General features: G+C 59.3%; 53 protein-coding genes (1 of these 53 only partly in view). 24 read left to right on the forward strand and 29 right to left on the reverse strand.

The annotated features are described in order from the left end of the window. Positions 1–591 precede the first annotated feature (591 nt). Together ruvB and ruvA are read right to left on the reverse strand one after the other, a co-directional pair. Positions 592–1,602, reverse strand: a complete 1,011-nt coding sequence (gene ruvB, locus AACR14_RS07520) for a Holliday junction branch migration DNA helicase RuvB (RefSeq protein WP_005335744.1) — start codon at positions 1,600–1,602, stop codon at positions 592–594. Between the two features lie 8 nt (positions 1,603–1,610). Then, positions 1,611–2,225, reverse strand: coding sequence for a Holliday junction branch migration protein RuvA (gene ruvA, locus AACR14_RS07525; protein WP_005335746.1), 615 nt, complete (start codon positions 2,223–2,225; stop codon positions 1,611–1,613). 260 nt (positions 2,226–2,485) lie between these two features. Here ruvA and AACR14_RS07530 point away from each other — a divergent pair, with 260 nt between their 5' ends. Continuing rightward, positions 2,486–4,495, forward strand: coding sequence for a methyl-accepting chemotaxis protein (locus AACR14_RS07530; RefSeq protein WP_019445707.1), 2,010 nt, complete (start codon positions 2,486–2,488; stop codon positions 4,493–4,495). 81 nt (positions 4,496–4,576) lie between these two features. Here the strand turns inward: AACR14_RS07530 and lysE are convergent, their stop codons facing one another. Both lysE and AACR14_RS07540 read right to left on the reverse strand, forming a co-directional pair. Then, the gene (lysE, locus tag AACR14_RS07535) at positions 4,577–5,185 is read right to left on the reverse strand and encodes an L-lysine exporter (protein WP_026034965.1); all 609 of its coding nucleotides are present in this window, start codon (positions 5,183–5,185) and stop codon (positions 4,577–4,579) included. A 195-nt stretch (positions 5,186–5,380) separates the two neighbouring features. Then, the gene (locus AACR14_RS07540) at positions 5,381–6,157 is read right to left on the reverse strand and encodes a helix-turn-helix transcriptional regulator (protein ID WP_019445709.1); all 777 of its coding nucleotides are present in this window, start codon (positions 6,155–6,157) and stop codon (positions 5,381–5,383) included. Between the two features lie 62 nt (positions 6,158–6,219). Here AACR14_RS07540 and AACR14_RS07545 point away from each other — a divergent pair, with 62 nt between their 5' ends. From AACR14_RS07545 to AACR14_RS07570, 6 genes are all read left to right on the forward strand, one after another. After that, positions 6,220–6,858: an acyl-homoserine-lactone synthase gene (locus AACR14_RS07545; RefSeq protein ID WP_026034966.1), complete on the forward strand. Its 639-nt coding sequence runs from the start codon at positions 6,220–6,222 to the stop codon at positions 6,856–6,858. 209 nt (positions 6,859–7,067) lie between these two features. After that, positions 7,068–7,967: a LysR family transcriptional regulator ArgP gene (locus AACR14_RS07550; RefSeq protein WP_019445711.1), complete on the forward strand. Its 900-nt coding sequence runs from the start codon at positions 7,068–7,070 to the stop codon at positions 7,965–7,967. Positions 7,968–8,066: 99 nt separating this feature from the next. Then, complete coding sequence (locus tag AACR14_RS07555) at positions 8,067–10,103, forward strand: exoribonuclease II (protein WP_019445712.1); 2,037 nt, start codon at positions 8,067–8,069, stop codon at positions 10,101–10,103. Positions 10,104–10,357: 254 nt separating this feature from the next. Next, positions 10,358–11,998: a sensor domain-containing diguanylate cyclase gene (locus AACR14_RS07560; protein ID WP_019445713.1), complete on the forward strand. Its 1,641-nt coding sequence runs from the start codon at positions 10,358–10,360 to the stop codon at positions 11,996–11,998. Between the two features lie 4 nt (positions 11,999–12,002). Next, positions 12,003–13,106, forward strand: coding sequence for an EAL and HDOD domain-containing protein (locus AACR14_RS07565; protein ID WP_005363003.1), 1,104 nt, complete (start codon positions 12,003–12,005; stop codon positions 13,104–13,106). A gap of 65 nt (positions 13,107–13,171) precedes the next feature. Beyond that, positions 13,172–13,762 carry an HAD family hydrolase gene (locus AACR14_RS07570; protein WP_026034967.1) on the forward strand — a complete coding sequence of 197 codons (591 nt, stop codon included), beginning with the start codon at positions 13,172–13,174 and terminating at the stop codon, positions 13,760–13,762. A gap of 131 nt (positions 13,763–13,893) precedes the next feature. Here the strand turns inward: AACR14_RS07570 and hfq are convergent, their stop codons facing one another. Further along, entirely contained in the window at positions 13,894–14,253 is a 360-nt protein-coding gene (gene hfq / locus AACR14_RS07575; RefSeq protein WP_005335772.1) for an RNA chaperone Hfq, read from the reverse strand. 177 nt (positions 14,254–14,430) lie between these two features. On the opposite strand from hfq, the gene AACR14_RS07580 reads away from it, so the two are divergent. From AACR14_RS07580 to AACR14_RS07590, 3 genes are read left to right on the forward strand one after another with little or no spacing between them, the layout of a single operon-like run. Further along, positions 14,431–15,702, forward strand: coding sequence for a paraquat-inducible protein A (locus AACR14_RS07580; RefSeq protein WP_019445715.1), 1,272 nt, complete (start codon positions 14,431–14,433; stop codon positions 15,700–15,702). Beyond that, positions 15,695–17,344: an intermembrane transport protein PqiB gene (gene pqiB / locus AACR14_RS07585; protein ID WP_005335774.1), complete on the forward strand. Its 1,650-nt coding sequence runs from the start codon at positions 15,695–15,697 to the stop codon at positions 17,342–17,344. Before AACR14_RS07580 ends, pqiB begins: the two co-directional genes overlap by 8 nt. After that, entirely contained in the window at positions 17,341–17,910 is a 570-nt protein-coding gene (locus AACR14_RS07590; protein WP_019445716.1) for a PqiC family protein, read from the forward strand. Before pqiB ends, AACR14_RS07590 begins: the two co-directional genes overlap by 4 nt. Positions 17,911–17,988: 78 nt before the next feature. On the opposite strand, the gene rlmD is transcribed toward AACR14_RS07590, so the two are convergent. Then, entirely contained in the window at positions 17,989–19,341 is a 1,353-nt protein-coding gene (rlmD, locus tag AACR14_RS07595) for a 23S rRNA (uracil(1939)-C(5))-methyltransferase RlmD (RefSeq protein ID WP_019445717.1), read from the reverse strand. Between the two features lie 274 nt (positions 19,342–19,615). Between rlmD and AACR14_RS07600 the strand changes: the two genes are divergently transcribed. After that, entirely contained in the window at positions 19,616–21,340 is a 1,725-nt protein-coding gene (locus AACR14_RS07600; protein WP_019445718.1) for a proline--tRNA ligase, read from the forward strand. A 90-nt stretch (positions 21,341–21,430) separates the two neighbouring features. Here AACR14_RS07600 and AACR14_RS07605 read toward each other — a convergent pair whose 3' ends face one another. The 3 genes from AACR14_RS07605 to AACR14_RS07615 all read right to left on the reverse strand — a co-directional run bounded on the left by AACR14_RS07605 (position 21,431) and on the right by AACR14_RS07615 (position 23,320). Next, positions 21,431–22,111 (reverse strand): SDR family oxidoreductase, encoded by a 681-nt coding sequence (locus AACR14_RS07605; RefSeq protein WP_019445719.1) that lies wholly within the window; start codon positions 22,109–22,111, stop codon positions 21,431–21,433. A 31-nt stretch (positions 22,112–22,142) separates the two neighbouring features. Beyond that, positions 22,143–22,775, reverse strand: coding sequence for a TIGR04219 family outer membrane beta-barrel protein (locus AACR14_RS07610; protein WP_019445720.1), 633 nt, complete (start codon positions 22,773–22,775; stop codon positions 22,143–22,145). A 95-nt stretch (positions 22,776–22,870) separates the two neighbouring features. Then, complete coding sequence (locus AACR14_RS07615) at positions 22,871–23,320, reverse strand: copper chaperone PCu(A)C (RefSeq protein ID WP_005335782.1); 450 nt, start codon at positions 23,318–23,320, stop codon at positions 22,871–22,873. 90 nt (positions 23,321–23,410) lie between these two features. On the opposite strand from AACR14_RS07615, the gene AACR14_RS07620 reads away from it, so the two are divergent. Continuing rightward, the gene (locus AACR14_RS07620) at positions 23,411–24,160 is read left to right on the forward strand and encodes an enoyl-CoA hydratase-related protein (RefSeq protein WP_019445721.1); all 750 of its coding nucleotides are present in this window, start codon (positions 23,411–23,413) and stop codon (positions 24,158–24,160) included. A gap of 18 nt (positions 24,161–24,178) precedes the next feature. Here AACR14_RS07620 and AACR14_RS07625 read toward each other — a convergent pair whose 3' ends face one another. Then, positions 24,179–24,607 (reverse strand): DUF2753 family protein, encoded by a 429-nt coding sequence (locus AACR14_RS07625; RefSeq protein WP_005335785.1) that lies wholly within the window; start codon positions 24,605–24,607, stop codon positions 24,179–24,181. A 283-nt stretch (positions 24,608–24,890) separates the two neighbouring features. On the opposite strand from AACR14_RS07625, the gene AACR14_RS07630 reads away from it, so the two are divergent. Next, complete coding sequence (locus AACR14_RS07630) at positions 24,891–25,550, forward strand: CatB-related O-acetyltransferase (protein WP_019445722.1); 660 nt, start codon at positions 24,891–24,893, stop codon at positions 25,548–25,550. 94 nt (positions 25,551–25,644) lie between these two features. Here AACR14_RS07630 and AACR14_RS07635 read toward each other — a convergent pair whose 3' ends face one another. Beyond that, positions 25,645–26,352, reverse strand: a complete 708-nt coding sequence (locus tag AACR14_RS07635) for a ParB-like protein (protein WP_019445723.1) — start codon at positions 26,350–26,352, stop codon at positions 25,645–25,647. A 184-nt stretch (positions 26,353–26,536) separates the two neighbouring features. On the opposite strand from AACR14_RS07635, the gene AACR14_RS07640 reads away from it, so the two are divergent. The 3 genes from AACR14_RS07640 (at position 26,537) to AACR14_RS07650 (ending at position 30,256) form a co-directional block, all read left to right on the forward strand. Continuing rightward, positions 26,537–28,141, forward strand: a complete 1,605-nt coding sequence (locus AACR14_RS07640) for a peptide ABC transporter substrate-binding protein (protein WP_019445724.1) — start codon at positions 26,537–26,539, stop codon at positions 28,139–28,141. 118 nt (positions 28,142–28,259) lie between these two features. Further along, entirely contained in the window at positions 28,260–28,559 is a 300-nt protein-coding gene (locus AACR14_RS07645) for a hypothetical protein (protein WP_005335795.1), read from the forward strand. Positions 28,560–28,696: 137 nt separating this feature from the next. Continuing rightward, on the forward strand, positions 28,697–30,256 hold the full coding sequence (locus tag AACR14_RS07650; RefSeq protein WP_019445725.1) for a methyl-accepting chemotaxis protein: 1,560 nt from the start codon (positions 28,697–28,699) through the stop codon (positions 30,254–30,256). Positions 30,257–30,319: 63 nt separating this feature from the next. On the opposite strand, the gene dusA is transcribed toward AACR14_RS07650, so the two are convergent. After that, entirely contained in the window at positions 30,320–31,306 is a 987-nt protein-coding gene (gene dusA, locus AACR14_RS07655) for a tRNA dihydrouridine(20/20a) synthase DusA (RefSeq protein ID WP_019445726.1), read from the reverse strand. Positions 31,307–31,443: 137 nt separating this feature from the next. Between dusA and zur the strand changes: the two genes are divergently transcribed. Genes zur through AACR14_RS07670 form a run of 3 tightly spaced genes read left to right on the forward strand, consistent with a single transcriptional unit; the run spans position 31,444 to position 32,588 of the window. Further along, entirely contained in the window at positions 31,444–31,902 is a 459-nt protein-coding gene (zur, locus tag AACR14_RS07660) for a zinc uptake transcriptional repressor Zur (protein WP_005335805.1), read from the forward strand. Next, positions 31,892–32,353: a chemotaxis protein CheX gene (locus tag AACR14_RS07665; protein ID WP_005335807.1), complete on the forward strand. Its 462-nt coding sequence runs from the start codon at positions 31,892–31,894 to the stop codon at positions 32,351–32,353. The genes zur and AACR14_RS07665 overlap by 11 nt, the downstream gene beginning before the upstream one ends. Before the next feature lie 4 nt (positions 32,354–32,357). Beyond that, positions 32,358–32,588 (forward strand): hypothetical protein, encoded by a 231-nt coding sequence (locus AACR14_RS07670; RefSeq protein WP_026034968.1) that lies wholly within the window; start codon positions 32,358–32,360, stop codon positions 32,586–32,588. A gap of 73 nt (positions 32,589–32,661) precedes the next feature. On the opposite strand, the gene brnQ (AACR14_RS07675) is transcribed toward AACR14_RS07670, so the two are convergent. The 3 genes from brnQ (AACR14_RS07675) to AACR14_RS07685 all read right to left on the reverse strand — a co-directional run bounded on the left by brnQ (AACR14_RS07675) (position 32,662) and on the right by AACR14_RS07685 (position 36,595). Beyond that, entirely contained in the window at positions 32,662–33,939 is a 1,278-nt protein-coding gene (brnQ, locus tag AACR14_RS07675; protein ID WP_019445728.1) for a branched-chain amino acid transport system II carrier protein, read from the reverse strand. A gap of 449 nt (positions 33,940–34,388) precedes the next feature. Continuing rightward, positions 34,389–35,693, reverse strand: a complete 1,305-nt coding sequence (gene brnQ, locus AACR14_RS07680) for a branched-chain amino acid transport system II carrier protein (RefSeq protein WP_005335813.1) — start codon at positions 35,691–35,693, stop codon at positions 34,389–34,391. Positions 35,694–35,884: 191 nt separating this feature from the next. Continuing rightward, positions 35,885–36,595: a tRNA1(Val) (adenine(37)-N6)-methyltransferase gene (locus tag AACR14_RS07685; protein WP_019445730.1), complete on the reverse strand. Its 711-nt coding sequence runs from the start codon at positions 36,593–36,595 to the stop codon at positions 35,885–35,887. A 119-nt stretch (positions 36,596–36,714) separates the two neighbouring features. Between AACR14_RS07685 and srmB the strand changes: the two genes are divergently transcribed. After that, positions 36,715–37,938, forward strand: coding sequence for an ATP-dependent RNA helicase SrmB (gene srmB, locus AACR14_RS07690; protein WP_005343175.1), 1,224 nt, complete (start codon positions 36,715–36,717; stop codon positions 37,936–37,938). 72 nt (positions 37,939–38,010) lie between these two features. On the opposite strand, the gene AACR14_RS07695 is transcribed toward srmB, so the two are convergent. The 5 genes from AACR14_RS07695 to rnr all read right to left on the reverse strand — a co-directional run bounded on the left by AACR14_RS07695 (position 38,011) and on the right by rnr (position 43,526). Continuing rightward, positions 38,011–38,466, reverse strand: coding sequence for a GNAT family N-acetyltransferase (locus AACR14_RS07695; RefSeq protein ID WP_019445731.1), 456 nt, complete (start codon positions 38,464–38,466; stop codon positions 38,011–38,013). A gap of 89 nt (positions 38,467–38,555) precedes the next feature. After that, positions 38,556–39,725 (reverse strand): lysozyme inhibitor LprI family protein, encoded by a 1,170-nt coding sequence (locus tag AACR14_RS07700; protein WP_156808795.1) that lies wholly within the window; start codon positions 39,723–39,725, stop codon positions 38,556–38,558. Between the two features lie 95 nt (positions 39,726–39,820). Continuing rightward, positions 39,821–40,384: a Crp/Fnr family transcriptional regulator gene (locus AACR14_RS07705; protein WP_026034970.1), complete on the reverse strand. Its 564-nt coding sequence runs from the start codon at positions 40,382–40,384 to the stop codon at positions 39,821–39,823. A gap of 2 nt (positions 40,385–40,386) precedes the next feature. Next, positions 40,387–41,136, reverse strand: a complete 750-nt coding sequence (gene rlmB / locus AACR14_RS07710; protein ID WP_019445734.1) for a 23S rRNA (guanosine(2251)-2'-O)-methyltransferase RlmB — start codon at positions 41,134–41,136, stop codon at positions 40,387–40,389. Next, the gene (gene rnr / locus AACR14_RS07715) at positions 41,133–43,526 is read right to left on the reverse strand and encodes a ribonuclease R (RefSeq protein ID WP_019445735.1); all 2,394 of its coding nucleotides are present in this window, start codon (positions 43,524–43,526) and stop codon (positions 41,133–41,135) included. The genes rlmB and rnr overlap by 4 nt, the downstream gene beginning before the upstream one ends. A gap of 134 nt (positions 43,527–43,660) precedes the next feature. Between rnr and AACR14_RS07720 the strand changes: the two genes are divergently transcribed. Next, entirely contained in the window at positions 43,661–44,683 is a 1,023-nt protein-coding gene (locus tag AACR14_RS07720; RefSeq protein WP_019445736.1) for a GGDEF domain-containing protein, read from the forward strand. Between the two features lie 131 nt (positions 44,684–44,814). Here the strand turns inward: AACR14_RS07720 and ompA are convergent, their stop codons facing one another. Then, positions 44,815–45,852 (reverse strand): porin OmpA, encoded by a 1,038-nt coding sequence (ompA, locus tag AACR14_RS07725; protein WP_019445737.1) that lies wholly within the window; start codon positions 45,850–45,852, stop codon positions 44,815–44,817. Between the two features lie 265 nt (positions 45,853–46,117). Next, a complete protein-coding gene (locus tag AACR14_RS07730; protein ID WP_019445738.1) occupies positions 46,118–47,155 on the reverse strand; it encodes an SGNH/GDSL hydrolase family protein in 1,038 nt (345 codons plus the stop codon). A 254-nt stretch (positions 47,156–47,409) separates the two neighbouring features. Between AACR14_RS07730 and AACR14_RS07735 the strand changes: the two genes are divergently transcribed. Next, positions 47,410–47,796, forward strand: a complete 387-nt coding sequence (locus tag AACR14_RS07735; RefSeq protein WP_005335826.1) for a YgiW/YdeI family stress tolerance OB fold protein — start codon at positions 47,410–47,412, stop codon at positions 47,794–47,796. Positions 47,797–47,881: 85 nt separating this feature from the next. On the opposite strand, the gene mltC is transcribed toward AACR14_RS07735, so the two are convergent. The 3 genes from mltC to mutY form a co-directional block, all read right to left on the reverse strand. Continuing rightward, positions 47,882–48,985 carry a membrane-bound lytic murein transglycosylase MltC gene (mltC, locus tag AACR14_RS07740; protein ID WP_005354839.1) on the reverse strand — a complete coding sequence of 368 codons (1,104 nt, stop codon included), beginning with the start codon at positions 48,983–48,985 and terminating at the stop codon, positions 47,882–47,884. A 117-nt stretch (positions 48,986–49,102) separates the two neighbouring features. Beyond that, on the reverse strand, positions 49,103–49,375 hold the full coding sequence (locus AACR14_RS07745) for an oxidative damage protection protein (protein ID WP_005335828.1): 273 nt from the start codon (positions 49,373–49,375) through the stop codon (positions 49,103–49,105). Positions 49,376–49,383: 8 nt separating this feature from the next. Continuing rightward, a complete protein-coding gene (gene mutY, locus AACR14_RS07750) occupies positions 49,384–50,436 on the reverse strand; it encodes an A/G-specific adenine glycosylase (RefSeq protein WP_019445740.1) in 1,053 nt (350 codons plus the stop codon). Positions 50,437–50,673: 237 nt separating this feature from the next. On the opposite strand from mutY, the gene AACR14_RS07755 reads away from it, so the two are divergent. After that, entirely contained in the window at positions 50,674–51,912 is a 1,239-nt protein-coding gene (locus AACR14_RS07755) for a multifunctional CCA addition/repair protein (RefSeq protein ID WP_019445741.1), read from the forward strand. Between the two features lie 118 nt (positions 51,913–52,030). Here the strand turns inward: AACR14_RS07755 and AACR14_RS07760 are convergent, their stop codons facing one another. Together AACR14_RS07760 and AACR14_RS07765 are read right to left on the reverse strand one after the other, a co-directional pair. Next, the gene (locus AACR14_RS07760; RefSeq protein ID WP_019445742.1) at positions 52,031–53,629 is read right to left on the reverse strand and encodes a BCCT family transporter; all 1,599 of its coding nucleotides are present in this window, start codon (positions 53,627–53,629) and stop codon (positions 52,031–52,033) included. Positions 53,630–53,638: 9 nt separating this feature from the next. Continuing rightward, on the reverse strand, positions 53,639–54,166 hold the full coding sequence (locus tag AACR14_RS07765) for a hypothetical protein (protein ID WP_019445743.1): 528 nt from the start codon (positions 54,164–54,166) through the stop codon (positions 53,639–53,641). A 163-nt stretch (positions 54,167–54,329) separates the two neighbouring features. On the opposite strand from AACR14_RS07765, the gene AACR14_RS07770 reads away from it, so the two are divergent. Beyond that, on the forward strand, positions 54,330–54,809 hold the full coding sequence (locus AACR14_RS07770; protein WP_013723454.1) for a MarR family winged helix-turn-helix transcriptional regulator: 480 nt from the start codon (positions 54,330–54,332) through the stop codon (positions 54,807–54,809). Positions 54,810–54,931: 122 nt separating this feature from the next. Here AACR14_RS07770 and AACR14_RS07775 read toward each other — a convergent pair whose 3' ends face one another. Both AACR14_RS07775 and AACR14_RS07780 read right to left on the reverse strand, forming a co-directional pair. Continuing rightward, positions 54,932–56,065, reverse strand: coding sequence for a glycerate kinase (locus AACR14_RS07775; RefSeq protein WP_019445744.1), 1,134 nt, complete (start codon positions 56,063–56,065; stop codon positions 54,932–54,934). Between the two features lie 9 nt (positions 56,066–56,074). After that, positions 56,075–56,583, reverse strand: partial view of a GntP family permease gene (locus AACR14_RS07780; protein ID WP_005340326.1) — the 3' end only. The gene runs 754 nt beyond the window's last position; the window shows 509 of its 1,263 coding nt (coding positions 755–1,263); its start codon lies beyond the right edge, outside the window; it ends in the stop codon at positions 56,075–56,077.

A 56,583-nucleotide genomic window follows, 5' to 3' on the forward strand; every position in this document is an offset into this window, starting at 1 on the left:
TAAAACATTGATTTAAATCAATTTAAGAATTTAACATCCCGCCACTCGGTTTAATTTGAAAAGCGTGAATGACGCGCCTTTTTCCATGTTATCCGAGTCAGGCAATCTGATTCGAAAACTCAATTTAAAATTGCAAAGAATGCATACTCATGCGAACCAATTTCATCAATAAAGACATTAGATAAACTAATTTGAAGAGTGCAATTTTTCTTGTTTGCCGGGGTCGATTCGAACTCCTACAATGCGCCTCGCAGTGAGGGCATACCCCTGGATACAGGCCGGTTAATCCGGGTTCACGGTACGTATTCGACGATCAATTTGAACCTGTCTATTGGAATCGAAGATGAAAAAGTTTGTTGCTAAAACCATCCGTTACTACAAGCTTTCCTTTGTTCAGCTCTATCAACTGAACCGACTCTGAGAGCTCGCGACGGCTCACCTGTTTATTTTCCGGTCTGTGTCCAGACGCACTCACTGTCTGTGAACATCCATCCTGAATTGTCTTTGCCCACCGCATCCGCCGTGGGCTTTTTTTTGCCCGGATAACAAAAAACCGCCTTTGACGGCGGTTTCATGTTCAAACGACTGTTTTTACTTCTCATCTGGTCGCTGAAGACCGAAATGAGCGTAGGCTCGTGTGGTCGCAATCCGTCCTCTGGGTGTACGTTGCAGATACCCTTGCTGGATCAGATAAGGCTCCAGCACATCTTCGATAGTATCTTTCTCTTCCCCGATCGCGGCGGCCAGATTATCGAGACCCACCGGGCCCCCCATAAACTTGTCTATCACAGCCAACAATAACTTGCGGTCCATGAAGTCAAAACCTTCGTTATCGACATCCAGCATGTCCATGGCGCGGGCAGCAATGGGGCCGTCGATCCGGCCATCGGATTTCACCTGGGCAAAGTCGCGCACCCGCCTTAACAAACGGTTAGCAATCCGCGGCGTGCCGCGAGAGCGACGGGCGACCTCAATGGCACCATCTTCCGTCATGTCTAGCCCCAGACAACGGGCACTGCGGGAGACGATATCGGTCAGGTCCTTGACGTTGTAGAACTCCAGCCGCTGGACGATACCGAAGCGATCCCGCAGCGGGCTGGTGAGTGAACCGGCCCGGGTGGTGGCGCCGATCAGGGTAAAGGGAGGCAGATCCAGCTTGATGGAGCGAGCCGCTGGACCCTCCCCGATCATGATGTCGAGCTGGTAATCCTCCATCGCCGGATAGAGCACCTCCTCCACCACCGGGCTGAGGCGATGGATTTCATCGATGAACAGCACATCGTTCGGTTCGAGGTTGGTGAGCAGCGCCGCCAGATCGCCTGCTTTCTCCAGTACCGGGCCGGAGGTGGTCTTGATATTGACCCCCATCTCGTTGGCGACGATGTTGGCGAGGGTAGTCTTGCCCAGACCCGGCGGGCCGAAGATCAACAGGTGATCGAGCGCTTCACCCCGCTGACGGGCCGCTTCGATAAAGATCTCCATCTGCTCGCAGACGGTATCCTGACCGGTGTAATCAGCCAGCTTCTTGGGGCGGATAGCCCGGTCAATAATGTCATCCTCACGGGCGGCACTGGCCGAAATGAGGCGGTCTGCTTCAATCATCAACTACCTCATACCAGGCTACGCAGGGATTCACGGATGATATCTTCCACCGACATCCCCTCTTTGGCGATCTTGCTGACAATCTGACTCGCCTGCTGCGGCTTGTAACCGAGGGCCACCAGCGCACTGGCCGCCTCTTCGGTCACATCAGGTGCCCGCAATTCGGGCTCACTGGCTGGCAAGGTGACCATGGCCGGGGAGAAGAGGTCGTGACTGACCCAGCCCTTGAGGCGATCCTTCATCTCCACCACCAGCCGCTCGGCGGTCTTCTTGCCGACTCCCGGCAGTTTGACCAAAGAGCTTATCTCTTCACGTTCGACACTCAGCACGAATTGGGTAGCTGTCATGCCGGAAAGAATAGCCAGCGCCAGCTTGGGGCCGACTCCGTTGGTTTTGATCAGCTCGCGGAACAGTGCCCGCTCCTGTTTGTGGTTGAAACCATAGAGCAACTGGGCATCTTCCCGCACCACGAAGTGAGTATGGATGGTCGCTTCCTTGCCGATCTCCGGCAAATCATAGAAGCAGCTCATCGGCATCTGTACCTCATAGCCAACCCCGCCCACTTCCAGCAGGACCTCGGGGGGCTGCTTTTCAATGACAATGCCTCTCAAGCGACCAATCACGGCTCTCTCCTCACCAATACAACTATTCGTAAATTGGCTCATAGCATAAAGAATAACTGGATAAGTATCCAGCATAGGGCAGCAACACCCTTGTGGTCAGAGAGGCTTTTTATCCAATTTTCCACCATGCTTGATCGGGTGCAGCCAGTGCACGGGATGTTTCAGCGCCGCACCGGCCCCCGAGCGGGGGATAAATCACTACACTAAACCCGTTCGGAACCGAAACTGGTGCCAATGTCGATACCAAGGAAGGCCATCACATGAAAATTGTTACCACCTCCAATCTGGGTCTTGCCATATTGCTCGGCTGTACGCTGGGCATGGGGGTCGTTGGCTGGTATGGCAGCCAGCGGCTAGCCAATCTGCTCTCCTACGTACTGGGCGCCGCCTGGCAGACCGCCGACGGTGCCATGGAGGGCTCCATAGAGCTGGGCAATCAACAGCTACAGATTCAGAAGATGCAAAACGGCACCCCGCTCAATCGCGCCGAACTCGATGCAGCCAAGGCGGCGACAGATGACGCGCTGGCCCGGGTCAGCCAGGGGCAGCTCATTGATGGTGCGGCCCTTGCCACCATGGAGCAGCACAAGCAGGACTATCAACAGCAACAAGAGAAGCTGCTGGCGCTCTATCACGCCTATACCGAGGTGGATCAGGCACTGCATCACAACGCCGATCTGATGGCTCGCCTCTCGACCCAGCTGGAGGTGATTGGCGACGGCGCGGTCGAGGCGCTGACCCAATCCCCCGACCAGACCATCAGCTGGAACAGCGGCCTCTCCACTCGCTGGGAAGCGGCCGACGGGGGGATGGAATCCAACATAGGCTTTTTGCGCCAGCTCTATGCGCTGGAGAAGATGCGCAGACAAGGAGTCACAGAGGCGATCAAGGCCGAGCTGAAAGAAGCGACCGAGTTCTACCACGAAGCAATCGACAGCATGCTCGGCACCGGGCTGTTCGATATCGAGGGAACCGGCGAATTTGCCGGCAAGACACTGTCGGCAGAGTATCGCGCCCTGTTGGCCCGGCATCAGCAACTGATGGGACAGTGGGTCGATGCGCTCGGCAGCTATCAGGCCCAGCAGTCCGCCTATGAGGTCAGTGCCGATGAGCTGCGACAACAGCTGGTTGCCATCGAGGAGAGCGGCGATGCCACTGTCGAGGATCAGGTGGCCCAGCTCAACGGCATCATCAGCCAGATCCGAACCCTGCTGCTGGGTGGCCTGTTGCTGAGCCTGATCATGGTCACCCTCTGCGGCTTCTGGCTGACCCGCAAACTGGTAACCCCGCTGCTGCAAGTGGACAAACGAATGCAGGATATCGCCGCCGGCGAGGGAGATCTCAACGCCCGCATCAACCTGCAACGGGATGACGAGATAGGTTCGCTGGCCAACAGCGTGGATCGTTTCATCGAGAAATTGCAGAAGATGATCAGCTCCACCATGGACAACAACCAGCACATCAGCGAACACGTTCACACCTCGGTCAACCGGGTGGAGGCAATCAGCCAAAGCAGCCGCCAGACCGCCGAACATGCGCTGGCCCTGCACCACGACAGTGAACAGATGGTGCAAGTCGCCACCGGTATCTCGGACAACTGCAGCATGGCGGCCCACAATGCCAATGAGGTGCGCCAGCTGACCACCGAGAGCAGCCAGTATGTCGCCTCCGCCAGCGCGGGCATGCAGCGGGTGGTACAGGAGGTGAGCGAGTGTGCCATCGCCATCAACTCCCTCAAGGAGCAGGCGGGTCAGATTGGCCAGATCATCTCCACCATCAGCGGTATCTCGGAGCAGACCAACCTGCTGGCTCTCAATGCGGCCATCGAAGCGGCCCGCGCGGGGGAGATGGGGCGTGGCTTTGCGGTGGTTGCGGACGAGGTGCGCACCCTGGCCAATCGCACCGCGACATCAAGCGCCGAGATCAGCCAGGTGATCAGCAACATCCAGCAGCAGACCGAAACCGCCTATCTGATGATGCAGCGCAACCTCAAGACGGTAGAGTCCGGCATGCAGGACTCCGAGAACACCAAGCAGATCCTGTTCAAGGTGGAAGGCGCCATCGACCAGCTGGCCGACATGGTGCAGCAGGTGGCCGTAGCCACAGGGCAACTGTCACACACCCTGAGCCACTCCTCTGACAAGGTCTCCGGCATCAGTCTGCAAGCCAGAACCGGCGAACAGGAGGCGCAGGAGTGTCTGCAACTCGCCTCCTCGCTCCATCAAGCCAGCCTGCTGCAACAGCGCCTGCTCTCCCAGTTCAGGGTCTGACCCCTTTCAATAGCAAAGATGCCACTCATGTGAGTGGCATCTTTTTGTTACCGGTCGCTCATTCCTGCCGCCTTAACTTCCTCAACGTCCTATGGCCAGTTGAACAGCCAGGCTCAACATGATGATGCCTACCAGCAGATCGATCCCCTGCTGCACCCGGCTGCGGGCCAACCAGGGCGCCAGTGCCGCAGCCCCCAGCGCCAGCGAGTAGAACCACACCAGCGAGGCCAGCATGGCCCCCGCAGCAAAGGCCGGACGCAGGGACTCGCTCACCTGACTGCCAAGGGAGCCGAGCAGCATCAGGGTATCGAGATAGACGTGGGGATTGAGCAGCGTAACTCCCAGCGTCATCGCCAGCACGCTTTTGGCCCCCATCTGCTGAGCAGAATCGGCAAGTCCCTCCCCCTTACCGCGCCAGGCACTGAGCAGGGAACGGCCACCAAACCAGCCGAGAAACAGCACGCCACCCCAGGTGAGTAGCGCCATGCCGAGGGGGCTGGCGGCCAGCACATTGGCCCCGCCAAATACGCCGATAGCAATCAGGGTGAGATCGCAGAAACTGCAGAGCGTGGCCGTCAGCAGATGGTGATTGCGATGGATGCCCCGGCTCAGCACAAAGGCATTCTGGGCGCCGATGGGGATGATCATGGCCAGACCGATGGTGAAGCCTTGCAGTGTCGTTGCGAGCATCATGGAGAGTACCGTTCGAAATGATGAATGAGCGGCACTATAGCGATGGCGGTTCCTTCTTAAAAATTCATTGATTTACTGATTGATTCATTTTGCTAATCAGCCTGAGTCACCAAAGCCCCATCCGAAACCAATAGTCAATAGCAGGATCTGACAATTGAGAGTCCGCCGCTCAGCCCCGAGAATCAACAGGTTCTATTGCATCAGCTTGGGGAAGTTGGTGACAACTACATGCTCAAGATTCGGCAGCAAAATGCCACTGCTAATCCCCTTGGCAATGGCCTGATAACGATTCATGGAGCCAGTTTTGCGAGTGACCTGATTGAGGTGGTAATTCACCGTACGCTCGGTGATCCCCAAAATGCAGGCGATCTCCCCCGATGTTTTCCCCTCACTGGCCCAGAACAGGCATTCGGTCTCACGATCCGTCAGGGCGGCTTGTTGATCCGAATCCCTCAGGCGCACAACCCTGATCGCAGCCTCGAAGATGTAATTGGCCATCCAGGAGAGGATCGGCGAGGACTCCAGCAACAGATCGCTCGAGGCCCGCTCGGACGTGATAAAGGAGAGGATCCCGTTCTCCCCGGCTGCGCCGTGCAGAGGGAAGGAGATGCCATTGCGCAAGCCGAACTCGGCGGCCAGTCCCATCACGTCCATGCTTCCCTCTTGCAGAAAGCGAGCCCGCTCATCGAGGCGGTTCCAGTAGATGGGCAGAGTCTGCTTGCGTGCCAACTGAATCACGGGGTCGCACGCCAGCATGTTGTTATCGGTATAGGTCTGTACCCAAGAGATAGGGCACTGATTAAACAGTACCACTTTGGGTCTTTGCATCGACATCGGAATGATCAGGGTAAAGCCGTAATAGTCATAACCCATATCGACCGTAAAGCGACCGATCAATCCGGCAAGACGGTCACCATCCGTCACCGAAGTGAAATGTTCCAGATACTCAAACAGTTGCTCTTGTTTCATATGCTAGCCCCCCTGGCCAAGCTTCTGATTATAACGGCGAACAGGCAGAGAGAGAGTTCATAATGTTGGTTTTCAAAGGAAAATTGAGAGATCACCCACGAAACGCCGTAGAGAACGAACTCTATCAATTTCGAAATCGCGTCTTTTCCGACCGGCTAGGCTGGGACGTCGAGTCTTACCACGGTTTGGAACGCGACCGCTTTGACACGCCAGACACCCATTGGGTACTGGTCGAAGATGAACAAGGAGTCTGCGCCTGTATCCGTCTACTCAGTTGCGCCAGCGCCTATATGTTGCCCAGCATTTTTCCCACCGCCCTTGCCGGTGAAAACGCGCCCCGCACTCCCGAGATCTGGGAACTCACCCGTCTGGCTATCGATGCGACCCGCGCTCCGTGCATGACCAATGGTGTCAGCGAGCTGACCTGCGTACTCCTTCGGGAGGCCTATGCGTTTGCTACAGCCAACGGCATCAAAGAGTTTGTTGGTGTAGCCAGCCTGCCCGCAGAACGCATTTTCCGCCGTCTCGGAATCCCTATGGCTCGTCTGGGCCACCGCCAAGCGGTAGATCTCGGTGCAGTTAAAGGTGTCGGCCTGCGCTTTTATCTGGATGAGCGATTTGCCCTAGCGGTCTCGCAGCCGCTTATCGGACACTATCAAACCGCCACCTATCGCTCGCATGAGTTAGCGACCCAGATATAAAAAATCCCGGGAAAACAGGCCCGGGATAAACGTATCGCTGTATCGCTATGACCCCGCAGGGCTGCCCCCTGCGGTCTCTAGCAGTATGCCTTCCTTACAAGACAGACCACCACTGTCAGATATCACAGCGCAACGCCCCTTCCACCGCCCATTGTTGTCCCATGCCGAGTGACGTAGAGTCAGCCCTTGGGCAACGGAAGGGAGAGAAGATGAAAGAGCTGGACTACAAACTGCTGCGGGCACTGGATGCGGTACTGCAGGAGCAGAACTTCGATCGGGCGGCCAAGTCGCTCCATATCACCCAGTCGGCCATCTCCCAGCGGATCAAGCAGCTGGAGCAACAGTTTGCCGAGCCGCTGCTCATGCGCAGCCAGCCGCTGCAGGCCACGCCACTCGGCCAGAAACTGCTGGCCCACTATCGGCAGGTACACCAGCTCGAGCTCGAACTGGCGGGGGAGCTGACTCCCGATGAGCCGCAGGGGCCAATCCGGATCAGTATCGCAGTGAACGCCGACAGCCTGGCCACCTGGTTTTTGCCCGCCATTGCCCCCTTGTTGAAACAGCACCCCATCGAACTCAACCTGCTGGTCGATGACGAGAGCCGCACCCTCGACAAGGTCCGCGAGGGTCAGGCCTTTGGTGCAGTCAGCCTGCATCCCCAACCGCTGGCGGGTTGCTGCATCGACGAGCTCGGTGAAATGAACTATCTGCTTACCGCCAACCCCGCCTTCGTTGCCCGCCACTTCCCTCGCGGCCTGACCCGTGAGGCTCTGGCCAAGGCACCGGCGGTGGCGTTCGATCAGCGCGATGACATGCATGTGAGCTTTATGAGAGAACACTTCAGTCTGGAGCCCGGCGGTTACCCCTGCCACACGGTCCACTCGTCAGAGGCCTTCGTCGCCATGGCCGAACAGGGGTTGGCCTACTGTCTCATTCCCGAATTGCAGATAAGAGGCCAGCTCGCAGGCGGGTCACTGCTCAACCTCAGTCCCGACCACGTCCTGACGGAACGCCTCTACTGGCACCGCTGGGTACTGGAAAAGGGGGTGCACAAGCAGCTCTCCCAACGCCTTATCGACCATGCCAGATCGCAGTTGAAACCACGCTGAGCAGGCCATTCACCTTGGCTTTGCAGGGCTAAAAACGTATAGTGCTGGGCGATCCTTCATCAGGTCTCCACCCAGGTTTTCACTTCAGGTTCCTCACTTATGTTCCAAGACAATCCGCTGCTGGCCCAGCTCAAGCAACAAATCCGCGAAAACATCCCGAAGAAAGAGGGTGTGATCCGCGCCTCGGACCGGGGCTTCGGCTTTCTGGAAGTCGATGAGAAGACCAGCTATTTCGTGCCGCCTCCCTACATGAAGAAGGTGATGCACGGTGACCGGGTGACCGCCCTGATCCGCACCGAAAAAGAGAAGGAAGTGGCCGAGCCGGATACCCTGCTGGAGCAGTCCGTCACCCGCTTCGTGGCCCGGGTCAAGATGTTCCGTGACCGCCTCAACGTGGTGGCCGACCATCCGCTGATCAAGGATGCCATCAAGGCCCGCGTCAAGAAGGGTCTGGATGAGAAAGAGTTCAAGGAAGGTGACTGGGTGGTGGCTACCCTCAAGCGCCATGCGCTGGTCGACGGCAACTTCTCTGCCGAGATTATCCAGAAGATCGCCGCCCAGGAAGATCACAATGTGCCCTGGTGGGTAGTGCTGGCGCGCCACAATCTGGCCCAGGTCGAGCCGGCTGACTTGCCGGAGTGGAAGGTGATCGAAGAGGAAGAGCTGCCCCGTCGCGATCTGACCAAGGTGCCCTTCTTCACCATCGACGGTGCCAAAACCAAGGATATGGACGATGCGCTGGCCATCACCAAGCTGGACAACGGCTGGGAGTTGCTGGTTGCCATCGCCGACCCGACCGCCTATGTGGCCGAGGGAAGCGAGCTGGACAAAGAGGCCGCCCAGCGCGCCTTTACCGTCTACATGCCCGGCCGCAACGTGCCGATGATCCCGCGCACCCTCTCCGACGAGCTCTGCTCCCTGAAAGAGGGTGAGGAGCGCAACACCCTGTGTGCCCGTCTGCTCATCGCCGAAGACGGTCTGCTGCTGGAGGAGACCGAGTTCTTCGCCGCCCGCATCTGCTCCCACGCCCGTCTCAACTATGACGACGTCTCCGACTGGGCCGAGCATGGCAAAGAGTTGGCTATCGACGCAGGCGTACTGGCCCAGCTGCCGCTGATGAAGGCGATGACCGAAGCACGCATCGCGTGGCGCACCGAGCATGCGCTGGTATTCCCGGATCGTCCCGACTACGACTTCGAGCTGGGCGAGAATGGCGAAGTGCTGGCTATCCACGTCGAGCCGCGCCGCATCGCCAACCGCATGGTGGAGGAGTCGATGATCGCCGCCAACATCTGCGCCGGTCGCGTGCTGGGCAAGAGCGTCGGTTACGGCATCTTCAACGTTCACACCGGCTTTGACGAAGAGTCCCTCGACGGCGCCATCGACCTGCTGAAAAGCGCCGAAGCCCCGTTCGAGCGCGACGAGATCGCCAGCCTCTCCGGCTTCTGCGCCCTGCGCCGCTGGATCGACAACCTCGACACCCGCTGGCTGGATGGCAAGATCCGCCGCTTCCAGAGCTATGCGCTGATGTCCTCCGAACCGGGCGCCCATTACGGTCTGGGTCTGGATGCTTACGCCACCTGGACCTCCCCGATCCGTAAATACGGCGATATGGTCAACCATCGTCTGCTCAAAGCGGTCATCGCCGGCAAGACCCCGGGTGAGCGCCCGAGCACCGAGCTCACCGAGCATCTGACCGCCTGCCGCCGTCTGCACCGCATGGTGGAGCGCGACATCGGCGACTGGCTCTATGTCCGTTACCTGAAAGCCGCGGCTGGCACCAATCAGGTGTTCAATGCCGAAATCATCGACGTGATGCGTGCCGGTCTCAAGCTGCGTCTGCAGGAGAACGGCGCCGTGGTCTTCCTGCCTGCCCGTCACATCCTCGACAACAAGGATCGACTGGAGTGCAACTGGGACAACGGTCGCGTCTATCTGGACAAGACTGAGGTGGTCTACGAGCTCGGCCAGATCATCGAGGTGAAGCTGACCGAAGCGGTAGAAGAGACCCGCTCCCTTATCGCCAAACCGGCAGTGGATCTGGTGCCGGGTCCGGCACCGGAAGCCCCGGCGGCCGAGAGTGCGCCAGCCGATAGCAGTGAAACACCCGCTGAGGCTGCCCCCAAGGCAGAATAAGCCGCGCAGAATCATCTGATCTGCCCGAGAGCCCGCCATCGTGCGGGCTCTTTTTTACCCGGCATCCCGCCCTACAAGCTGCCATATATACCGTTATGGCACACAGTTCTAGCCACGATTGGCAGAGAATGCAGTGAATGTCTCCACCAGAATGGCTTAATGCAACCATTATGTGCGCCACCTCTCCTTTCTGACATATTAATCAAGGAGAAATATGTCTATACTCGCTTGGGTACAATCCAAGGAATATTGGCATGCAGGAATGGGACCCGGAACACTTCACCAACTTCGCTCAGTTATGCGAAGTGAGCCTCGCCACCATCCGTGAAAAGACCGATGCCGAACGCCTCTACCTCTGGCTGAAAGCCCCCGAACCACAGCTCTACAGCTTTCAGCTCGATCAGGGGCTGACCACGCTTGATCTCGCCCATCTCGGCCAACTGACCCTGCCCCACCACCTGATCGACAAGGCGATGGAGAAGGGACAACTGGTGATCGAGCAGCTCCAAGCACCGCCGGATCCCGGCGAAAATGTGGAGCCCGCCCAGCCGCAGTTACGCGCCTGTTTCCCTCTCAAGCGTCACATGAAACTGGAAGGGGTCATCTATCTGGAGACCCGCCGCCGCATCGACCGCCTCTCCTCCCACCAGCGTCAGGGTATCCAGCTCCTTATTCACTATCTGACGGCCGAGCTCAGCAATCACCTGCTCTCCAGCCAGGTCAATCAGGAGCGGGACCAGCGGCTCCATACCCAGACCGATCTGGTACAGAGTCAGGCACTGCAGGGCTCCTTCCTCACCATGTTGCAGGCGCTGCACATGGTCAGCGTCACCCTCTCCCGCAGTCGCAGCGAGAACGATTTGCTGCGGGATGCCGTGCTGCTGGCCCGCAAGGAGCTGCAGTTCGATCGGGTCGCCATCTTCCTGATCGAACCCGATGGCAAGACCATGCGTGGCACCTGGGGCACCAGCGAGGAGGGCGAGCTGATGGATGAACACAACTTCATCAGCCCCATTCCGGATCACCCGACGGTGCAAGAGGCGCTCAGGCGCAAGGACTACGTACTGGTGATGGAAGATACCCCCCTCTACTACGAGAAGCAGCAGGTGGGCCGTGGCTGGAACGCCATGGTATCGCTATGGGATGGCACCACCCCCATCGGCTGGATCGCCGCCGACAACCTGCTCTGGCACCGGCCGCTCAAAGCCTATCAGAGCGAGATCTTCAAACAGTACGCCGCCATTCTGTCACAACTGCTGATCCGCCAGCGCACCCAGGAGCAGCTGGAAACCCTCAACCGCCAGCTGGAGGCCCGGGTCGCCGAGCGCACCATGCAGCTGGCCGAGACCAACCGGGCGCTGGAGGAGGCCAATCACCGCCTCTCCCTGCTGTCGCTGGAAGATCCCCTCACCGGCATCGCCAACCGGCGCCAGTGGGACATCACCATGCAACGGGAGTGGGAGTGGGCACGGCGCACCCAGAACCTGCTGGCGGTATTGATGATAGACGTCGACGAGTTCAAGGCCTACAACGACCACTTCGGCCATGCCAAGGGGGATCTCTGCCTGCAACAGGTGGCCCATGTGCTGCGGGATGCAGAGCGGCGCTGTACCAATCTGGTCGCCCGTTACGGCGGGGAGGAGTTCGTCATTCTGCTCTGCGCCCCCCAACCCGGTGAGGCCGAACAGCTGGCCGGACGGATCCACGATGGTCTTGCCCGCTTGAAAATGCCCCATCCCGCCTCGCGGGTTGCTGATTTCATTACGGTTAGCATAGGCTTTAGCTATCTGGTTCCCTCCCAAGACGGAGCATGGCAGACCCTGACTGAACAGGCTGACCAGGCGCTCTACCACGCCAAGTCACAAGGGAGGGCGCGCACTCTGGCCTATCGGTGATCCCATGCTGTTGCGTCGCTACCCTATCTTCAATCGTCGCCTGGCTCTGGTGGCCTACGGCATCGACTATCAGCTCAGCTCACCGGCCGAATGGCCTTCACTGGCGCAACATTGCCGCCTGCTGGCACAGGGGCGTCAATATCTGGTGCCCTTCACCCACGAACAGCTCGATGAACAGCGTCCCATGCTGCTGGATCAGGACGCGATCCCGCTGGTTGAAGCCTCCAGTGAACGCCAGCCCAACTCGTTCCCGGTGCTGGAGCAGTGGCGCGACAGTCGGCGCAGACTGGCGGTGCACGGCGCCAACCGGGATCCACGCTGGCTCGGCGCCAGCCGCCTGCTGGTGTACTGGATGGGGGAAGAGGGGATCTGCCAGCCCACCGAGCACAAGCGGATGGCGCTGAACATCGAAACCTGGGCGGATTTTCTCCCGCTGCGGGAGGCGGGGGTCGACTTCTTTGCCGGCGGCTTTCTCGCCCGTCCCGAGCTGGTCAATCAGCGGGCCAACCAGCCCGATATGGCGCTGGTACAGCAGATCCTCCAGCTCATCTGCCACGAGGAGTTCTCCTTCGCCCAGGTAGCCCGCCTGCTGGAGCAGGATGCCTGGCTGCCCGGCCTGCTGCTCACCTACGTCAACGCCCCCGGCTTCGATCATGCCGCCCCCATCACCTCGGTGCCCCGCGCCCTCTCCTATCTGGGGGAGCAGGAGATCCGCAAGTTCGTGTTGATCAACGGTCTGGCCCGAGTGAGCCAGCACATGCCGGAGGCCTGCACCCGCATGGCCATCGCCCGCGGCCGCTTCTGCGAGTTGATTGCCCTCACCGCCCTCGGTAAAGCGGAGGCAAGCTGGGCCTTTCTGGTGGGACTGGTGCTCGATGGTTCCCTGCTGTCGGAGCCGCTGATGGCCCACCTGCCCAAGAGCGTGCAGCGCGCCATCGAACTGCACGAAGGGCCACTCTTTCATCTGTTTCAGCTGGTCAGCACCTATGAACAGGGCAACTGGGCCCTGCTGGAACAGCTTGCCCCCAAATATCAACTCGATCCGGCCCAGCTCACCCCCGTCTATTTTCAGTCACAAATGTGGGGGCAAGCGTTTCTCACCAGCTAGGTGATGGCGAGGCGGAGAGCCACTGGCTAGAATGGGCTCCCTTTTTTCAGAGACTGACCCGCACCATGACGCTTTCCGGATTCCAAGGCTTGGTCTTTGACCTTGATGGCACCCTGGTCGACTCCATGCCGCTGCACCTCGCCGCCTGGGAACATACCGCCCGTGAGTTTGGCTTTCGCTTCGATGCCGACTGGTTCTATGAACTGGGTGGCATGCCGAGCCGCAAGATAGCCCTGCTGGTCGCACAGGAGCAGCAGCTCCCCCTCGATCCGCTCGAAGTCACCCGCTGCAAGACCGCCCACTATGTGGCCAACCTGCACAAGGCGACCGTCTTTCCCGCCATGCAGGCGCTGGTCGAGCGCTATCATGGCGTCATCCCGATGGGGATCGGCACCGGCTCGCCGCGCATCAATGCCGAGGCGGTGCTGCGCAACACCGGGCTGGATCGCTACTTCTCCGTGGTGGTCACCGCAGACGATGTGGAGCTGCACAAGCCCAATCCGGACACCTTCCTGCTGGTCGCCAGCAAGCTGGGGGTCGAGCCATCAGGCTGTCTGGTGTTTGAAGATACCGGTATCGGGGTACAGGCCGGAGAAGCGGCGGGTATGCAGACCTGCATGGTCAAAGAGGGCAAGCCGGTCGGCATAACAGCGTAGTGCGGAAAAAATATCGCCCTGCAAGGGGCGATAACCGGAACCGGCTCTCATACGGGACATGAATGAAAATGAGAGCAGGTTCCGTCAGCAGCTGACGCAGGGCGCGTCAACGGGGAGTGCGGGGCAGACGATTACTCGTTGTTGCCGCCGCCCTGATTGTCGTCATAACGACCCGGCGCACCGTGGGGGCGCGGCGCCATGGAGACACGTGGCTTGCGAGCACGCTGGATATTCACCTGCGGACGGCCGGTGTGCATGGCGATGGTGGAGATCTTGGCCTTGTAGACCAGCTGCTGGTTACCATGAGCATCGGTCAGCAGCACGCTGTACTGGTCGAACCCACTGATGGTGCCTTCCAGCTTGATGCCGCTCACCAGAAAAATAGCGACCTGACTGCGGTTCTTGCGCAACCAGTTGAGGGCAGAATCTTGCCCGTTCCCGAGGGAGAAGGCTTGCTCAATCGTGGAGTAGCTGGGGGATTCAGTTGTCATAAATTATTGTCCCGCGGAAAAAAAAGTGGCGTTTGATTGTGCTAAATGGGCACTGGCTTGTCAAAGTCATTCTCACTCCCGCCAGCAATAGCGGCCTCCGGGGGCTGGTCGCTGACCAGCACAACTGCGATAATCGCCAGCTCTGGCTCTACCACAGGCCTTATCTGGGGTTTTATCTTGCATCAGGTTTCACACCAACACCACACCACCTATGTCCATGATGCCACTGCCTGCGAAGAGTGTGATCTGCTGATACCGGCCACACCGCTCGAGGTGGGACAGGCCAGCTGCTGCCCCCGTTGCGGACACACCCTGAGTCGCCACCTGCCACAGCAGGAGCTGCTGCCGATCTCCTACGGGTTCGCAGCACTTATCATGTTCGTGCTCGCCAATGCCTTTACCTTTATGTCCTTCTCGGCCAAAGGGGTGGGCCAGGAGATGACCTTTTTGCAGAGCATCACCACCCTGGTGGATGAGGGCTATCTGTTTCTCGGCGCGGTACTGAGCCTGACCCTGATCGGCCTGCCACTGGTTTATATGGGATCCATCATGCTGGTGCTGTGGCGGGTCGATAAAGATCTGCACAGCAATGCCCTGCGCTCCCTCGGCCGTCTGCTCTGCCGGATCAAACCCTGGCTGATGGTGGATGTCTTTCTGGTGGGCGTGCTCATCTCGCTGGTCAAGCTGATGGGGATGGCCGACATCAAGATGGGGCTGTCATTCTGGGCTTTCGTCGGCTACACGGTGCTGCTCATCAAGATGATCTCCTCGCTGGATCAGATGTGGCTGTGGCAGCGGTTGTTCGGCCCTACCGAGGCGCGGGATATCGACCCGGAAGCGGGTGCGCTGGAATCAGGTCTGGTGGGCTGCCATATCTGTGGCGCTCTGAGCGAGGTGGGCAGCCACAGCTGCTCCCGCTGCGGCGGCAAGCTGCATGCCCGCAAGCCGGGCGGCCTGAACCGTACCTGGGCGCTGCTGTTTACCTCCGCCATTCTCTACATTCCGGCCAACGTCTATCCCATCATGGATACAGTGTTTCTCGGTGATGACAGCCCCTCTACCATCCTCGGCGGTGTGGTGCTGCTCTGGGCCATGGGCTCCTACCCCATAGCGGCGGTGATTTTTTTCGCCAGCGTGGTGGTGCCGCTGGTGAAAATACTGGCGCTATTCTGGCTTTGCTATATGGTGCAGCGCGGCAATGTCACCTCCCCCCTCGGCAAACTCAAACTCTATCGCATGACCGAATTTGTCGGACGCTGGTCGATGATCGACGTCTTCGTGGTGGCCATTCTGGCGGGCCTGATCCGGCTCGACAATCTGATGACCATCTACCCCGGCCCTGCGGCCGTCGCATTTGCAGGTGTGGTGCTGATCACCATGGTCGCCGCCATGAGTTTCGACTCCCGCCTGATCTGGGATTTACAACAAGGAGAACGCGAACGTGAGTGAGCGTAAAAAAAGGTGGAAACCGGGCTCTGACTTTCTGAGCTCTGCCGCCGCAATCTGGATGGTGCCCCTGCTGGCATTGTTCATCGGTCTCTGGATGCTGTTCCAGCACTGGTACTCCCAAGGCCCAAGCTTCACCCTGACAGTCGCCACTGCCGAGGGCATAGTCGCTGGCAAGACGGTGATCCGTTCCCGCGAAGTGGACGTCGGCCGTATCGAGGCCGTCGAGCTGAGCGATGACTATAGCCATGCCGTGCTGAAAGGACGGCTGACCAATGCCGCCTCCGGCATGCTGCGCGGTGACAGCCAGTTCTGGGTGGTCAAGCCCAGAGTGGGCCGTGAAGGGGTATCGGGTCTGAGCACCCTGCTCTCCGGCGCCTATATCGAGCTCGCCCCCGGCAAGAAAGGTCGGGCGCGGGACGAATACGCCATGCTCGACAAACCGCCGCTCGCCTCCCTCGATGCCAAGGGGCTGCGCCTCACCCTCAGCAGTCGCGACACCCGCGCGCTCGGGGAAGGCTCCCCCATCAACTATCAGGGCTTCACCATAGGTCAGGTGGAAGAGGCGAAGTTCCTGCCGGAAAAGAGCGAGATGCAGTATCAAATCTTCATCCACGCCCCCTATGACATTCTGGTGAGCAGCAACTCCCGCTTCTGGATGACCCCGGGCTTCGAGGTCTCCATGAGCAGCGAGGGGATGAAGGTGAAGATGGATTCGCTGGAGAGCCTGATCGATGGCGGCATTACCATGGGTCTGCCACCCGGCTGGGCGCCTGGCGAACCGGTCAAACAGATGGAAGGGTTCACCCTGTTCCAGGATGAGGCGAGCGTGCTGGCCGGTAGTCTGGATCAGTTCATCGACTACGTCTTCCTGTTCGATGACAACGTGGGTGGCCTGCACCCGGGCGCGGCGGTGCAGTATCGCGGTATCCGGGTCGGTACCGTCATCTCCGCCCCCTACCTCATCGAGGACAAGGGCGTGCAGATCTTCAAGAGCCGCCAGATCCCGGTGCTGGCCCGCATCGAGGTGCAGCGCCTCTCCCACCGCTATGCCAAGGCGGAGAAGGATCAATGGCGTGCCCTGTTCGGCAAGCAGTTCAAGGAGGGGTTGCGTGCCAGCCTCAAGACCTCAAGCCTGCTGACCGGCGGCAAGATCATCGACCTCAACTTCTATCCGGACGCGCCACGTTTCGAACAGGCCAAGCTGGCCGGTTATCAGGTCTTCCCCACCGTGCAGGGCGGGCTGGATCAGATCGAGCGCAAGGTGAACCTCATCCTCGACAAGTTTGTCGACATGGACATGGCAACCACCCTGACCAAGGTCAACGGGTCACTGACCACCCTGGATGGCACCCTGAAGAACATCAGTGCAGTCAGCGCCAACCTGAACAAGCTCACCGCCAAGGATTCCACCCAGCAGCTGCCCGCCTCGCTCAACGAGAGCCTCAAGCAGTTGCAGGAGACCTTGCAGGCCTATGATGCCCAATCGCAGACCAATCAGGATCTGCGTCAGTCGGTGCAGACCCTCAATCAGTTGATGCGCGAACTGCAGCCGCTGGTGCACTCCCTCAACGAGCAGCCCAGCTCGCTGATCTTCGATCGCGCGCATCCATCGGACCCTGAGCCCAAGCGAGGCAAACAATGAAAAAAGAGATCCTGACGCTGGCCCTGCTGGGCCTGCTGGCGGGTTGCAGCAGCCAGCCAAGCCTGCACTACTACTCGCTCGATGCCGACAGCCAGCAACCCGTGACGGCCCCGGCCCAACCGCAGCACCAGCTGGTGCTGCGCCCGGTGGCGCTGGCCAGCCAGCTCGACCGGATCAGTCTGGTCTATCAGCTGGAAGGGCAAGAGCTGCACTTCACCGAGTACCATCGCTGGGCCGGTGCGCTGGACGATCAGCTCAACCAGCTCACCCTCAATGGCCTCTCCACCCGCCTGCCGGGCTGGGTGGTACGGCAGGATGGCGCCCGCAAGGGGCCGGTGCTGACCATTCTGGTGGAGCGCTTTCAGGGCCGTCATGACGGCAGCGCCGTGCTGAGCGGCCGCTGGCGCCTGCTGGCGGAAGATGGCACCGTGCTGCGCGATGCCCCGTTCCGTCAGGAGCGGGTACTGCCAGCCGATGGCTACAACGCGCTGGTGAACGAACTGGGTCAGGGCTGGCAACAGTTGCTCGACCAAATTGCCGCCGAGGTGCGCCAGAACGCCAGCTAATCGCCCATCCGCCGATTGCAGAGATAAAAAAACGACGCCAGCTGGCGTCGTTTTTTATGGACAAGAGTCGGGGGCGACTTATGCCTTGGCAGGCAGGCTCAGGCGGGCAACCGCTTCCACATGCATGGAGTGCGGGAACATATCGACCGGTTGCACCTCATCCAGCACGAAGCCCTGCTTGACCAGCCAGGCGAGATCGCGGGCCAGGGTCTGCGGGTTGCAGGAGACATAGACCAGACGACGGGGCGCCATGGCGACCAGGGTCTGCAGCACCGCCTTGTCACAGCCTTTGCGCGGCGGATCCATTACCACCACGTCAGCGGTCACGCCCTGGGCATGCAATTCGGGCATCAGCTGCTCCGCCTTGCCGACGTGGAATTCGGTGTGCTCGATGCCGTTGAGGGCAGCGTTGCGACGGGCATCGCTGATGGCGCTCTCCACCGACTCGATCCCCACCACCTTGGCGGCCTTGCCAGCCAGGAACAGGGAGATGGTGCCGATACCACAATAGATGTCGAACACTGTCTCGTTACCGGTCAGCTCGGCATACTCGAGGGCGCTGGAGTAGAGCACATCGGTCTGGGTCGGGTTGTTCTGGAAGAAGGAGAGCGGCGAGATCTCGAACTCGAGTTCGTGGATCTTGTCGCGGATCACCCCTTCGCCGAGCAGCACCCGGTTGGTGGCGCCCAGAATGCGGTTGGTGCGCTCATCGTTGATGTTCTGCACCAGGGTAGTGATAGGCAGATCGCTTAAGCTCGCCAGCAGCTCGGCTTCGAACGGCAGCTCCTCGCCCAGGGTCACCAGCACCACCATCAGTTCGCCGCTCTTGAAGCCCTTGCGGGTCATCAGGTTACGCACGCAGCCGCTGTGGTTTACTTCGTCATAGGCGGCGATGTCGTGCGCGCGCATCCAGTTGCGCACCCGGGCGTTGAGCTCGACGTGCAGCGGATCCTGCACCGCACAGTCATCAGCGGTGATGAGATCGTGGGAGTGCTTGCGATAAAAACCGATCTCGGCACCGGCGTCACAGCCACGCACCGCATATTGCGCCTTGTTGCGATAGGCGAACGGGCTTTCCATGCCAAGGATATCCTTGACCGGCGTGTCACCCAGCCCGACCTGCTCCAGTGCGCTCTGCACCAGTGCCTGCTTGAGCTTGAGCTGGGCCGGATAGGCCAGCGGACGTACCTGACAGCCACCACACTCGGTGTTGGGGCAGAAATCGGCAACCCGATCGGCGGAGGGCTGGAGCAGCTCGGCAACCTTGCCGTGCAGATAGTTCGGCTTGACCTCGGTCAGCTCCACCAGCGCCTGCTCACCGGGCAGCAGACCTTCGACAAACAGGGGGCGATCGAACAGGCGTCCTTTGCCATCTCCTTTGTCGGTCAGTTCCAGGATCTCGATCTGGTGTTGATGTCCCACTAACGGCATGAGCGGCTCCAAAAGTACTAAAAATGGGGGGTGATGAACGCGGCAAAACCATGCCCATCGAGAAAAGGTGGCAGAGTTTAGCGGAGATCCGGCCAAATTGCAGGCATAAAAAGCCTGCTTGTTGCAATGGTCATTACCCTAGGCTATCTGACGGGCGTGGCCACCTTTCGGGTTGCGGCAAATTTAGCCCTTGGGCCGCAACGCCCAGCCTGTTAAAATTCCGCCCTTGAAATTATCCTGGGCCCCGCGCCCGTTCTAGCTAAGGTCTACCGCGATGCGTACCAGCCAATATCTGCTTTCCACTCTCAAGGAAACCCCCTCCGACGCTGAAGTTGTCAGCCACCAGCTGATGCTGCGCGCCGGGATGATCCGTAAACTGGCCTCCGGCATGTATGCCTGGTTGCCAACCGGTCTGCGGGTACTGAAGAAAATCGAGAACATTGTTCGCGAAGAGATGAACAATGCTGGTGCCGTCGAAGTCTCCATGCCGGTGGTACAACCCGCCGAGCTGTGGCAGGAGTCCGGCCGCTGGGATGACTACGGTCCCGAGCTGTGCCGTCTGACCGACCGCCACAACCGTCCCTTCGTGCTGGGCCCGACCCACGAAGAGGTGATCACTGCGCTGGTGCGTTACGAAGTGAACAGCTACAAGCAGCTGCCGCTCAACCTCTACCAGATCCAGACCAAGTTCCGCGACGAAGTACGCCCCCGTTTCGGCGTGATGCGTGGCCGCGAATTCCTGATGAAGGATGCTTACTCCTTCCACATCGACAAGGAATCTCTGGTCGATACCTACGAGAAGATGCACGCCGCCTACTGCAAGGCGTTCACCCGCATGGGCCTGAACTTCCGTCCGGTGCAGGCCGATACCGGTTCCATCGGTGGTACCGGTTCCCACGAATTCCAGGTGCTGGCCGAGAGCGGTGAAGACTTGATCGCCTTCTCCGATAGCTCCGATTACGCCGCCAACATCGAGATGGCCGAAGCGCTGGCACCGGCTGGCGAGCGCGCTGCCGCCACCGCAGCCCTGACCAAGGTTGCCACCCCGAACGTCCACACTATCGACGAAGTGGCTGCCTTCCTGAACGTGGCTCCGACCGCCATCGCCAAGACCCTGCTGGTACTGGCAGAGGAAGATGAGCACGGCAAGCAGGCCGTTATTGCGCTGGTACTGCGTGGCGACCACGAGCTGAACGAGATCAAGGCCGAGAAACTGGCTGGCGTAGCCAACCCGCTGACCTTCGCCAACGACGAGCAGATCAAAGCTGCCGCCGGTTGCGACGCAGGCTCCATCGGCCCGGTCGGCTTTGCCGGTCGCATCATCGTCGATCGCAGCGCTGCCCATCTGGCGGACTTCGTCTGCGGCGCCAACGAAACTGGCTTCCACCTGACCGGTGCCAACTGGGATCGCGACATCGCTACCTATGAAGTTGCCGACCTGCGCAACGTGGTAGAAGGCGACCCGAGCCCGTGTGGCCAGGGCAAGCTGCTGCTCAAGCGCGGTATTGAAGTGGGCCACATCTTCCAGCTGGGTACCAAGTACTCCGAAGCGATGAAGGCGAGCGTGCTGAACGAAGCTGGCAAGTCCGTCACCATGGAGATGGGTTGCTACGGTATCGGGGTTTCCCGTCTGGTTGCTGCCGCCATCGAGCAGAACAACGACCAGTACGGCATCATCTGGCCGGACGCCATCGCCCCGTTCGAAGTGGCCATCGTGCCGATGAACATGCACAAGTCCGAGCGCGTGGCCGAGCAGGCACAACAGTTCTACGCCGAGCTGAAAGCCGCCGGTGTGGACGTGCTGTTCGACGACCGTAAAGAGCGCCCGGGCGTGATGTTCGCCGACATGGAGCTGCTGGGCATCCCGCACGCCATCGTCATCGGCGATCGCGGTCTGGACAACGGCGTGGTGGAGTACAAGTGCCGCCGCACCGGCGAGAAGCAGGAAGTGGCCATTGGCGACATCATCGCCATGCTCAAGGCCAAGCTGGGCCGTTAATTCCGCCCTCTTGCCGATATAAAAAAGCGCGCCATTTGGCGCGCTTTTTGTTTCTGTGTGCTGACGACGGCAACCGGATGAAGGGTTGCCTCAGGGATTGCGACCAATAAAGAGGTCGGTCACGTGGCAGCTGCTTCTGGCTTCCAGTGCGTCGAGCATATAGGCCGCCGCATCTTCCGGAGTCATGAAGCCACTCGGGTCCACGTGATCCGAGTTGTCCCAGAATTCGCTGCGGATCCCGCTCGGGTAGAGGTTGACCAGCCGCAGTGGCGAGCCTTTCAGCTCGGCGCGCAAGGATTCGAGAAAGCCGCGCATCCCCCATTTGGAGGCGCAGTAGAGGCTCTCGTTAGCCTTGCCCACCTGAGCGGCGGAGGAGAGCACATTGGCCAACACTCCGCCTTTCTCACCGATAAGCCGCACCGTCTGCTGAGCCACCAGAATGGTGGAGATGAGATTGCTCTCCACCACCCGGCGGATCTGCTCGGCGGTGTAGACACCGACCGGGCCAAACTCGCCCACCCCGGCGCAGTGGATCACCATGTCGGGCTGCCCGCCCCACTCCACCGCTGCAGCGAAGGCGACGTCGACCTCTTCATGGTGCGCCAGATCGGCAGCGATGCCGATCACCGCGCTGCCGAGCAGTTGCTCCTGCTCCTGCAGTCGCTGATAACGGCGCCCCATCATGGAGACCTGATAGCCCCGCTCAACCAGACCTATGGTCAGCGCCCGGCCGAGACCAGAACCGGCACCTGTCACTATGATGTGGCCCATTATCGCTCCTCGTCGTCAGTTGACGGTCAGATTAGAAAGTGAATTCGCCGCCCATGAACCAGCCATCGACAGACTGATCGATATTGGCGAAGTCGACCTTGGCTTCACGCCAGCCGGCACGCAGCTTGATCGGCATGGAAGAGAACTTGTAGGAACCACCCAGACGGTAGTCATAGTTGTCCGCATCATGAGTGCGCAGATCGCCGAAGAAGGCGATGCCGGTGCCCGGGATCTTCACTTCGCTGCCGGCATAGGCCATCAGGGTATCTTCGTCATAACCCTTGCGACCGAAGTAGACCTGCTCGCCATCGTAGTGACGGCCGGTCATACCCAGATCGATCTTGAACAGATCGTTGTTGAACAGACGGTAGTAGAGGCTCAGATCGTAGGCTGTCAGATCGTTCTTGAAGTTGCCACCGGAGGTGCTGAAATCGGAGACTTCAAACTTGGCGTTCGGCAGGAAGATGATGCCGTGTTCCAGTTGCAGATAGCCGTTCCAGTTGTAGCTGTCGTCATAGCTGCCATCGGCACTGGTGCCATAAGCCTGACCACTGCCCTTGGCTGCCCATACGTCGGCACCGGCGGCAAAACGCCAGTCGTCAGCGGCCATGGCACTCTGGCAGCACAGAGCCAGCACAAAACCGGCAATCAGCGTCTTTTTCATTACGTCACTTCCTCTTGCATACATGGAAAAGAGCACTATTTTACTCGGTGCAGCCAAAATACCCAGCGTCAATCCTGAACAAACGACGACAAATGTCAGTGCTTCATATGCTTCATCTCGGCCATCGGCTCAATCGGCTTCACCGGCAGTGACAGATCCAGCTTCTGACCATCATCCATGGTGAGGGTGAGCGGGAAAGGGGTCTGCTCGGAGAGCGTGCCCACCTCGAACAGCATGATGTGCAGGCTGCCCGGCTTGAGCACCGCTTCGCCCTTGGCCGGGATCTCGATATTCTCGACCTGACGCATCTTCATCACGCCATTTTCGTGCAGGTGGGTGTGCAGCTCGGCACGCCCGGCCGCAGCAGAAGCCGCCGCCACCAGCTTGACCGGCTGGTCGGCGTCATTCTTCAGCACCATAAAGGCGGCAGTGTTGGGGGAGCCCGGCGGCAACAGGCGAACATAACCGTCGACAGCCTCGACCTTGGCCAGTGCAGGCGCCGTCATACCCAGAACCAGCAGAGAATAAAACGCACGTTTAAACATGGTTGAAATCCTTTTATGATGTTGTTAAACGGCGCCAAGGTTACCCCAGCAGCAACCTTTTTTGCACCTTTCAATAACAAGGATTTAGACATGGCCCCCATTCTCATTGCCGAGCAGCAGGATGGCTTGCTCACCCTGACCCTCAACCGCCCCGACAAACGCAACGCTCTCAATACCGAGCTCTATAAGCAACTGGTGGCAGCGCTGCGAGAGGCGGCAGCCGATGAGGAGGTGCATGTCCTGCTGTTGCAGGGGCAGCAGGATTGCTTTACCGCGGGCAATGATCTGGCCGACTTTATGGGCAAGAGCTCGCTGGAGCCCGACGACCCCATCCTGCAGTTCCTCCACACCCTTGCCGACTTCCCCAAACCTGTGGTCGCCGCCGTTGCGGGCCCGGCAGTGGGGATTGGCACCACCATTCTGCTGCACTGCGATATGGTCTATCTGGCGGATAACGCCCGCTTGCAGCTCCCCTTCGTCGAGCTGGGGCTGGTGCCGGAGTTTGCCTCCAGCCTGCTGCTGCCGCGTCTGGTGGGGCACCTCAAGGCGGCGGAGCTGTTGCTGCTGGCCGAGGCGATTGATGCCGAGGAGGCGCTGCGATTCGGGCTCGCCAACAAGGTGGTGGCGGCCAATGGAGTGCTCTCCTTTGCCCGCGAGCAGGGGCTGAAGCTGGCGGCCAAACCGCCCAGAGCGCTACAAAAGAGCAAGGCGCTGCTGAAACAGGAGCTTAAACAGGCGGTGCACTTTGTCATCGATCTGGAGGCGCGCGCCTTCGCCCAGGCACTGCAAGGGGAAGAGGCGCAACAACGGATCGCCCAGAAACTCAAACGGCGGAGCTGAGCTGCCGCTCAACGCCAGTCAGTTGAGTCGAAAACGGCCGATCAGCTCGCAGCCCTGCACCTTGTCCTGCAGCTGGATCAGCCGGGCAATTTCCGGATTGGGGTGACGCTTGAGAAAGGCGAGCAGGGCTCCACGACAGCAACCCAACTCGCTGATCAGTGCCTCGCACTCCCGGTTGGGGCATTGTGGCACCAGCGCCGTCACCAGCTCGGAGGCGAGCTTCAGGTAGCGCAGCTCGTAAGTCGGCTCATCCATCGCCCGCCAGAAGTCGGCCAGCCGGTGGCAGGTGGCGACTCGCATGGTGGCCAGTTCGGTCAACTCGACCTGGGTCATCTCGTAAACATCCCCCAGCGCCTGCTGATAAAAGCAGATCGCCGCCCCTAGCGAACCGGCCTGCCAGGCACGCTCCGCCTCCAGCATGTATCGTTGCCAACTTTGCGGTGTCATCTCGCTCTCCCGAGTCCGTCATGGTGGGAGTGTTATCATGGCTAATTGAGAATAAATATCAACCAGAGGGTTAGTGCAGGATCTCTGCGCAACCTTGGCAAACCCGGCGCCCGACCTTATGATCGCGCCCTTCCCCCCTTCTTTGGAGCCCCACAATGCGACCACGCCTCCCGCAGATGCTGGGCTGCTCCCTGCTCTGCGTGCCCCGCATGCTGGTCTGGATCTATTAGCTTCGCTCACGCGAACGCAACCCATCCGATCCATTCAGCAAAGGAGTACCAGCATGAACACCTGCCAACACTGGTCGCAGGTCGAATACCTGCACCTGACGGTGACCAATCCCAATATCTGCCTCAAGGGGCAGCACAGCTACTACTCGGGTGCCTGGGATGGCCCCTTCGAAGAGGTGGCGGTGCGCTACCTCCATGGCGATCCCTTCAGCCGCAGCCCGGAAACCGGCTGGGAGCCGCTCTGGCATATCGACCGGCTCCATATCGGCGACTATGTGCAAATTGCCGCCGGGGTAAAGATCATCATGGGCGGCAACCACACCCACAACACTGCCTTCATCAGCACCTATCCGTTTGCTGATCTGGAGGCGCTCAAGCGCAGCTACCGCCCTGTCGGCGATACCCGCATCGGCAACGATGTCTGGATCGGCATGGAGGCGATGATCATGCCCGGCGTCACCATCGGCGACGGCGCCATCATCGCCGCCCGCTCGCTGGTCAATCAGGATGTGCCGCCCTATGCCATGGTGGCGGGCACCCCGGCCAGGATGCTGCGAATGCGCTTTGGCGAGGAGGAGATAGCCCGGCTACAGGCCCTCGCCTGGTGGGATTGGCCGGATCAACAGGTCAACGATCTGCTACCGCTGATCCAGCAAGGTGACGTCGCCCTGCTTGAACAGGCGGCTGCCCGCTGGGCGGAGCGCCATGAGTGACCACCGCTAACCAGTAGCTGACAGCAGAAGGGCGACCCCAGGGTCGCCCTCTGTTATCTCCGGCATGCTCTGGACGCCGTCATCGCACATCCACTCACTGCGCGCTTTTGGACTGGTTGAGGCTGCACTGCTTGCCGGGATAACCGGGTAGATCCTTGGCATCGCTGCCGCAGGCGAGCCGTTTGGCCTGTTGCAGGCTGGCCGCCAGATTGGCGCTGTCCACCGGCATCCACTGCATCTGCTTGCCGAGCCAGCTGGCCCAGGCAAACTCGACGAAATAGACCTGTTTGTCCTTGCGAAAGTAGCCCGCATTCTGCAGCAGTCCGGCGAGGGTGCGATAGGGGTAATCAGGCAGCTTGTCGATGCTGGTCGGCAACTGCTCCGGGGTCAGCGGTTGCCCCTTCTCATCCTTGAGCCAGGCCCAATGGTTGTTCTGCATCTGGCTCCAGAAGTTGGCTTTGTCCTGCAGGCGGCCAATCACCTTGACCCGGGCATCCTTGACGCCCTGCTGCCACAACGCCTTGGTGAGATGGTGCCTGTCCACCAGCCAGTAGCTGCCATCCGGCGCAATCACCACGGGGATCTCTTTCTTTTTCATCAACTTGTCGAGCTGCTTTGCGCTCATGCCCGCCAATGTGGCCTGGGTCTCATCGACCTGGATCTGGCCGACGCCCCCCTGAGTCGGGTGCAAGGCATCGATGCCGATCTCGCACCAGTTGCCCACCGCCGTGTCGCTCTGGCACGGGGCCAACGCCCAGGCACCCTGGCTCAACACACAGGCCAGCAATAACCATGCTTTCATCGTTTGACACTCCTCACCACATTGAACTGCACAGACGCCGGGAACGCTCTTCTACCCCGATTGGGAGTGAGAGTCGAATGCTGGCGGTCAGACCAGCAAACGGGATATCATGATTTCCCATCTGTCGGCGATATTTTCTCGCCGAGTTTTCTCCCCGCTTCACACTATTTGAAGGATCCGACCCATGAAAGGATGGACCCCCTTGCTGGCCCTGCTGGGCTGTGCTGCTGTCCAGGCTGCCGATATTCCCGCCGGAACACAACTCGCCGCCGAGCAGATTGTCGTTCGCCACCTCAAGGATGAACCTGCGAGCCTGAGCCCGCTCAAGCTGGTCGGCCTGCCGGAGTTGCAGGTACTGCGGGATCTGTTCGAGGGGCTGCTGACCCAGGGGCCGGATGGCAAACCGGTTGCCGGGGTGGCGGCCAGCTGGGAAAACAAGGGCAACCAGTTCTTTACCTTCCATCTGCGCCCGGATGCGCGCTGGTCCAACGGCGATCCGGTCAAGGCAGGCGACTTCGTCTACGGCTGGCGCAAGCTGGTCGACCCGAAAGAGGCTGCCACCTTCGCCTGGTTTGCCCAACTGGCCCGTTTCGACAAGGTGGACGAGATAGTCGCTGGCAAATTGCCTGCCAGCGAGCTGGGGGTCAAGGCCCTCGATGACCACACCCTGCAGGTGACCCTCTCCCAACCGGTGCCCTACTTCCTGAACCTGCTGAGCCACCCCAGCCTGTCGCCGCTCCATCAGGCCAGCATCGAGCAGTACGGCAACCTGTGGACTCAACCCGGCAAACTGGTGGGCAACGGTGCCTTTGTGCTGAACAACCGGGTGGTCAACGAGAAGCTGGAGCTGACCCCCAACCCATATTACTGGGATCGGGCCCATACCGTATTGACCAAGGTGATCTTCATGCCGATCAATCAGGAGAGCGCGGCCACCAACCGCTATCTGGCGGGCGATCTGCATATCACCGAATCCTTCCCCAAGGAGCAGTACGACAAGCTGAAGCAGCAGATCCCGAATGAGGTCTACACCCCGGATCAGCTCGGCACCTACTACTACGCCTTCAATACCCGTCAGGCACCACTGAACGATGTGCGGGTGCGCAAGGCGCTCTCCTACACCATCGACCGCGCCCTGATCGCCGACAAAGTGCTCGGCACTGGCGAGAAACCGGCTTATCACTTCACTCCGGATGTGACCGCCAGTTTCACCCCGGCCGCCAACCTGCTCTCCACCAGCAGCCAACCGGCGCTGGACAGCAAGGCCAAGGCCCTGCTCAAGGAGGCCGGTTACGGCCCGGACAAGCCGCTCAAGCTGACCCTGCTCTACAACACCGCGGAAATTCACAAGAAGATGGCGCTGGCCATCGCCAGCATGTGGAAGCAGAAGCTGGGCGCCGAGGTCGAGCTGACCAATCAGGAGTGGAAAACCTATCTCGACAGTCGCCAGAGCGGTCAGTTCGAGGTGATCCGCTCCTCCTGGGTCGCAGATTACAACGACCCGTCAGCGTTCCTCGGCCTGTGGGGCTCTCGTCACAGCGGCAATATGGCAGGCTTTGCCAATGCCCGTTATGACCAGCTGCTGGCAGAGGCTGCCAGCACTCAGGATGCCGCCAGCCGCAGCAAGCTGTTTGGCGAGGCGGAAGCGATCCTGCTGGATCAGGCCCCCATCGCCCCCATCTACCAGTACACCAATGCCCGACTCATCAAGCCATGGCTCAAGGGCTACCCCATCAACAACCCGGAAGATGTGGCCTACAGCCGCCAGCTGTACCTCGTCAAACACTGACACCAGCCACAACGATGCGAGGCCCCGCTGGGCCTCGCTATTGATACTGTTCACACCACGATTTCCAGCCTAAAATGCCGCCCCTTCTGTTCAATTAATCTTCAATACCCAGTCAGACATGCGTTATTTGATACTGCTCTCGTTGTTGTGGACCCTGCCCGCACAGGCCAACAGCGAATCCCAATGCCAGCAAGAGTTTGTCGGCTGGATGCTGCACCAGCAGCAACAATTCAGCGATCGCAAGTCTGACAAGATGGAGCGGCGCCGGGCCGAGCGGGCCATCGAGTTGGCTCGTCAGGAGTACGACAAGCAGACCAGCTTTTGCAAGACGATGGAGCTGGTGCGCAGCTACAAAGATAGCGATCCGCGCTTTAAACCGAGAAGCGGCGAAGTTCACGATTTCACACCAGCCAGCTGACCCTCACTTCATCAATTCATTGTGTTGATTAATTGACCCAAGCCAAGTTCGGGTCACTGAAGAGCCTTAGAATGATTAACTGAGAACGACAATAAAAAATATATTTATCAGTTATTTGGCTTTTTCAGGAACGACACATGACCAAACTCCATCAGGAGGGGGAGATACACTTCCCCGACAACATCGCACTCATCTCGACCACGGATCCCGCCAGTCACATTACCTATGCCAACCAGCACTTCTGTGATGTGGCCGGGTATGGTGCGGCCGAAATGGAAGGGGTTCCCCACAATCTGGTGCGACACCCCGACATGCCCAAGGTGGCCTTCGCCGACATGTGGCAGCGGCTGCGACAGGGCAAAAGCTGGATGGGGCTGGTCAAGAACCGCGCCAAAAGCGGTCAGTTCTATTGGGTAAACGCTTACGTCACCCCGATCCTCAACGCGCAGAAGGAGATCGTCGAGTTCCAGTCGGTGCGCACCAAACCCGCCGCCAGCGATGTGGCCTGGGCCGAGCAGCTCTATGGCCTGCTGCGCAGCGGCAAGGCGCTTCCCTGGCTGAGCCGCTTTCACTTTGAACCGGGTCAGCTGACCCTCTGGCTCTCCGTTTCTGCCTTGCTCACCACCCTTGCTACCTTTGCCACCGGCAACCTGTTATGGCTGCTGCCCACCGCCTTGTTGCTGTTGGCACAGGCAATCCACGGCTGGCGATTGCAGCAACGGCTGGCTCATCTGCTCACACTTGCCGATCAAGACAAGGGAACCCGCCTCTGTCAGGTGCTCTACACCCGACGGCGCGACGCCCTGGCGGCCGTCGAACTGGCCCTGCGGATGAAGCAGGCCGAGCTCAAGGCCGTGGTCGGGCGCAGCGCCGACACCAACCAGCAGATCCTGCAGGCAGCCGAAGATGACCGGGGCAATATCCAGACCATCGATACCCACCTGCAGCAGCAGCGCGCCCACAGCGAGCAGCTGGCGACCGCCATCACCGAGCTGAGCCACTCCATTCGCGATGTGGCCCACAGTGCCCATGAGGCGAGCAATCTGGTCATAGAGGTACAGCAGGTCTCCGACGAGGGGCTGCAAGCATTGGCGACCACCCGTTCTGCCGTCAACCAACTCCATCAGGAGCTGGATGCCAACCACGCCGTGCTGGCCCAGCTCACCAGCGACAGCCAGAAGATCAGCGGCATTTTGGAGGTGATCAGTCAAATCGCCGACCAGACCAACCTGCTCGCTCTCAATGCGGCCATCGAGGCCGCCCGGGCGGGCGAACAGGGGCGCGGTTTTGCCGTGGTGGCGGATGAAGTGAGGGCGCTGGCCCAGAAGACCCGAGCCTCGACCAGCGAGATCCACGAGATGATCCAGGCGCTGCAACAGACTACACGACAGCTGTCGGACGGGATGACACAAGGGGCGCAGACCTCGGTGCGCTGCCAGCAGCACGCGGGCACCACCGCCGATGTGCTTACCCAGATAAACCAAATGTTGGGGCAGGTAACCCGCACCAGCGACGAGATCGCCCAGGCGGTGAGTCAGCAGGCCGATGTGACGGCGACCCTCGATGAAGGGGTGCACCAGATCCACCAGCTGGCCAGCCACACCGCCGACAACAGCAGGCAGGCCCTCGATGGCATCACCCTGCTGGTAGAGCGGCTGCAGGATCTCTCGCGGCTGATCAACCAGTTCAGATATTGAAGCGACAGCGATCAAAAAAGCGCGTCACAAGACGCGCTTTTTTCGCTTTGCCTGACAGGAGAGTTATTCGCCCTGCTCGCTGGCGGCAAACTCCGGCACCTTGGCCATGGCATCCAGCACCACCTGAATATCCGCTCCCGGTTTGCAGGCGTTCTCGCTCAGGTGACGACGCCAGGCGCGGGCCCCCTGCATATTCTGGAACAACCCCAGCATGTGGCGGGTCATGTGGGAGAGGTAGTTGCCCTTGGCCAGCTCCTGCTCGATATAGGGCAGCATCATCCGCACCACCTCGTGGCGGCTCGGCACAGCGTTGTTCTGACCAAACACCAGATTATCCACCTGCGCCAGAATGTAGGGGTTCTGATAGGCTTCACGCCCCATCATGACGCCATCGACGTGTTGCAGGTGCTCAAGGGTCTGCTCCATGGAGGTGACACCGCCGTTGAGGGCGATGGTGAGCTCCGGGTAATCCTGCTTGACCCGATAGACGCGAGGGTAATCGAGGGGCGGGATCTCGCGGTTCTCCTTGGGGCTCAGGCCGCTCAGCCACGCCTTGCGGGCATGGACGATGAAGGTATCGCAACCAGCATCGCGCACCTGTTCGATAAAAGCCTGCAGAAATTCGTAGGAGTCCTGATCGTCGATGCCGATACGGGTCTTCACCGTCACCGGAATATCGACTACATCGCGCATCGCCTTGACGCAGTCTGCCACCAGCGCCGGTTCACCCATCAGGCAGGCACCAAAACGGCCGTTTTGCACCCGATCGGAGGGGCAGCCGACGTTGATGTTCACCTCGTCATAGCCGCGCTCCTCGGCCAACTTGGCACAGCGCGCCAGATCGGCCGGATTGCTGCCACCCAGCTGCAGGGAAATGGGGTGCTCCTGCTCGCTGTAACCCAGATAATCCCCCTTGCCGTGGATGATGGCGCCAGTGGTCACCATTTCGGTATAGAGCAAGGTCTGGCGGCTCATCAGTCGATGAAAGTAACGGCAATGCCGATCAGTCCAGTCCAGCATGGGGGCGATGGAAAAACGCTGCGCCTGCATAAAAATCATCCGGGTTGGCTAAAGAAAGGGGCGGATTTTATCACAACGTGAAGCAGCCCCAGAAAATGAATTTTGTCGCCGCGCCATGCGAGGCCCTGTGATAGTATCCGGCTAATAGAAAGGGTATCTGCGCGATCATGAATCAAGACCAACTTTTACAACGAGCCGAACGACTCTGTATACAGCGAGGGATCCGCTTCACCCCGACCCGACGTCAGGTATTTCGCCTGCTGGCGGCACACGGCAACGCCATCAGCGCCTATGATTTGTTGGCCCAGCTGCAACAAACCGAAGCCAATGCCAAGCCGCCAACCGTCTATCGGGCACTCGATTTTTTGCTCGAACAGGGCTTTGCTCACAAGGTGGAATCTCTCAACGCGTTTATCTTCTGCTGCCACTTCGATCACGCTCACCCGATGCAGTTGCTGATCTGCGACGAGTGCGGGGATGTGGTCGAGCTTCACGATACGGCGATCGATAGCGCGTTTTCCGAGCAGGCCCACTTGCATGGTTTTACTATTACCAATAAGACGATAGAGGCACATGGCCAATGTGCCCGTTGTACGCCCACTGTAGGAAGTCATCATGAAGGCTGATTTTGTAAATCCGTTCCTGCTATCCCTGCTCAATGTGCTCTCGACCATGGCACAGCTGGAACTCAAACCGGGCAAACCGAAACGCAAGATGGATGAGCTGGCGCGCGGCGACGTCTCCGGCCTGATTGGCATGGTCGGCCCGCAGACCCGTGGCTCCCTCTCAATCAGCTTCGAGAAGGGGCTGGCGCTGGAGATCATGCGCCGCATGCTGGGGGAAGCTCCCGCCAACATCAACGAAGAGGTGACCGACATGGTCGGTGAAATCACCAACATGGTGACCGGCGGTGCCAAGCGGATGCTGGGCGAGAAGGGCTACGAGTTTGACATGGCGACCCCCATCATCGTCTCCGGTCCCAACCACACCATTACCCACCGTGCCGATGGCACCAAGATCATGATGCCGTTCGAATCGGATTTCGGTCGCGCCACTATCGAAATCTGCTTCGAGTAACCCTATGTGGAAAGCATTGAAATGGATTTTCATCTGCTGGGCCCTGCTGTTGATCCTGTCGGACATTCAGATCAGCACCTCCCTCTACAAGTACGAAGATAACCGGGTGCTCATCAACTTCCCGCGCTGGGAAGCCAAGCAGCCCTGGGGCACCTTCGAGTGGCATGCCGGACGGGTAGAAACCCACTGGTATGGTCTGGATGGCAAACCCAAGCCGGCAGGCCCGCAAATCTGATCCGGTAACGGATCCGGCAGAAACAGAAGAGGCCAGCAGATGCTGGCCTCTTTGCTATCTCGTTGTTCCAGAATCAAGCCGCTTCGGCAGCCAGCTTACCGCTTGGTCGCATCAAGATGCCGATAATGCAGGCCAACAGAGTCGGCAGCAGCCAGGCAAGTCCCTTGTCGAACAGCGGCAGGAAGGCAAAGCCGTCCATCGCCATACCGGCAGCGCCCAGCCCATCGAGGCAACCAAACAGAAAGGCGACCGTCAGCACACCGCGAAACACCAGCCGTGGCTGGGCAAACCATCCCTTGAGGAAGGTCACCTGCACCAGCGCGATGGCAACCGGATAGATGGCCACCAGCACCGGGATGGAGAGGCCAATCAGCTCGCTCAGCCCCACATTAGCCACCACTGCACAGAGCGCCCCCAGCAGCATCACCCAGTTGCGATAGGCCCAGCCAGTCAGGCCATGGAAGTAGTCGGCACCGGCACAGAGCAGGCCGACCGCACTGGTAAAACAGGCCAGGGTGATGATGGCAGCCAGAATAAACTGACCCGGTTGACCAAACAGACTCAGGACGTAGGCATTAACGATGGCGCCGCCGTTGCTGATATCACTTGCGACCCCACCGGCGCTGTTGCCCAGCTGAAAGAGCGAGACATACACCGCCGACAGCCCAACTGCCGAGATCAAGCCTGCGATGGTCAGATATTTGAACTGGCTGCGATAATCCTCGATCCCCTTCTGGCGCAGCAACCCGATGATCAGGGCTCCAAACATCAGGGAGGCAAGGGTGTCCATGGTGTTGTACCCCTCCAGCATTCCTTTGGTCAGGGCTGCATCTATGTACTCACCGCTGGCATCTGGCATGGTGCCCTGCGGCGTCATAAAGACCCCGACCGCCAGAATAAGCAGCATCGCCATCAGGGCGGGAGTCAGGTACTTGCCGACCGCATCGAGCAGCTTGCCCCGATCGAGCGCCACCAGGATCACCAGCGCAAAGAAGCTCAGGGTGTAGATCAGCAGCCCCTCATGACCGGCATCGCCGAGCCAGGGCTTGAGCCCCATCTCGTAGGCGACCAGACCGGTGCGGGGAATGGCAAAGGCGGGCCCCATGATGATATAGATGGCGATGGCCAGCGCTGTCGCCGCTCCGGCGGGCAGATAGCGGGTCATTCCGGTCCAGCCACTCGCGCCGCCCCCCGAACTCCCCTTGGCCACCGCAATCAGGGTGATCAGCGGCAAGCCCACTGCCGTTAGCAAAAAGCCGCACATAGCGGCCAGCAGATGCTCACCAGCCATAAAACCGGCCAGCGGCGGAAAAATGATATTGCCAGCCCCCAGATAGAAGGCAAACGTCATAAACCCCAATCCGAATACGTCGGACAATTTCAATGATTTCGTCAAACTCAACCTCATCTGCCTTATCAGCTTGTTATTGATTGCACCCACTGCCTGGCAGATAACCGGTAACAATACCTCTCGCCCCCACACGGCCCGCAGACCGGATGAGGCGCACCACCTTTAGCATAAAGAAGAGGAGTTCGATCTCAATCACCAATTAATATCTTGAAACAATTTACTGCTGTGGAATTAATCGCCGAACAACTCGGCGCTCCATAAACAGGTGTCACACGTGGCGCATGGGAGGCAAGAAGAGGGGAACGGGTTATAGCGGCCAAATTCGGCTGCTCAGATGCTATCTGCATACGGTGACAATTACGGCCGCAAAGCGAGGTGAGAAGCGAGGCTCATAGAAAACAAAAGAGCCTGCACGGGGCAGGCTCTTGGCAATATCACATCGGGTGCGATCAGGCAGCTTCGGCAGCCATCTCGGTCGGACGCACCATCACGCCAACTACGCAGGCCAGCAGGGTCGGCATCAGCCAGGCGAGGCCCTTGTCGAACAGCGGCAGGAAGGCAAACGCATCCATCTTCATACCGGCAGCCCCCAGACCATCCAGGCAACCGAACAGGAAGGCAACCATCAACACGCCACGGAACACCAGACGGGGACGGCCGAAGTAACCCTTCAGGAAGGTGACCAGCACCAGCGCCACGGCAACCGGATAGATGGCAACCAGCACCGGAATGGAGAGGCTGATCAACTGGCTCAGGCCCACGTTGGCCACCACGGCACAGATAACGCCCAGCAACACCACCAGCTTCTTGTAAGCCATGCCGGTCAGATTGTGGAAGAAATCAGAGCAGGCAGAGATCAGACCGACTGCAGTGGTAAAGCACGCCAGAGTGATGATGGCCGCCAGAATGAACTGACCCGGCTGACCAAACAGGCTCAGTACGTAGGCGTTGACGATAGCGCCACCGTTGCTGACATCGGTCGCCACACCGGCCGCAGTGTTGCCCAGCTGGAACAGGGATACGTACACCACGCTCAGACCAACGGCAGAGATGAGGCCGGCAATGGCCAGATACTTGAACTGGCTCTTGTAATCGTTGATGCCTTTCTGGCGCAGCAGATCGACGATCAGAGCGCCAAACATCAGGGACGCCAGGGTGTCCATGGTGTTGTAGCCTTCCAGGATCCCTTTCACAAACGGGCTGTTCTGATAGTCACCGGACGCATCCGGCATGGAGCCTTGCGGTGCTACGAATACCCCGATAGCCAGAGTCAGCAGCAGCAGCATCAGTACCGGAGTCAGGTATTTGCCGATGGCGTCCATCAGCTTGCCCTGGTTCATGGAGACCAGAATGGCCACACCAAAGAAGATCACGGTATAGGCCGCCAGACCCGCTTGCCCCATGTCACCGATGAACGGCTTGAGGCCCATCTCGTAGGCAACCAGGCCGGTACGGGGCGCGGCAAAGGCCGGGCCTATGATGATATAGATGGCAACGGCCAGCGCAGTCGCAACACCGGCAGGCAGCAGCTTGGTCATGCCAGCCCAGCCGTTACCGGCTTTCGCCACGGCCAGAATGGTCACCAGAGGCAGGCCCACGGCAGTGACCAGGAAGCCAAACATCGCCAGGGAGAGGTGCTCACCAGCCATGTAACCGGCCAACGGCGGGAAAATGATGTTACCGGCGCCCAGGTAGAAGGCGAAGGTCATAAACCCTAATCCGAGTACATCGGACAATGTGAGTGATTTCGTCAAGTTCAACCTCGTCTGTCTTGTAAATTATTGCTTGTTATAGTTTTTATCGGTCGCTGACCGGGTGTGTTCAGGGGGTATAAAAAAAGAGCCCCGCATGTTTTTTCATCGCAACCAGTGGTTTTAGCTGGTCTGGAGCGGGCGCTCGATCTTGAACCAGCATAATGGCGTGAAAAAATAGTTCAAGACGAAATTTACATCTTCAAATAGAAGGGCTTGGTCAGTTGGATATATCTGTCGGAATAGGCCCCATCAGCAGAATGGATCACAATTTCACCCCTCTCACACCTGTTTAATCCTCTGCCAAGTAGCAATAAAACACGATTTGCCTCTTTACCCTCTCTGGTGATAACAGCTGTATAACAAATGCCATGCAGATCATAATTCGCCGAAATGCATAAAATTTCATCGGCCATCGCCGTCGGCAGCACCAGCGCCACCTGCCCGTTCGGGCTCAGCAAACGATTGCAGGCCGCCAGTAATGCGTGGCTGTCGAGGGCACCGGTATGGCGGGCCAACGCCCGCGCCGGATCGCTAAATGACTGGCCTGCCACGAAATAAGGAGGGTTGGAGACGACAAGATCGTAAGGGGCGGCCTGATAATCCTGAATGGCACTCTCTATGACGGTCACCCGATCGGCCCAGGGAGAAGCAGCCACATTCTCCCGCGCCTGACTGGCCGCATTAATATCCAGCTCGACCGCATCAAGACGGCAGTCAGATCTGCTGCGTTGGGCCAGCATCAGGGCGATCAGGCCGCTGCCGGTGCCGATATCGAGCACTCGACGCGCCTGTTCGACCGGCGCCCAGGCACCGAGCAAAATGCCATCGGTGCCCACCTTCATGGCGCAGCGATCGTGATTGATATGGAACTGTTTGAAGGTAAATCCGCGACTACGTCCCATCTGGCCCCCGTCATCTGCAAAAATGGTGGGCGATTATAGCGGCTAAGACACACTCACCAATAGGAGCCGACGAGATAATCGCCTATAATCTGCCGTTTCCTTAATGACCGAGTATTGCCATGAGCCAGTCCTTTGATGATTTCGACCTGCACCCAGCCCTCAACCGGGCCTTGGCCGAGATGGGATTCACCCGCCCCACCACCATCCAGCAGATGGTGCTGGAGCCAGCCCTGGACGGCCGCGATATTCTGGCATCCGCACCGACCGGTACCGGCAAGACCGCCTCTTTCCTGCTGCCGGCACTCCAGCACCTGCTGGACTTCCCGCGCCGCAAGCCGGGCCCCTGCCGCATGCTGATCCTGACCCCGACCCGTGAGCTGGCGCTGCAGGTGACCGCCCACGCCAAGGCGCTGGCGGCTCACACCAACCTCAGCATCGAGACCATCATCGGCGGCGTCAGCCATGAAGAGCAGTTGCCTGCTCTGACCAAGACCACCGACATCGTGGTCGCCACCCCGGGCCGTCTGCTCGAGTACATCGAGAAAGAGGAGTTCGAGAGCCACGACATCGAAGTGCTGGTGCTGGATGAAGCGGACCGCATGCTGGACATGGGCTTTATCAAGGATGTGAACCGCATCGTGGCCGAAGCGCGCTACCGCAAGCACACCATGCTCTTCTCCGCCACCCTGGAAGGGGCCGGCCTTGAGAAGTTCGCCAACGAGATCCTCAAGGATCCGGTGGAGCTGCACGCCGAGCCGCCCCGCAGCGAACGTCGCCCCATCACCCAGTGGATCCATCTGGCTGATGACGCCGCCCACAAGCTGGCGCTGCTGACCCATATACTGAAAGATCCGGAAACCCAGAAAGCCATCATCTTCGTCAAGACCCGCGAGCGTCTGGCGGAGCTCTCCGGCCAGCTGCAGGCTGCAGGTATCTCCTGCGCCTGGATCCGTGGCGAGATGGAGCAGAGCAAGCGTATCGAGTCGATCCGCAAGTTCCACGAAGGGGAAGTGCCCTTCCTGATCGCCACCGACGTCGCCGCCCGCGGCATCGACCTGCCGAACGTCAGCCATGTCATCAACTACGACATGCCCTACGGCGCCGATGTCTACGTCCACCGGATTGGCCGTACCGGCCGCGCCGGCAACCGTGGCTGTGCCATTAGTCTGGTAGAAGCCCACGACATGGCGATGGTCGCCAAGATCGAACGCTACACCGAGGAGCGCCTCAAACGCCGGGTAATCGACGAGCTGCGCCCGAAACACAAGGAAGCGCGGGTACCGGTGAAGAAGAAAAAGCCGGTCGACAAGAAGAAGTCCGCCAAGAAGAAAAAGAAGAAGTGATCGCCGAGCGATAAAGAGAAGGGCCATCCCGCGGGATGGCCCTTCTGCATTCTGAATCACTCTGACGAGTGGTTATACCGCCACTCTGCGCATTCCCATATGGGGGATATCATCTTCGAGATAGCCCTCCCCTTCCGCCACAAAACCGTGTTGGCTGTAGAAGCCTTGCAGATGAGCCTGTGCCCCCAGCCAGATGCTGTGAGTCGGCCAGCGCGCCTCACACGCCTCGACCGCCTCGCCGATCAGCTTATGACCAAAACCACCGCCGCGCGCCTTGGGTGAGGTCACCACCCGACCGATGGCGGCACCGCTCTCATCGCCGATGCCGGGCGCCATGATCCGCGCGTAAGCAGCAAGCTGGTCGCCCTGATAGCCGAGCAGGTGCCAGACCCCCTCGCGGCGATCGAGCCCGTCCAGATCCTGAAAGGGGCAGGTCTGCTCCACCACGAACACCTCGGCCCGCAGCGCCAGCAACTCATACAACTCGTCAGTGGTCAGTTCAGACCAGGGTTTCAGGATCCAGTTCATCGGCAACTCCTTATCAGTTCGGCCTGCCAGCATAATCGTGGCGCCAGCGCCCTGCATTAACCTTTGTTAAGTTCAGTGCCTGTAACGAGTTATTCAGCCCCAGAAAACTCTTCGATGAGATCAAGTCTCTGGTTCATCCAAATTGCAACAATATTGTTCGCAGCAATTGTGGCAGCCGATGCCTGCATTCCCTTCTCATCCTGCAACCACATCTTGGTGATCTGGCGAACAGTAGGAAGAGCCTTAATCACAGCGTCACGTTCTATGGCCGGCCAAGATTTCTCATCCCAGTTGCTGAGGCGCGGCTCGACTGGTTGGGTTGACATGAACTTCTGCTCTATTTCCATAAAATCCTGCGGAGCAATATTGACGTGCAACTCATTGATCGTCCAACTGGCATAGTATCCATGCACGATCGTGCCAAAATTCGGGGACACTCGCCCCATCTGGACCTCCAGTGTCTGCCACAGCCGTTTCCATGCGGGTTGATTGAACAAATTCTTCGGCACTGTGCAATAGGGCACTTGACTGTCACGACTGGAACCCCAGAACCCGCCAAATGCCTCATACGCAGGCCAACCGACCCGCTTAAAAATAAAACAGTGCATCTGTGATTCATTTCTGGAGGCATCTTCGAGGGCTAAACGTAGCAGAATGAGCGCAGCCTTAGCCTTTGTGGTAGCCGCATCGTAACCATTGTCTGATGCCATAAGAGCGACAGATTTGTCGCTGAAATTAGCCAACGCTTGTTCATAGCGGGCTTGAGCCAGTTCATCACTCACCTTGCTAGTTGGCTCAAACTGATTGAGATAGACCAACCAGGCTGATGCTTCTGCTGTGCTGTAGTCCTTTAATTTGGTCGCGGCGACAGCAGGGTTGCTAGGAATTGAACTCACAACCTTGGCAAACTCTTGCTCTTGAAGTGACAGACGCTCATCAAGCGCTTTGAGCCGTTCAGTCATACTATTTTTCAGACAATGCACCAGCATTGATGACTGTTCACTACAGCTATTACGCTGTTTCAACCACTGTCGCTGTTCAGTGCGCAGCACACTCCGTTTAGCTAACGGGGCTCTTTTGATCAGATATCGATATGATTCAGCAAGTTGTTCATCCAGAACACCAAGTCCATGGTTATGACAAATTTCTCGCTCTATTACTGTGCCAGCAACTGAGCAGTCAAATGAAGCAGAGTAAGCCGCCGAAATACTGCCAAAAAGCGTTAAAACTAACTGACCCACGGTTAATGACCATCTCATGGGTAAATTCCGCATTCCGTTGAAAATACTACACATGGTAATTTTGAACTCAAATGAGAACAACACTAACGTAAGACTATGAACCTCAGCCTTTATTAAACAAAACGCAACCTTTTGCGAATGCGGCTCAGGCTGATGGGTGTGATACCGAGATAGGCGGCGATCTGGTGGTCAGGCACTCTGGCATCAAGTGCGGGAAAGCTGTCCAGAAAGTGCTGATAGCGTGCCTGCGGGCTGCCGGTCAGCAGCAACTGCTCCTTCTCCTCCTTGATGCGCAGCTGCACCTCCAGCAGGTGCTGATACCAGCGCGGCCAGCCGGGCAGCTGGCGTAAGTCGGCCAACTGGAACAGCTGCAGACGACAGGGCTCCAGCGCCTCCACACTGTAGCGGGCAGGCTCGCCACTGAGCAGGTGGTGGAAGTCGAGAAACTCGTCCCCCTCCCAGTAGAACTCCTTGATGTACTCGCGGCCATCCTCCAGCACCAGCTTGGCCCGCAGCAGCCCCTGCTCCACCCTGACCAGCAGATCCGGGCTGTCACCGGCGTGCCAGAGGCAGCTTTTCGGGCTGAGGGTCAGCGGGCGGGCAAAAGAGAGGAGGCGCGCGGCCTCCTCTTTATCTGCGACCTGCGCCCAATCGAAGGGGGGTCTGTCAGTCAGCATGATCAAGCGCGGCGCTGACGCACAGCTTCAAACAGGCAGACACCGGTTGCCACCGAGACGTTGAGGCTGGATACCGCCCCCGCCATCGGGATACTCACCAGCTCATCGCAGTGCTCGCGGGTCAGACGGCGCATCCCCTTGCCTTCAGCCCCCATCACCAGCGCCATCGGGCCGGTCAGTTTGGCCTGATAGAGGTCGTGATCGGCCTCGCCAGCGGTGCCGACAATCCAGACGCCGCGCTCCTGCAATTCGCGCAGGGTACGGGCCAGGTTGGTGACCTGAATGAGCGGCACCACTTCGGCCGCGCCACAGGCAACCTTGCGCACGATCGGGGTCAGGCCGGTGGCCTTGTCCCGCGGCACGATCACCGCATGAGCCCCGGCAGCATCGGCGCTGCGCAGGCAGGCGCCGAGGTTGTGCGGGTCGGTCACGCCATCCAGCACCAGCAGGAAGGGCTGGCTCTGTTGTGCCGCTAACTCGTCCAGCAAGCTGGCCAGATCGTGCTCGGCGAGCTTCGGCGCCTCTTTCACCCGGGCCATGATGCCCTGGTGATTGTTGCCTTCCGCTTTGTCATCAAGGGTCTTGCGGTTCACGCTCTGCACCTTGAGGCCGAGGGACTCCAGCTCGGTCAGCAGGGGTTGCAGCCGGTCATCATCCCGCCCCTTCAGCGCCCATACCTCGATGAAACGCTCCGGGGTGCGCTCCAGCAGCGCGGATACAGCGTGAATGCCGTAGATCAGTTCAGTACTCATTTAGTGCTCTTGGCCTTATCGCGAGCCTTTTTGCTCGGTCGTCTGTTGCTCGGTTTGGCACGGCCACCCTTGTCGGATTTGCCGTGATCCTTGCCCTCTTTACGTTTTTCGTGGCGCTGGGCGCTCTTGGCCTTCTCTTTCTTGATCTCGGCCTGCTTGCGCGCCATCTCTTTGGCGTTCTTGCCGGTGGCCTTGAGCGGCTCTTCGACCATCACGAAGTCGATCTTGCGATCGTCCAGGTTCACGCCCATCACCTTGACCCGCACCTTGTCACCCAGACGGTAGCGACGGCGGAAGTTCTCGCCGATCAGCTGCATGTGCAGGGGATCAAACTGGTAGTAGTCGTTGGTGAGGGTGCTGACGTGCACCAGACCATCGATGTGGATCTCGGCCAGACGCACGAAGAAGCCAAAGCCGGTGACGCTGGCGATGACGCCGTCGAACTCGTCACCCACGTGATCCAGCATGTACTCGCACTTGAGCCAGTCGGCCACATCGCGGGTCGCATCGTCGGCACGGCGCTCGGTCATGGAGCAGTGCTCGCCCATCGGGTCCACTTCTTCCAGCTGGTAGTGATAACCACCGCTCGGGGTCCACTTGTGGCGCAGGTTGCCCTGTTGCTCCTTGGCTGTCTGATACTTGATCGCCCGGTGCAGGATCAGGTCGGGATAGCGACGGATTGGCGAGGTGAAGTGGGCGTAGGACTTCAACGCCAGACCGAAGTGACCGATGTTGTCAGCCTGATAGATGGCCTGACGCATGGAGCGCAGCAGCATGGTGGAGAGCAGCTCCGCATCCGGGCGCCCTTCAAACTTGGCTGCCAGCTCGGCAAAGTCTTTCGGCTCGGGCTCGAGACCGCCTTTGAGCTCCAGACCCAGTTCGGCCAGGAAATCGCGGAAACCGGTCAGACGCTCTTCGCCCGGACGGTCGTGGACCCGGAACAGGGCGGCGGCTTCGTTCTTCTCGATATAACGAGCAGCAGCCACGTTCGCCTGGATCATGCACTCTTCGATGATCTTGTGGGCGTCGTTACGCACCAGCGGCACGATGCGGTCGATCTTGCGCTGGGCGTTGAAGATGAAGCGGGTCTCCTCGCTCTCGAACTCCACCGCACCGCGCTGGTGACGGGCATGCTTGAGCGCCTTGTAGAGGTTGTTGAGCTCCTCAATATGGCCCACCAGCGGATCATACTGCTGGCGCAGCTTGGGATCGCCATCGAGGATCGCGGCAACCTTGGTGTAGGTCAGACGGGCGTGAGAGTTCATTACCGCTTCGTAGAACTTGTAGCCGGACATGCGACCAGCGGCGGAGATGGTCATCTCGCACACCATGCAGAGGCGGTCTACTTGCGGGTTCAGGGAACACAAGCCGTTGGAGAGCACCTCCGGCAGCATGGGCACCACGAACTCGGGGAAGTAAACGGAGTTGCCACGCTGATACGCTTCGGTATCGAGAGCGGTGCCCGGCTTCACGTAGGCGGAAACGTCCGCAATGGCAACCCACAGACGCCAGCCGCCACCACGCTTGGCTTCACAGAAGACGGCGTCATCGAAGTCACGGGCGTCTTCTCCGTCGATGGTGACCAGCGGCAGGGCGCGCAGGTCTATGCGGCCCTCTTTGGCTTTCTCCGGCACCTGCTCGCCGAGACCGGCAACCTCTTTGGTCACCTCTTCCGGCCAGGTGTGCGGGATACCGTGGGTACGCAGGGCAATTTCGATCTCCATGCCCGGCGCCATGTTCTCGCCCAGCACTTCCAGTACGGTGCCGACGGCATTGATGCGGGAGGTGGCGCGTTGATTGATGCGCACAACTACGACCTGGCTCTGGCGAGCCCCTTTGTTCTCCCCTTCCGGGATGATGATGTCCTGGCCGATACGGCTGTCATCCGGCACCACGAAACCAACGCCATTCTCGACGAAGTAACGGCCGACAATGTCTGCCTCACGGGACTTGAGCAGGCGCACCAGACGCGCTTCCTGACGACCCTTGCGGTCGATCTCGGTCGGCTGCACCAGCACGTAATCGCCATGCATCAGGCGTTGCATCTCTCGGTTGTTCAGATACAGATCCGGACCACCACCTTCCGGACGCAGAAAACCGAAGCCATCCTTGTGGCCGATTACATAACCTTTGACCAGATTCAGGCGATCCGGCAGGGCATAACATTGGTTGCGAGTGAATACCAGTTGTCCATCACGCTCCATGGCGCGCAGACGACGACGCAAGGCTTCCAACGGCTCTTCATCTTTCAGCTTGAGGACCTTGGCCAACTCTTCACGGGACATGGGCTTTTCATGGCCCTTGATGAGTTCCAGGATCAACTCGCGACTGGCGATGGGGTTATCGTATTTTTCGGCCTCGCGTTCGAGGAAAGGATCTTTTTGAGACATAAGCAGGCCTTAGGGTAGGTGGTAACGGTGCCATTATATCGGAGGGGGGGGCGAATGGCATCCATCGGCTGCCTTTTGGCCAATCTCTCTGTCATACTATCTTCAGTTCGCTGGCATGATGAGACACAGAACTCATGAGTAAGGACACATTTGCCCAATCCGCCGCCTATCTCAAACAGGCGGTGCCCTTGATGATCAAGTACCAGATCCCCACGACGCCGGACAATTACCACCTGTGGTACAACTATGTCTCGGCCAGCATGCCCGAGCTCAACCAGGCGATTGATCAGGCAGTAAAAATGCAAGGAACCTGCTCGCTCACCACCTGCGAGCGACTCTATCACCAGTATCTGGCCGCTCAGGACGAGAAGCAGATGGAGGCGATGAAACTGAGCCTCGCCGCCATGGCCAATGAGCTCGGCCACTCCATGCAGGACGCCATCTCCGATACCGGCATGTTTCAGGAGATGCTCGACAAGAGTTTTGACAAGCTCAGCCGCATTGATGACGAGGGCTTCAGCCTGGAAGACACCATGGGGATCCTGCGGGAGCTGGTGCGCGAATCGAGGGATGTGCGCATGTCCACCATGCACTTTCGCAACCAGCTCAGCAATGCGGAGAAAGAGATCAAAGAGCTGCGGGCCGCGCTCAACGAGACGCGCAAGCTGGCCAACGAGGATGCCCTCACCAACCTGCTCAACCGCCGCGCCTTCGATCTGGAGCTGGAGGGGTTGATCCGCAGCCAGCACCCCTTCTCGCTGATCCTCGCCGATATCGATCGCTTCAAGAACTTCAACGACGAATATGGTCACCTGCTCGGCGATCAGGTGCTGCGCGCCTTCAGCAAACGGCTGCGCGATGCCTGCAAGGAGGGGGTCACCGCCTATCGGCTGGGTGGGGAGGAGTTCGCCATGCTGGTCCCCCATCGCTCGCTGGCGCTGGCCAGACAGATGGCGGAGAGCATGCGCCGCGCCATCGAGCGGATGTCGATTCTGGATCGCAAATCGGGCCGCCGCATTGACCACATCACAGCCTCGTTTGGCGTGGGTGAGTTCAACGGTCAGGAGAGTGCAGACTGTCTGGTCGAACGTACCGACAAGCTGCTCTACAAGGCCAAGGAGCTGGGGCGCAACCGGGTGATGCCGCTCCCTTCCTGATTTAGTCCCCTGCCCGACCGCAATGCCAATGTAAAAAGCCAGTCAGATCAACTGACTGGCTTTTTGGTCTCTCCTGCTCCGACAGGGGCTGTTCATTCCAGCCCTAGTGGAACGCTGCTCAGTGTGAAGGATTACTCCTGCACCTCGCTGACACCTTCGACTTTCACATCAACACGACGATCCGGAGCCAGGCAGACGATCAGCTCACGCTTGGACTTGCTGACGCAGCTATCGCCGGTAACCGGTGAGGATTTACCACGCCCTTCCACATTGATCTTGGCGGCCGGAATCCCTTTACCAACCAGATAGTTGGCAACGGTCTGGGCACGCTGTTCGGAGAGTTTCTGGTTGTAGGCATCGGAACCGATACGGTCGGTGTGCCCAATTACGGTTGCCACGCCATCTTTGGGCCGTGCTTCTTCAATCTGGCTATAGAGGCTATCCAGTGCCTGGCTGGCCTCTGGCTTGAGGGTCGCCTTGTTGAAGTCAAACAGCACATCGGAGCTCAGGGTGAACTGCTTCTCAACCATCACAGGTGCAGGAGCAGGTTCCGGAGCCGGAGCGGGCGCCACAGGGGCAACCTGACCAAAGCGATAAACCGCTGCCAGCGAGAGCAGGCCGTTATCCATTCGCAGACCGGTATCATCACGGCTGCCATACGGGGTGGTGTACTGATACTCCAGGCGAGCGGCCCAGTCGAGATTGAACGCATACTCGGCACCCAGTGCACCGACCATGACAAAGCGGCTGTCATCTTTGTAGACATCGCTCTTGGTATCAGCCCAGCCATAACCGCCACCGACACGACCATACAGATCCAGATTATCGGTAACCGGGAAACCCAGTTTCAGGGTCAGTTGAGCCAGCTGTGCAGTCACCTCATCGCTAAAAGCTGCACCGCTCTTCACTGCGTCGTATTTATATTTGCCCAGGTAGTCGTAACCCAGCTCCAGTCCCAGATTCTTGTTGATCTGATAACCGCCAAACACGCCTGCACCCAAGGCATCGTTGGTCTCATTGCCAAGGGTCAGGGCATTGCTTTCATCAATGCCGTAGAAGTTGGACCAACCCAGTTTGGCACCGCCATACCAGGTGTTGTCCTGACCGGCAGCCTGGGCATTGGCCGCCAGCAAGCCGGTAACCAGCAAGGTAATCAAGGATTTTTTCATGTTTGAGCCTCTGCAACTTTATGTAGGAGGAGGTTGATTGATATCACCTCGTCTTATAGGTGCAACCACCCAAAAGCGATCGCAGCATATCAACGTTAGCCTATTTTCAAGTCACTGATATCAATTAACAAAAAACACTCTAACGCAACCACGTTACAAAAACAGCAACAAACGTTTGTTATTTGAACTGGATATGACGCAAAAAGACGCACAGATGAGGGCTGAAAGGGAAAAAAGGCCAGCAACATGCTGGCCCGAAGCGATATCAGTGACGAACAAACTCGTAGTGCTGATCGATAAAGTCAGCAACACGCTGGCTTAGTACCTTGTGCACCGTCCTGGTCGGATGCACCTGATCCCAGAACATATGCTCATCGCAGTTGAGAGTCGCTGCTCGCCCTTTTGCCTGCCCGCTCACCACCGCCTGCGCCAGGATCGGGTTACCGGCAATAGCCACTCTTTCGGAGACACTCAAAGCCGGGGTCGCAGCCACCTCGGCGGCGCTGCCGGAGAACGGCTTCCATGTATAGCCACCACCGTAGCAGGCGTGTTCTGTGTCACTCAGCCCGAACGGCTGAGGATCGCGCATCATCTCGTCAAACTGCTTGTCCACTTCGAACAGCTTCACGATGCCAAGGGGAGCCAGCTCTCGAGTGAGGTTCTGCAACTTCTGGTTGTGGTAACTGGCCACATGGCGCACCTTCTCCACCACCTTCATGCTGCGGGCTGACGGGGTCTGCCCCAGATCCGGGATGTTGAACAGCAGGATCTGCTGCGCACCGTTGAGCACCAACCGGTTGGATGCCAGCCGGATGGTATCGATCACCCGATCCGCATCCCGCTCGGTGTTCCAGCCATAGGCCAGATAGTCGTTGGCACCGACCCAGATCACCACCAGATCATCGGGGCGGAACTTGTCCTTTTTCAGGAACTGATCGATCTCGTAATCGAGATTGTTGATCACCTGATATTTGGGATCCCAGGACCAGAAACCGAGCCAGCCATTCAGAGCCCCCAGATGGTTATAGGCCACCGCGGTTGCACCGCCTTCCGCCTCGTTGGCCACGACCAGACCGGGGAAACGCTCGTCACCCAACTGCTCCAGCCACACTGGTCCGTTGCTGAAACGCCCGTTGAAGTAAGGTGGGCTGGAGGGGAGATACCCCCGCATCTTCTTGTACATCTTGCCGGTGTCGGAGAGGCTGTCACCAAACATCACAACCCGGGAAAAAGGTTGGCGTCCCTCTGCCGCTTGCGCGGTCAATGCCATTAACCCCAATAAACAAACAAGCCATTTTTTCATATTGTTATGCTCTTCGATTAAGCAGGTGAGACCTGCGGACTTCTCCTCGAGTGGCGACAGGCATGGGAAGAGTCTGCTGCCACTGACTTCTGGTGAAGACGACAGATTACAGTTCCAGATGAAATCACACATGTTCCGCCACCGATGAAATCGCTTGCGCTCACAAAACAGACAATCACACCAGCCTATTTCTTTCACGCTTGTTTCACGCCCCCCCCGGCACAATGCCCCCATACCAACGACAGGAGTATGAAATGAACAAGGCAAGCGCAAGCGTAATCGGACTGTTGACCCTGATGTCTGTCTCCTCTTTTGCCATGGCGGCCTATACCGGCCCGCAGGAGCAGAACAAGGTTTCCGTTGCTCAACTGAAAGATCTGGCCGATGACAGCTGGGCCACCCTGGAAGGGAAACTGGTCAAGCACCTGGGCGGCGAGAACTATCTGTTCCGCGACGCCAGCGGTGAGGTGGAGGTCGAAGTGGATCAGGATGTGTGGCGTGGCACCGAAGTGGGCCCGGATGATCAGATCCGCATCCGTGGTGAAGTGGACCACAGCTGGAACAAAACCGAAGTGGAAGTGAAAACCCTGGAGAAAGTGGGCGCGGCCCCGCAGACCAAGGGCGGCTTTATCGCCAAATAAGGCCACTTCAACGACGAACTGGCCAGACGTTAAAAGGGCGCTTGATATCAAGCGCCCTTTTGCATGGTTAACCCAGCGTCACCGCTTAACCGGCCCGACTGGCAAAGGCTCTCTTGAACCCCTTCTCGGCCTGATTGACCTTGTAGAGGTAACGGCGCGCCTCCTCTTTGGGATGCTGCTCGGTCAACACCTGATAGACCGCCTCGGGGGAGAGCCGGTTGATCCGGCCCGGCGCCGCCTTGCGATCGCTGGAGAAGGTATTGAGCACCCCGCCAGCACCACCGTTATAGGCGGAGATCACCGCATAGCGACGGGAGCGCGGATCCTGAATATCCGCCAGATAGACGGTCTGCAACAGGTGCAGATAGGCGGTACCAACATCGATGTTGTAGGCCGGGTTGAACAGCTCCTCCCGGGTCGGCTGGCCGTTCTTGCCCTTGACCCGAACATAGACGTCACGACCGGCGGTAGCCGGGATCACCTGCATCAGGCCATAAGCGTTGGCATGGCTCACCGCATAGGGGTTGAAGCTGCTCTCGGTCTTGATCACCGCATAGATCAGGCTCTCCGGCACGCCGTATTTGCGCGACGCTTCCCGGATGATCCCCGCATACTTGTAGCCCCGTCGATCTTCATGGTTGGCCACCATGGGAATATCGACGAAGAAGATGGTGCGAATCCCCAAAGTGCGCTTCTTCATCGCCGTGTTGAGCAGGTAATCGGCATAACGCTCGGCGCGCCAGGAGGCGCGGATTGGCTGGCGCTGGTTGTCCAGCACCTGACCGTAGAGGAAAGGCTCGCCACCAGTCAGAATTTCCCGGTCGGAGTAAAGATCCACTTCGGCCGGATCGTCCGGCGTCAGCAGGGTCTCGATGATGGCGCGACGCAGGTGAGCGCGGGGATCGATGCCCGAGACCGTCTCCACCATGATGTGGCCGCTGGAGAAGTCGATGTGGGCCCGGCTCTTGTACTGATCCGTGTATTTTACGTAGTCAAACTTGCCCGCAAACAGCGCCTCCCGCCCCCATATCTCGTTCACGTTATGGGAGAGCGCGCTGATCATGTGTTCAAAACCGCGGATGTCCTTGCCGTTGACCAGATCGTCATCCTCACTCCCGCTGGGCTTGGGGGAGGATGAGCAGGCAGAGAGAAACAGCAGGGTGCACAGCAGCCAAAAAATTCGGCCCATAGGATCCTCAAACCGGGCAGCAGAGCTGCCCATCATTCATTTGCTGCGACTTCAGGAGCGGTCACGCCAGTGTGGCGCCATTTCCGCACCTGTTCACACGTACAACAGCCGGAGAGCTTACTGGGCAGGCGGGGTGTAACCTTCGATCTGCACTTCACCTGCATCAAACAGGTAGCTGACCATCTCTTTTTCCAGCAGTTGGCGATGCTCAAGATTCATCATGTTGAGCTTTTTCTCGTTGATCAGCATCACCTGCTTCTTCTGCCACTCGGCCCAGGCTTCCTTGCTGATGTTGTCAAAAATCCGCTTGCCGAGCTCACCGGGATAGAGTTGGAAATCCAGACCCGGGCCCTCTTTTTTCAGGCGTTGGCAAAATACAGTACGGCTCATGTTGACCTCTATGGTTGTAACTCTGGATAGGCGAGCAGACGGGCCGTGGCGGCCGCCAGCCCCACCTCGGCAGGATGGCGTAAGTTATACCAGAGTCGGTTATCTGCTTCCATGAGCCGCAGCGGCTGCGCCTCATCAATGTCAATCAGCAACGGCTGAATATCGAGATGGAAGTGGCTGAAGGTATGGCGAAAACCGGCCAGTTCACGATAACGGTGATGGCTCAGGCCGAGGGACGCCAGCAGACCATCCACCTCCGCCAGCGAGGCCACCTGCGGGAAGCAGTAGAGCCCGCCCCAGATCCCCTGCGGCTGCCGCTTCTCCAGCAGCAGCTCATCGCCGTGACGGATCAGCAGCATGACGCCGTCACGGGCCGGAATGCTCTTCTTGGGCTTGCTGTTGGGATAAGCGGTAGGCTTGCCTTGCGACAGCCCCTGGCAATCGGCCCGCACCGGACAGCGATCACAGGCAGGCTTGCTGCGGGTGCAGATTGTCGCCCCGATATCCATCATCGCCTGATTGTATTGCGCCACCCCCAGCTTGGGGGTGAGCCGGATGGCGATCTCCCACAGCTCGTTCTCCACCTGTTTTTGACCGGGCCAGCCCGGCAGCGCCAGCCAGCGGGTGAGTACCCGCTTCACGTTGCCATCAAGGATGGCGTGGGGCTGACCCAGAGAGAGCGACAGCACGGCCCCGGCGGTTGAGCGGCCAATCCCCGGCAGCGCCATCACCTCGTCAAAGCGCTCGGGAAAGAGACCATGGTGGTGATCGCGGATCTGCTGAGCCGCCTTGTGCAGGTTGCGGGCCCGGGCGTAGTAGCCAAGCCCGGTCCAGTGGTGCAGCACCTCGTCGACAGGGGCATCGGCCAGCGCCACCACATCGGGGAAGCGCGCCATAAAACGCTGGTAGTAGGGGATGACTGTGGCGACCTGGGTCTGCTGCAGCATGATCTCCGAGACCCAGACCCGGTAAGGGGTCTTCTCCTGCTGCCAGGGCAGGGTTTTGCGGCCATGAAGCTCGTACCACTCCAGAACCCGGCTTGCGAAGGTTGATTGATTCACGTTGTTCTCATGTCGTTGATATAAGGGGAACTCTGCGGTTCCTTCGGCTCATCTGGCCTGAGCGGGCATACAGTCAACCCGCAGCACAGCGCCAGCTGTCTGGTGCGGCAGCGTAAGGCCTCGTCACGCCCAAGTCAAAGCCGCGCTGACTGACGCTGCGGGCAGGTGGTGGCCAGGCAGCAAAGCGGTAACAAAGACGATATACTCGGCCCCACGATTGATGACGGGAGAGACGGTTTGCAGACTTATCTGGTTGGGGGCGCAGTGCGGGATCGCCTGCTGGGATTGCCGCAGGGCGACAGGGATCATCTGGTGGTCGGCGCCACCGTGGAGCAGATGCTGGCGTTGGGTTTTACCCAGGTCGGTCGCGACTTTCCGGTATTTCTTCACCCCAAAACCCAGCAGGAGTATGCCCTCGCCCGTACCGAACGCAAACAGGGTCAGGGCTACATCGGCTTTGTCTGCCACGCCGCCCCCGATGTGACCCTGGAGCAGGATCTGCTGCGCCGGGATCTCACCATCAACGCCATCGCCGAGGATGATCAGGGCCAGCTCCACGATCCCTACGGCGGCATCGAGGATTTGGAAAAACGGCTGCTGCGCCACGTTTCCCCTGCCTTTGCCGAAGATCCGCTGCGTATCCTGCGGGTCGCCCGCTTCGCCGCCCGCTTCCACGCTCAGGGCTTTACCATAGCGCCGGAAACTCTCGCCCTGATGAGCGAGATGACGGCCGCTGGCGAGCTGGCCCACCTCACGCCGGAGCGGGTCTGGAAGGAGCTGGAAAAAGTGCTGCTGGGGCCGACCCCGCAGATCTTTATCGAGGTGCTGCGCCAGTGCGGCGCCCTGAAGGCGCTGTTCCCAGAGATTGATGCGCTGTTTGGCGTCCCCGCCCCGGCCAAGTGGCACCCGGAGATCGACACCGGCATCCACACCCTGATGGTGCTGGAGCAGGCGTGCCGGATCTCCCCGGAATTGACCGTCCGCTTTGCTGCCCTCTGCCACGACCTTGGCAAGGGAGTGACCCCCCAGGAGTTCTGGCCAAGCCATCACGGTCACGGCCAGAAGGGGCTGCCGCTTATTCGCGCACTGTGCGAGCGGTTCCGGGTTCCCAACGAGTGCCGGGATCTGGCGCTGCTGGTGAGCGATCTGCATACCCACATCCATATCGCCTTTGAGCTCAAGCCAGCCACCCTGCTCAAGGTGTTCGACAAGGCCGATGCCTGGCGCCGCCCCGAGCGCTTTGCCCAGCTGCTGGATGCCTGCCGCGCCGACTTCCATGGCCGCACCGGTTTCGAGGAGCGGGTCTACGCCGAGCCGGACTATGTGGCCGAAGCGCTGGCTGCCGCCCAGGCGGTACCGGTGAAAGAGATAGTGGCGGCCGGTTTCAAAGGGGAAGAGATCAAGGAGCAGCTCGCCAAAAAGCGCACCGATGCCATCAGCCGCATCAAGGATGAGTGGACCTTTATCGAGGAGTAACCTCGGCCCCATAACAGACGGCCGCCCTGATGATGAGCTCCGCAAGGAGAACATCGCCAGGGCGGCCGTTTTGCATCCAGATTGATATGTGAGGGGGCGCCAACCCCTGCTGGTGCCGTTATGCCGGACCAATTCGCTCCATCAGGCTCATATGGGATGAGCCATCGTGGCGCTTGAGGTTCTGACGATACTCGAACTGGCGCTGGCTCTCCTGCTTGAGCCCCAGCATCAGCGAATAGCACATCGCCAACATGATCACCGAGAAGGGCAGCGCGGCTATGATGCTGGCCGCCTGCAAGGCCGCCAGGCCGCCGGAAACCAACAGGATGGCGGCAACCAATCCCTGCCCCAGACCCCATACGGCGCGGTGCAGCACCGGCGGCTCCTGATCACCGATGGAGAGCAGGGTGGTGATGACCAGCGTGCCCGAGTCACTGGAGGTGATGAAGTAGGTGCAGATGAGCAGGGTCAGCACAGCCTTGGCGATCCAGCCGAAGGTATCCCAGTGCAGCAGCTCGACCGTCTTGTAGAGCGCCAGCGTCACATCCTGATTGACCGCTGCCACCACACCGCCACCACCAAACAGCTCCAGATTCATCGCCGTACCGCCAAACACGGTGAGCCAGAACATGCCGAGCAGCGAGGGCACCAGCAGTACGCCGAGCACAAACTCGCGAATGGTGCGCCCCTTGGAGATGCGGGCGATAAACATGCCGACAAACGGCGCCCAGGCAATCCACCAGCCCCAGTAAAACGCCGTCCAGCTCGACTGCCAGGTCGAGGTGCCGTTGGCCTCGGTGTTGGTCCAGAAGCTCAGTTTGACGATGTTCTGCAGGTAATCACCGATATTCTGTACATAGGCGTTGAGGATATAGGTGGTCGGCCCCAGCACCAGAAAGAGCGCGAGCACGAAGACACTCAGCCAGATATTGAGCTCGGAGAGGATCTTCACTCCGCGCCCGACCCCGGAAACCGCCGACAGGGTGGCGATCAGGCTGATGCCACCAATCAGCCAGAGCTGGTTGGACTGCGATACGTCCATACCGAACATCTGGTTGAGGCCGGTATTCATCTGGGAGACACCCAGTCCAAGGGAAGTCGCCACTCCGAAGACGGTGCCGAACACCGCCAGCACATCGGCCGCATGGCCCCAGAAACCGTAAATCCGCTCACCGAGGATGGGGTAAAGCACGGAGCGGATCGCCAGCGGCAACTTGCGACGATAACTGAAAAAGGCCAGCGACAGGCCAACGATCACATAGATGGCCCAAGGGTGCAGGCCCCAATGGAAAAAGGTGAGGCGCATGGCGATCTGGGCCGCTTCCGGGGTCATCCCTTCGGTAATGAACGGATTGCCCTGCAGATGGTTCATCGGCTCGGCGATGCTCCAGAACACCAGACCGATCCCCATGCCAGCGCTAAAGAGCATGGAGAACCAGGCGAAGTAGCCGAACTCCGGTACCTGGTCGTCGTCACCCAGCCGGATGCTGCCAAAACGGCTGAACATCAGGTAGACAGCGAAGAACAGGAACAGGGCGACCACCAGAATGTAGTACCACTTGAACCCGGCAATAATCTGATCCTTGGCACCGACAAACCAGGCGGCCGCGGTATCGGGAACAAATACGCCAAACAGCAAAAACAGGGTGATCACGGTGAGGGCCGTCATGGCCATGGTGGGGTTGAGGCCTTTCAATAGCCCTTTGCTTGCTCGCATCCAGCCTCCTTAGTCGTTGTTGAAAAAGTCTTCGCCCACATGATCACCGGCACCGCTGATGGCGCGATAGACCAGTTTGCCAGCCGCCTGTTCGCGGTGATCTACCAGCGAAACCGAGGGCTGGCCGTTCACGGCGTGACGCTTGCCAAGGAAGATGGCCATGGGGACACCCAGATTGGAGACACCGCTGGTGATCCAGAGCCGGTTGAAGTCGTAAGAGCCGCCGATGAACTCCAGCTGGGCCAGGCCGGTATCGAGGCCGGTCAGATAGAAGTTCATGGCACTTTCGTCAGGAAAGAGGTGCACCAGCACATAGGCGTAGCGTAATTCATTCACCAACTCCTTTAGGTTGAAAGTACCTGTCTCACTGCAAGAGAGGGGTAACTCACCATCATAGTGGTGTACCTTGAGGTTGTTGGGGTCTTCATCATAGGCAGGCTGATAGCGCACGAAAGCCGAGGTATCCGGCAGTTCATAGCGCACTCTGACCACACGTAACTCGGCCACCAGAGACTTGATATCCAGCTCGTCATTCATCATTTCGCTCCTCAAATGTCAGGGTGAATTCCGTGAAATGCCCGTCAACCTAACACAAAATTAGTTAGAGCAGAAATTATTACAGCAAAAACCATATTGACCTTGTGACGAATTAGGCGGAAAATTTTGCCCCTCTCCATAGCCCTCCAATGACGCACACCCCATGGAAAAACATGATGAAGTGCTGGTCGCCCTGCGCCAGATTATTCGTGCCATCGACATGCACTCCAGGCGCTTGATCAAAGAAGCCGGGCTCACCTCCCCGCAACTCTTGCTGCTCAAAGGGATCGATGAGCTGGGACAGATCTCCATGCGCCAGCTGGCCGATCACACCAACATGAGCCAGGCCACCGCCACCACCATCATGGACCGATTGGAGAGCCGCCAACTGGTGCAGCGCGTTCGCAGCAATACCGACAAGCGCAAGGTTCACGCGACACTGACTGACGCAGGTCGCGCCCTGCTGGCCCAGGCCCCGACCCCGCTGCAAGAGCGCTTCATCCAGCGTTTTCAGGCGCTGGAAGCGTGGGAACAGACCCTGCTGCTCTCCTCCCTGCAACGCATCTCATCCATGATGAATGCAGACGAAATTGATGCCGCCCCGGTGCTGAGCGTCAGACCCCTCACCGAAGAGCAGGCATAAAAAAGCCGACCTGGATGGGTCGGCGAAAAGTGCTAAGGGCAACCGGATTTCTCATGAGTTGAGAAAGACCTGCATAGGGCAAGGGATGGTCGATGCCCGAATAACAGGCATCGACCCAAATATCAGCGGGGCAACCGATAGAGCGCTGCTACGTTGCGCGCGGTGAGTTGAATATTGGTGCTGGCGCTCTCCAGCGCCTCCGGCAGAGACATGGCGCGGTTGACCACGGCGAATACCGCGTCCAGCCCGTGATCATGTACCACACCGCAATCGTCGGTCAGGCAACCGGAGATGCCGATCACCGGCTTGCCGAACTGCTTGGCGCAACGTGCGACACCGATTGGCGTCTTGCCATGGATGGTCTGGCTGTCGATGCGACCTTCACCAGTAATGACCAGATCCGCATCGGCCACTTCATCGGCCAGTTTCAGCGCTTCGATGACGATCTGGATGCCGGGCTTGAGCTCGGCACCAAGCAGGCCGACCAGCGCGGCCCCCATGCCACCAGCGGCACCCGCCCCCGGAATATCCTTCACCTGCTTGCCGAGGGCCTGCTCGATGCAGTCGGCATAACGGGAGAGGTTGGCATCGAGTTGCACCACTATCTCTGGAGTCGCCCCCTTCTGCGGGCCAAACACGGCGGAGGCGCCTTTCGGGCCGCAGAGCGGGTTGTTCACATCGCACGCTACCTCGATAACCAGATCGCTCAGACGCGGATCCAGACCGCTCAGATCGATGGTTGCGAGCTCACTGAGACCTGCGCCACCCAGCTCGATGGCAGAGCCATCGGCTTTGAGCAACTTGCCGCCTAGCGCCTGGATCATGCCGGCACCGCCGTCATTGGTGGCGCTGCCGCCGATACCGAGGATGAGGTGCTTCACCCCCATCTCCAGCGCGGCCAGGATCAGCTCGCCGGTGCCGAAGCTGGAGGTGAGCAGCGGATTGCGCTGCTCGGGCGCCACCAGATGGATGCCGGAGGCGGCGGCCATCTCGATGACGGCGCGCTCGCCATCACCCAGCAGGCCGACGAAGCCCTGCACCTTGTTACCTAGGGGCGCGGTCACTTCGACCGGCAGGATGCGGCCACCGGTGGCATCGACCAGCGATTGCACCGTGCCCTCACCGCCATCGGCCATCGGCAATTTGACGTAAGTGGCGTTTGGCAACACCTGTTTGAAACCAGCCTCGATGGCATCAGCCACCGCCATGGCGCTCAGGCTCTCCTTGAATGAATCGGGGGCAATAACAATTTTCATATCAATTCCTTAGGCGAGGCCAAATACGCCAAACATCAGGGTGGAGACAGTGGCAATGGTCAGACCGACTGCAGTTTCGTAAGGGATAAGTTTCAGGCGCTCACCCACCCCCATGTGGACGCTGCCACCGGTGGCATGGAAGAAGGAGCCGTGGGGCATGTGGTCAAACACGGTGGCACCGGCATGGATCATGGCTGCTCCGGCCAGACTGCTGATCCCCAGTTCAATCAGGGTGGAGCTGAATACGTTGGAGGCCACCACGGTACCGGCGGTGGTCGAGGCGGTCGCTAGCGACATCAAAGCACCGGAGATAGGCGCCAGCAGGTAAGAAGGCAGACCGGAGGCGGTCAGGCCGCTGATCAGCACATCTTTCAGACCGGAGTTGGCGATGATGCCTGCCAGGGTACCGGTACCCAGCAGCATGATGGCGACCGGCGCCATGCGGGCGAGACCGGAGACCGCAAACTGGTTCACCTTGCTGAATTTACCCATCATCAGGGCGCCGACCAGACCACCGA

Origin of the sequence: Aeromonas sp. 159 (assembly GCF_963862045.1) — a bacterium.
Classification (GTDB): domain Bacteria; phylum Pseudomonadota; class Gammaproteobacteria; order Enterobacterales; family Aeromonadaceae; genus Aeromonas; species Aeromonas veronii.

What these genes read in the sequence shown, in the direction of transcription:
- AACR14_RS07545 (WP_026034966.1), top strand. Translation starts at nt 6,220, where the DNA reads ATGTTGGTTTTCAAAGGAAAATTGAGAGATCACCCACGAAACGCCGTA.
- AACR14_RS07645 (WP_005335795.1), top strand. Translation starts at nt 28,260, where the DNA reads ATGCGTTATTTGATACTGCTCTCGTTGTTGTGGACCCTGCCCGCACAG.
- AACR14_RS07770 (WP_013723454.1), top strand. Translation starts at nt 54,330, where the DNA reads ATGGAAAAACATGATGAAGTGCTGGTCGCCCTGCGCCAGATTATTCGT.
- rlmD (WP_019445717.1), bottom strand. Translation starts at nt 19,341, where the DNA reads ATGCCGTTAGTGGGACATCAACACCAGATCGAGATCCTGGAACTGACC.
- hfq (WP_005335772.1), bottom strand. Translation starts at nt 14,253, where the DNA reads ATGACAACTGAATCCCCCAGCTACTCCACGATTGAGCAAGCCTTCTCC.
- mltC (WP_005354839.1), bottom strand. Translation starts at nt 48,985, where the DNA reads ATGGGCCGAATTTTTTGGCTGCTGTGCACCCTGCTGTTTCTCTCTGCC.
- AACR14_RS07600 (WP_019445718.1), top strand. Translation starts at nt 19,616, where the DNA reads ATGCGTACCAGCCAATATCTGCTTTCCACTCTCAAGGAAACCCCCTCC.
- AACR14_RS07720 (WP_019445736.1), top strand. Translation starts at nt 43,661, where the DNA reads ATGAGTAAGGACACATTTGCCCAATCCGCCGCCTATCTCAAACAGGCG.
- AACR14_RS07730 (WP_019445738.1), bottom strand. Translation starts at nt 47,155, where the DNA reads ATGAAAAAATGGCTTGTTTGTTTATTGGGGTTAATGGCATTGACCGCG.
- zur (WP_005335805.1), top strand. Translation starts at nt 31,444, where the DNA reads ATGAATCAAGACCAACTTTTACAACGAGCCGAACGACTCTGTATACAG.
- AACR14_RS07590 (WP_019445716.1), top strand. Translation starts at nt 17,341, where the DNA reads ATGAAAAAAGAGATCCTGACGCTGGCCCTGCTGGGCCTGCTGGCGGGT.
- AACR14_RS07700 (WP_156808795.1), bottom strand. Translation starts at nt 39,725, where the DNA reads ATGAGATGGTCATTAACCGTGGGTCAGTTAGTTTTAACGCTTTTTGGC.
- AACR14_RS07530 (WP_019445707.1), top strand. Translation starts at nt 2,486, where the DNA reads ATGAAAATTGTTACCACCTCCAATCTGGGTCTTGCCATATTGCTCGGC.
- AACR14_RS07555 (WP_019445712.1), top strand. Translation starts at nt 8,067, where the DNA reads ATGTTCCAAGACAATCCGCTGCTGGCCCAGCTCAAGCAACAAATCCGC.
- AACR14_RS07665 (WP_005335807.1), top strand. Translation starts at nt 31,892, where the DNA reads ATGAAGGCTGATTTTGTAAATCCGTTCCTGCTATCCCTGCTCAATGTG.
- AACR14_RS07540 (WP_019445709.1), bottom strand. Translation starts at nt 6,157, where the DNA reads ATGAAACAAGAGCAACTGTTTGAGTATCTGGAACATTTCACTTCGGTG.
- AACR14_RS07605 (WP_019445719.1), bottom strand. Translation starts at nt 22,111, where the DNA reads ATGGGCCACATCATAGTGACAGGTGCCGGTTCTGGTCTCGGCCGGGCG.
- ompA (WP_019445737.1), bottom strand. Translation starts at nt 45,852, where the DNA reads ATGAAAAAATCCTTGATTACCTTGCTGGTTACCGGCTTGCTGGCGGCC.
- ruvB (WP_005335744.1), bottom strand. Translation starts at nt 1,602, where the DNA reads ATGATTGAAGCAGACCGCCTCATTTCGGCCAGTGCCGCCCGTGAGGAT.
- AACR14_RS07705 (WP_026034970.1), bottom strand. Translation starts at nt 40,384, where the DNA reads ATGCTGACTGACAGACCCCCCTTCGATTGGGCGCAGGTCGCAGATAAA.
- srmB (WP_005343175.1), top strand. Translation starts at nt 36,715, where the DNA reads ATGAGCCAGTCCTTTGATGATTTCGACCTGCACCCAGCCCTCAACCGG.
- AACR14_RS07565 (WP_005363003.1), top strand. Translation starts at nt 12,003, where the DNA reads ATGCTGTTGCGTCGCTACCCTATCTTCAATCGTCGCCTGGCTCTGGTG.
- rnr (WP_019445735.1), bottom strand. Translation starts at nt 43,526, where the DNA reads ATGTCTCAAAAAGATCCTTTCCTCGAACGCGAGGCCGAAAAATACGAT.
- AACR14_RS07610 (WP_019445720.1), bottom strand. Translation starts at nt 22,775, where the DNA reads ATGAAAAAGACGCTGATTGCCGGTTTTGTGCTGGCTCTGTGCTGCCAG.
- AACR14_RS07620 (WP_019445721.1), top strand. Translation starts at nt 23,411, where the DNA reads ATGGCCCCCATTCTCATTGCCGAGCAGCAGGATGGCTTGCTCACCCTG.
- AACR14_RS07765 (WP_019445743.1), bottom strand. Translation starts at nt 54,166, where the DNA reads ATGAATGACGAGCTGGATATCAAGTCTCTGGTGGCCGAGTTACGTGTG.
- AACR14_RS07650 (WP_019445725.1), top strand. Translation starts at nt 28,697, where the DNA reads ATGACCAAACTCCATCAGGAGGGGGAGATACACTTCCCCGACAACATC.
- AACR14_RS07670 (WP_026034968.1), top strand. Translation starts at nt 32,358, where the DNA reads ATGTGGAAAGCATTGAAATGGATTTTCATCTGCTGGGCCCTGCTGTTG.
- AACR14_RS07735 (WP_005335826.1), top strand. Translation starts at nt 47,410, where the DNA reads ATGAACAAGGCAAGCGCAAGCGTAATCGGACTGTTGACCCTGATGTCT.
- AACR14_RS07745 (WP_005335828.1), bottom strand. Translation starts at nt 49,375, where the DNA reads ATGAGCCGTACTGTATTTTGCCAACGCCTGAAAAAAGAGGGCCCGGGT.
- rlmB (WP_019445734.1), bottom strand. Translation starts at nt 41,136, where the DNA reads ATGAGTACTGAACTGATCTACGGCATTCACGCTGTATCCGCGCTGCTG.
- AACR14_RS07695 (WP_019445731.1), bottom strand. Translation starts at nt 38,466, where the DNA reads ATGAACTGGATCCTGAAACCCTGGTCTGAACTGACCACTGACGAGTTG.
- lysE (WP_026034965.1), bottom strand. Translation starts at nt 5,185, where the DNA reads ATGCTCGCAACGACACTGCAAGGCTTCACCATCGGTCTGGCCATGATC.
- AACR14_RS07685 (WP_019445730.1), bottom strand. Translation starts at nt 36,595, where the DNA reads ATGGGACGTAGTCGCGGATTTACCTTCAAACAGTTCCATATCAATCAC.
- AACR14_RS07635 (WP_019445723.1), bottom strand. Translation starts at nt 26,352, where the DNA reads ATGAAAGCATGGTTATTGCTGGCCTGTGTGTTGAGCCAGGGTGCCTGG.
- brnQ (WP_019445728.1), bottom strand. Translation starts at nt 33,939, where the DNA reads ATGACGTTTGCCTTCTATCTGGGGGCTGGCAATATCATTTTTCCGCCG.
- AACR14_RS07640 (WP_019445724.1), top strand. Translation starts at nt 26,537, where the DNA reads ATGAAAGGATGGACCCCCTTGCTGGCCCTGCTGGGCTGTGCTGCTGTC.
- dusA (WP_019445726.1), bottom strand. Translation starts at nt 31,306, where the DNA reads ATGCAGGCGCAGCGTTTTTCCATCGCCCCCATGCTGGACTGGACTGAT.
- AACR14_RS07550 (WP_019445711.1), top strand. Translation starts at nt 7,068, where the DNA reads ATGAAAGAGCTGGACTACAAACTGCTGCGGGCACTGGATGCGGTACTG.
- AACR14_RS07625 (WP_005335785.1), bottom strand. Translation starts at nt 24,607, where the DNA reads ATGACACCGCAAAGTTGGCAACGATACATGCTGGAGGCGGAGCGTGCC.
- AACR14_RS07630 (WP_019445722.1), top strand. Translation starts at nt 24,891, where the DNA reads ATGAACACCTGCCAACACTGGTCGCAGGTCGAATACCTGCACCTGACG.
- AACR14_RS07560 (WP_019445713.1), top strand. Translation starts at nt 10,358, where the DNA reads ATGCAGGAATGGGACCCGGAACACTTCACCAACTTCGCTCAGTTATGC.
- AACR14_RS07760 (WP_019445742.1), bottom strand. Translation starts at nt 53,629, where the DNA reads ATGCGAGCAAGCAAAGGGCTATTGAAAGGCCTCAACCCCACCATGGCC.
- AACR14_RS07775 (WP_019445744.1), bottom strand. Translation starts at nt 56,065, where the DNA reads ATGAAAATTGTTATTGCCCCCGATTCATTCAAGGAGAGCCTGAGCGCC.
- AACR14_RS07615 (WP_005335782.1), bottom strand. Translation starts at nt 23,320, where the DNA reads ATGTTTAAACGTGCGTTTTATTCTCTGCTGGTTCTGGGTATGACGGCG.
- AACR14_RS07570 (WP_026034967.1), top strand. Translation starts at nt 13,172, where the DNA reads ATGACGCTTTCCGGATTCCAAGGCTTGGTCTTTGACCTTGATGGCACC.